Below are 42,174 nucleotides of genomic sequence, written 5' to 3' on the forward strand. Positions count from 1 at the left end.
AGGTGGCGATGTCGCTGTTGCTGCTGCCCGCCGCCAGGAGGGAGAGGATGCGGATCTGCGCGGCGGTGAGTGACGGATGGGCCTCGTGGGCGAGGTACACGCCGATCTGGAGCACAGCCCGTTCGCCGAAGCCACTGCCCTCTCCTCGTTGGGCGGGACCCGCCCAACGGCCCGCCCCTCCTGGCCAGCGGCCCCGCCCTCGGCGGCCCATGCCCTGGCCTCGCGAGGGGATTACGTTGGCCAGCGTGAACTTGCTGGGGTGGAGCTATCGGTATGTGGGACCTCCTGAGAGGGCCATTTCGTCGACCCCGGTCAGCCGGCGCTGGCGCTTTTTGACGATGGCCGGCTCGAAGGAGCCCTCCCGGTCCCGGGGCACGTCGATCCCGACCGGGCCGATGTCGGTCAGCACGGTCTTGGAGCGGGTGCCGTTGCGGGAGTTGCCGCTGTCCTTGCCCGCCGGGTCGTGCTTGTCACAGCCGAGGTGGTCGGTGGTCTCGCCCTCCAGGGCGGACTCCAGAACCGTCTTGGTCAGCTGTGGCGACAGCCCGTCCTCACCAGTCAGCTGCAGGCCCTTGCTCCGGGCCTGCTCGACGAGCTGGTCGATGAGCTTCCGCTCGACCGCCGCACTCTCCGGCAACGGTTCCGCCTGGTCATCGGCGGCCATGAACTCGCTCACGGTGTCAGTCACTTGATGTCTCTTCCATGATCATCAATTACGCTGGTGAGCGTACAGACCCACCCAACGCTCTGGGGCCTCCCGCAACGCCTACGCGGCCGACCTCTCCCGCCGCGGGGACGGGCAACTCCCCAGGTTCCCATAGCCGGACCTGCCCCGGGGGAGCGGTGGCCCAGGCGTGGACCGCCCGGGAGGCTGGTCCAGCGGCACAGGCGGGCCGGGTCAGACCACCTGATGTTGCGTCAGCCCATGACCCCGGGCACGACCAGGCCGGTTTCGTACGCGATCACCACCGCGTGGGTCCGGTTCTGCGCACCGAGCTTGGTCAGCACGTTCCCGACGTGCGTCTTCACCGTCTCCAGGCTCACCCTGCACGACTCCGCGATGTCCGGGTTGGACCGGCCGGTGGCCATCAGGCGCAGCACCTCCTCCTCCCGGCCCGTCAGCGCCGCCTGCGGCAGCGCCTCGGCGGATCCCCGTGGGCGGGCGGTGACCATCTGGCGCAGGGCCGCCGGGAAGAGGATCGCCTCGCCCGCCGCGGCCACCCGCACCGCCTCCGCGATCTTGGGGACGGGGAGCCGCTTGAGCACGAAGCCGCTGGCCCCGGCGCTGAGTGCGGCGGTGACGTAGTCGTCGTTCTCGAAGGTGGTGATCACCACGACTTTCGGCGGGTCGGCCGGCCCGGCGAGGAGCTGCCGGGTGGCCTCTATGCCGTTGCGGCGCGGCATCCGTACGTCCATCAGGACCACGTCCGGCCGCAACTGCCGCGTCCGCTCGACTGCTTCGATGCCGTCGACGGCCTCCCCGATGACGGCAATCCCGGGCTGCATGGCGAGCAGCGTGCGCAGACCGCTGCGGGTCACGTCGTCGTCGTCCGCGATCAGGAGGGTGGTGCAGCTGGAGGCACCGGCGGTGTCAGTTGTGACGGCTGCGCTCGCCTCGGGGCCGGTCGCGACCGCTGCGCTCGCTTGTGAGCCGATCATGCGGACAAGCGTACCGGCAGCCGGACCGCGAGCCGCCAGTGCTCCGGTCCGTCCGGACCGGCCCCGATTTCGCCGTGCAGGAGCCGCACGCGCTCCAAGAGGCCGGGCAGGCCGTGCCCGGACGTCGGGAAGGCACCCGGGCTCATTCCGCTCCCGGCTTCGGTCCGGTTGACCACGCCGAGCTCCAGCGAGTCCGGCGTGGCCGCCACCTTGACCCGGATCGGACCGCCCGCTCCGTGCCGCAGTGCGTTCGTCAGCCCCTCCTGCAGGATCCGGTACGCCGCCCGGGAGAGCGTCCCCTGCACCTGCGCATAGTCGCCCGACAGCTCAGGCTCCACCACCGCGCCCGCGTGCCGCAGCCGGTCGAGCAGCTCGGGCAGGTCGGCCAGGGTCCGGGCCGGCGCCGTCCCCGCCTTCTCTTCGCGCAGCATGCCCAGCACGTAGTCCAGGTCCTCAAGGGCGGCCCGGGTCGACTCCTCGATGCTGCGCAGGGCGGCCCGCGCCGCCACCGGGTCGGCACAGAGCACCTCGCCCGCCACCGCAGCCTGGATCGTGGCGGCCGTCAGGGTGTGCCCGATCGAGTCGTGCAACTCGTGGGCCAGCCGGTTGCGTTCGGCCAGTACCCGCTCCCGCTCGGCCGCCAGCGCGAGCCGCTCGGCCGACGACGGACCCAGCAGCCTGGGCGCCAGCCACCGCAGGGCGTACGTCACCGCCAGGCACAGAGCCGCCGCCAGCAGCAGGCAGCAGAGCGCCGCTCCCCAGCTCTGCCAGCCGCTCTCCGCCCGCAGCGACCAGCCGTTCACAGTACACGCAGCAGAAGCTCCAGTGGAAACGCTGCGACGCGAAGGGCCCCGCCACCTTCCAGTGCGCGACGCTCGAGGTGCCGCTGGACTACAGCGACCCCGGCGGCAAGACGATCGGCCTCGCGATATCCCGGCTGAAGGCGGGCAGCGCGAAGGCACGTCACGGTGTTCTGCTGCTCAACCCGGGCGGCCCCGGCGCACCGGGACTGCAGCTGCCTGCCGACCCGCTCATGAGGTTCCCCGCGGAAGTGAAGCGGCGGTACGACCTCGTCGGCTTCGACCTGAGGGGCGCCGGGCAGAGCTCTCCCGTCAGCTGCGGGCTGACCGCCGAGGAACAGGCTGACCAGCCGTACAAGGCGGAGACCTTCGCGAAGGACGTGGACCGGGTCCGTACCGTCGCCGGGAAGTGCCGGGCCAGGGCCGGTGACAAGCTGCCGCACCTCACCACCCGCAACAGCGCCCGTGACATGGACGTCATCCGCGCCGCGCTGGGCGAGAAGACAATCTCCTACCTGGGGATCTCCTACGGGACCTACCTCGGCGCTGTCTACATGCAGCTGTTCCCCCAGCGGGCCGACCGGATCGTGCTGGACAGCGCAACCGACCCAACCCGGATCTACAGGGGGATGTTCCGGGACATGGCGAAGGCGGCTGAGCAGGCTTTCACGCGCTGGACCGCATGGACCGCTCGTCGGCACACGACCTACGGACTGGGCGACACCCCGGCCAGGGTCCGCAAGACTTACTGGGACCTGATCGCGCGGGCGAACCGCAAGCCCATCCTTTTTGAGGGACAGACCCTCACCGGCGACGGCATCCGTTCCGACAACCGCACGTTCTTCCACGTCCAGAAGGCCGCCGAACGGATCGCCGGGCTGAAGAAGGCGGCCAAAGGCAAGGACCCGGCTCCGTCCGGCACGCCCGGTCAGGTGCAGGAGCCGACGACAACTACGCCTCCATCGCCTGGTCCTTCATGTGCGCTGACACCCGCACCTGGTCGCACGACCCTGAGGAGTACCGCCGCGAGGCGATCCGCGACAAGGTCCGGTATCCGCTGTACGGCGACTTCGCGGCCACCATCACACCCTGTGCCTTCTGGGAGCAGGGCAGCGAGCCGCAAACCAGGATCGACAACACGGTCGGTGCGCTGATCACGCAGAACGAGTGGGACTCCCAGACGCCGCTCTTCTCCGGCCGGGCCATGCACCGGGCCCTGCGCGGCTCCCGGATGCTCACCGTCGCCGGCGGCGAGGGACACGGTGTCCTCTACGCGCCGGACAGCAGTCCCTGCGCGGACAAGGCCGTCACGGTCTACCTGACCACGGGCAGGCTCCCCGCCAAGGACCTGACCTGCCAGGCTCCCGCCGGGCAGAAGTAGCAACCCCGCACGTTTCCCGTCCCAACACGCGCAGCAGGGGCGGGCCCGTGTCGGGCGTGTGGCAGGCGCAGCGGCGCAGGGCGAGAGCTTCTGGCGGGAGGGGATGATTCCGACTGTGCACTATTCCCTTCTTGCCTCTGTCCTGCCGGGGCCGAGGGACCAGATCACCTTCGGTCCGCGTCCGGGCGCCGTCCGGGGCCCTCCGGCCTCGTTTGGGGCAGGAGGCAGGTCTCGGCGGGGCAGTCGGGCGCAGCAGCCTCTTCCGGGTCGTCTTCCCCGTCGTGGTGTAGCCGATCACGGTCTGTCGCCTCCGCTTCGCAGTTGTCGGGTACGTGCCCGCTTCGGGCCGTCTCGCGATCACAGCTGGTCCCGGCTCGGCGAGCCCCAACAGTCCCTCTGGCGGCGGTGGTTCGGGCTGCGATCGGGGGATTCCGCCAGCTCGATCGGCTACACGACGAGAAGGGACGCCATCCTCTTCCGGTGGAGCCGGCAGTAAGTCACGCGATCTCCTCACGGCGGCTGGGGTCGCCGTGAGGGTCAACCCAGTCCTGGCAATGGGGGGTTTTCCCCATCGTGGGCGGGGCTATGGCTGGGTAGGGTCGCATTGACTGATCGTCGATTCAACTCGCTCCACACGGGGGAACTTCATGCGACACCCACAGACGCGCGTCCCTGCAGCACTGGCTTTGGCTGCTCTCACCGTCGGCGGGCTCTCCGCGTGCTCGGCCCTGGACCAGAAGAACTTCGAGGACGACGCCAAGGTGCCCCAGAAGGTCACCTCGATCCGTCTCGACAGCAGGAACGGCGGGGTGAAGGTGGACGCTTCGGCGGACATCTCTACGATCTCCGTGCACCGCAGGGTCAACTACCGCGGTGACAAGCCGAGTGGCACGTCCTTCCGCGTCCAGAATGGCATCCTGATGCTCTTCGGCTGCGGCAAGAACTGCGGCGTCGACTACGTCGTCAAGGTGCCCGCCGGTCTTCCGGTGACGGGAGGCACGTCCAACGGTGGCCTCACACTGACCGATGTCGGCACGGTCGACGTGCACACAAGCAACGGCGAGATCGCGGTGTACGGCGCGAAGGGCCCGGTGAAACTGCGCACGTCCAACGGTGCCGTCAGCGTCAAGGACGTCAAGGGCGGCGGCATCGACACGCAGACGTCGAACGGCGAGGTGACGATCCAGACGCCCACCCCGCAGAACATCAAGGCTCGCACGACCAGCGGCAGCCTGACGGTCACGGCGCCGCCCGCCCAGTACCAGATCTCGGCGGACCTCTCCAGCGGCGAGAAGAAGGTGGCATTCAAGAACGACCCGTCAGGCAAGTACCGCTTGGACCTGTCGACAACGAACGGTGACTTGACTGTGAAGTCGGCAGGCTAGGGCCAGTCCGATGGGTCGCGTGCCGGTCCCAGCCGTGGGTCGTTGCGATCGGTGTGGGGCGAGGAGGTCTGTCGGACGCGGAGTGGGTGCGCTTGGTGCCGCACCTGCCGAAGAACGCAGGGCGGGGGGCGGGCGTCGGAAGTGTCACCGCGTGTTGATCAACGGCATTCTGTTCCGTCATCGGACCGGTATCTCCTGGAGGGACTTGCCGCTGCGCTTCGGGAACTGGAAGACGGTGCATGATCGCCACCGGCGTTGGTCCGCGGGCAGTACGTGGAAAGGATCCTGCGGGCCGTGCAGGCCGACGCCGATGCGGAGGGCCGCATCGACTGGAGCATGGTGAGCGTGGACTCCACGTCCTGCCGTGCCCACCAGCACGCCGCCGAAGCCCGCAAGAGTCCACCCCGGGTACCGGGGAAGTGGATGTGGCTCGCCCAGCATCGGCCCGCTGAAGCCCTGGGGCGCTCCCGAGGCGGGCTGACCACGAAGATTCATCAGCGCGTCCGCGCGGCCGAGGTGTACGTCGGCTTGGCCCTCGTCGCCGAGGGCGGCATGGACCCGGCCGGTCTGGGAAGCTACCAGCGCCTTGACCGCGGGCAGCTCGGACTGTGGATCGCCGCGGCACTCTGCGCCACCACACCCCTGCTGCTTGGGTGTTGCATGGTCGCCTTCCCCAGGGGTGTGCCGGCCCGGTAGGCGAGGGTCTGACATCTTCGGAGGTCTGGCTCCACGCGTTGTGCCGGGTTCGGCCCGCCGTCCGTCGGTCCTGTGCGCCACGCCCGGAGGAACCGGCGCCGGAGTGGAATCACCGGCAACGGCGGGGGCACAGGCGGCAGCAACGACGGCTGGGAACCTCAACGAACTGCCCCGGTTCCGCCACGCGGACAGCCTCTGACCTGGGCGGTCAAAGTTCCCTACGTTGTTCTGCGGGACCGGGCGGGCCCTTCGTATGGTTGGCCCACGCCAGGGGCGTCGGGTGCACGACCAGCCGGTGCTCTACCTCTCGGGCCGGGCCATCCACCGCGCCTCCGAGGGCTACCGCGGCGAAGGCAAGACCGACGCCAAAGACGCCGCCATCATCGCCGACCGGGCACGCATCCGCCGCGACCTGCACCCCTTACGTACCGGTGGTGAGACCGTCACCGACCTCAAGATCCTCACCGGTCGGCGCAAGGACCTTTGGTCGCCGACCGCACCCGCACCGTCAACCGGCTCCGCGCCCAACTCACCGGTATCTTCCCCGGCCTGGAGCGCGAGCTCGACCTCACCGACACCGGCCCGCTCACCCTGCTGACCGGCTACCAGGCACCGGCGGCCCTGCGCGGGATCAGTGGCAGAGGACAGCCGGTGACGGCTCGCGTCAGCACACCCCACGAATCGGTGACATCTGAGCTCGGCGCGAACCAAGCGGGGGAGCCACCCATCAGAACGGATAGGAGCCGATCAACACCCGGGGTCTTGCGGTGGGGGATGCAGCCACCAGCTGACGGAGCTTGGCCCTGTGAAGGGGTTGCGCACTTCACCCGCGAGTGCGGCGCCGATAGTAGTGCGCGGTAACCACGCCCAGGAGCGGCCCCCAGGCGACCAAGGGTAGATAGCAGGCGGTCAGGAGCCAGTTGCCCCACGGCGTGATGTCCATCTGGCCGTGCAGGGTCGTCCAGACAAGCAATACTCCATAGACGCTGCAGGCGAGTGTGCCAAACGCCGCCGGGATAACCGCAGCACGTACCGGGACCGGGCGGCCTCCGAGATACGGCAGCCAGCGCGGCCACACTTCTCCCCACGGCCGCACCAACCCGAGCGTCAGCCAGGCCAGGCCTTCTTGGGCCAGCGACAGCAAAGGCAGCACCAGCAGGCCCCAGCCGGGCAGGAGCATCGCATCGTACTCGGACTGTCCGAGTCCGAGCGGAAGGCCCAGCACGACGGCGAGGCGCCACATGGCCGACGGCAGAGACGCCCAGACGACCGCGGCCGCCGCACGTGGCGCCCAGGCCGGGATGTCCTGGACCGTCCGATCCGATGCGCGGTCGGTGGAATGTGTCCTTTCGGTCGGCGTGATGCCGGAGAAGGGAACTGTGGTGGGCATGTGGCAAGCTCCTCGATGAGCAATGTCGTTCGATGCCCTTGATGCTTTCGCGGACCCCGCGCTGTCCGCGTCCGGCCACGGCACGACCACCATCCGCCATACGGCGCAACGGCATTGCCGCCGTATCGGCCCCGAGGCGTACGCGCCGCCGCAGCCAGGCAGTGCCACTCGGATCACCGAACGGACCAGAGAGCGACCCTGCGTTATGGAGTGCTGTCATCTTGAGGGCGCATGAAAGGGCCCTCAGGTGCCGGCAGCGCGTTGCTGGTTCTCATCGACACTTCCGCGCCGGTCCGCAAGTGCGCTCCCTCGACGGAAGCTTGTCAGTCGGCCGGAGCTGGGCAAAGCCCGCAGGCAGGCTGCGACGCCCACGGTGAGGGCGATGGCCGTGATGCTGCCGGTCGAGATGCCGACAGTGCTGATGGCCCCGGCGTAGCGAGTGCGGCGAACGCACCTGGCCTGCACAGACTGGCCCGCCATGTCTGATGCCGAAGTGGTCTTCCTTGGGTAGCCAGGTCAAACCGGTCGCGGCAAGACCGAAAGGGGCGTGACCGTCGCCGAGGATCTTCTCCTGCTCCGTCTTCGTGTACCGAGGGAGCCCATTGCGGTCGGTGCTGGAGAGGATTGGATGGGGGTTCCCGGAATGCGCCCTGCTCGGCACCCGCGCCTGAGCGGCAGCCCTCAGAGGAATGCGGTCCGTGACGGGCGCGCCTAGCCCAAAGCCCATCACCTGGGCGAGGACGCAACTGCCGCCAGAGCCATAGCGAGTGGTGCACGGTGAGTGCCGTCCGCCAGCCGTGCAGGATGGTCTCCATGAGTGCTCTCTTCGGTCTTCCCGAGCCCCGTCGGGTTCTGCTCGGCGAGTACCCGCTGTGGGACGAGGCTCTTGCCCATGTCAACCGGGATCTTGCGGTGACCTTGCCAGACCAAGGACTTCTGCAACTGCGGGGACTTCCCCCATGCATCGAGGGCGAGGCCGAGCACATCTACATAGCCCGGGCCAACGGCGAGTGGCACGGCAACTTCGTGGATCCGGACTCGGCGAGCAGCCCTGTCCTGGCCCTGGCGGCCATCACCGACGCCGCGCAGGAGACTGTCACCGAGTGTCTGTGGCAGGCATGGCCGCTGTGTGGCGAACACGACCTCGGCATGCATCCGCGTGAGGCGGACGGGCAGCTCTCCTGGTGGTGCGCAGGCGGCAACATCCAGCGCGAGGCGGCTCACATCCGTGCGGCTGTGGGCGGCCTCGACAGCTTCGTCCGCCCGTGCCGGCCCCACAGGCGTCGGCGTGCAGGCTGATTACCTGCTTCACCACAGCCGCAGTGGGCTGCGGCTGGGCCAAAGACCTCCCCGACCGGTGAGCGCTCGCCGAAGACGCCCGGCAAGGACGCGGAAACGGAGGAAATCACCGCCTGGGAGAAGGGAACGCAAGGCCCATCCCTCCCGCCGGATTGCGGTCGAACACGCCAACGCCGAGCACAAGCAGTGGCGACCACTCCAGTGCCGGATCGGACGCCGCGAGTACGACGACCAAACCACCTCGCGATCGCCGGACTCATCTCCGACCGCACCGCACAGCGGTGACCAGCCACCAGCCAACCCACCAGGCCAGCACAGCCCGACGCCTGTCGTGCACCACGTCGTCTGCGCGGATCCTCGTCACCGGCCTCCCGCTGTACAACCGGGCCCCGGTGGCGCTCTTCCCTCCGGGCGCAATGGGCGATCTTTGAGGCGCCTGGTTTTCCCGCCCGACGGAACCAGCGCGCCGAGCAGTGACGGGCAGATCGACGGCGCGGCAACACTCCACACATGTCTGTCGACGATCCGTGCGGGGCGATCGCTGCCGTCCTGTATCCGCAGCTGGTTCCCGCCCCCACCGCCACGGAGCCCCTGCCCGCCAGCGCCCTCCAACACGCGGGCGCCAACGACGAGATACCGTCCCTTGTATCCCGGCCGGGCCGTGGCAGGGCCTGGTTCCGCGCTGGGGGAGCGCGAGAAGGCCTCTCCCGCCACTCGGGAGAGACAGCCCACGGGGTGGGCCGCGCGTTGCCCGCCCGTGGTGGGGCCCTGGAGCCTGACACCGTGAGCCGCCGCCCGCGGGCCCTCGCCGCCCCGGGCGAGCGGCCGTCCTCGCGACGCAGCGAGGGTCTCCACGCCGTCCGCGACGCGGCACGCCCTTTGCGCCGCGTTCCCGTTCCCACCCCCCGGATTCAGGAGTGTCCGATGTCCCCGTACCCCCGTGTGGCGCATCCTGCCCGCCGCCTCAGCGCCTCGCCCTGTGCACGGCCCTGGCCGCCGTCGCGGCCGGTACCGCCGCCCCCCCGCCCCGGTCTCGGGCGCGCGGTGGCCGCACACCTGCCCGCGCAGGGCCGCTTCGTGCGCGCCGCTCCCGCTCCGGGGCCGCGCTCCGAACGGGCCGCACTCGCCGGACAGCAGGCGGCGCCCGGCGCCCTCGCGCAACCGGCGGCATCGGCCGGCTTCGCACGCGACCCGGGATGGGACTGGACGAGTCAGAACGATGTCTTCTTCTAGCCTCCGGTGGTGCTGAGTCCGGGAATGATGTGGAACCTCCCACCCCGGTTCAGGGCTTGCCGAGGAAGTCCAGGAGCATGCTGTTGAGTGCGGCGGCCCGGGCGAACGGGACGCTGTGGTGCGACAGACCGGGGAGTACTGCGGTCTCGACGTGTGGCAGGTGCAGCCGCGCCGCCGCCTCGACGCGCCGAATGTCGTGCGCCCTGCTGTCCCCGGCAAGCAGCACCAGCGTCGGGATCGTCGAGCTCCGCAGTTGCCGGGACCTCGGGCGATTGCCCACGACGGCCTTCGTGCGCGGGAATTCGGCGGCGAGCCCGTATAGGTCCAGCCATGTGGGGTCGACTTCCGCGCCGTGGGTTTCCCAGACGAGGAACGCGCGGGCCCGTTGGGCGGTGGGCCGGATGAGCATGGGAAGGGCGCGTAGCAGGTACCCAGCCTTGAATCCAGCGAAGCATCGGGTGGGATCGAGGAGGGCGAGCTTGCGGACCCGCTGCGGCATGCGCAGCGCATAGGTGAGGGCGATCCATCCGCCATAGGAGTGCCCGCACAGGTCGGCGCGGCCCAGGCCCAAGCCGTCGAGTACGCCGTCCAGCCAGTCGAGAAGGTCGTCGACGGACCGGACGGGGCGGCCCCCGCGCAGGCTGCGACCTGCCTCGCCGATCCGGTCGATGGCGTAGACGCGCCGGGTGCGGCTCAGGTCGGCCACGTTGGCAAACCACACTGCCGAGGTGGCGCCGCCACCGTGCAGCAGCACCAGCGGCTCCCCGCCCACAGGGCCGCACGCGGTGACCTGGGTTGTGCCGTACACCGACGTCAGGTCCATCCGGTCGACGGGCACGGGCCAGTGGTCCAGGACGGCGTCGTACGCCGCCAGAAAGCAAGACAGGTCTTCTGCCATGGGACGCCCTCAGAGAAATAGGTCGCTGAGCAAGTATCTCGTTGAACGAGATACTATGCATGCTGGATCGATCACGGAAGGGCGGAATGGCGTGGATGAAGGAGAGCCTGGACTGCGCGTTGTGCATCAGCTACGTGCCATCACCGTCGAACTCGACCTGCTCGGAGCCGAGTTCGCGCAACACAACAGCCTGCACCCGACCGACCTGCGTGCCCTGATCTGCCTGTTGGATGCCGCTCGGGCGCACACGCTCGCGACGCCCGGCTGGCTCGGGCGGCAGCTCGGCCTGAACTCTGCGGGCACCACGGCCCTTGTCGACCGGCTTGAGAGGCTCGGCCACGTGCGGCGCACACGAGACAGCCGCGACCGACGCCGTGTGCTGCTCGAGGTTGATGAACGGGCAGTCACCCTCGGACAGTCGTTCTTCGGACCTCTGATCACGGAGGTCGTCGCTGCGACGCGGACCTTCTCCGACACGGAGCTGGCAACAATCCAGCGCTTTCTGCTGAACGTGCACGAGGTCGTCGCCGCACAGCGAGACGCTTCGAGCTTGCTCACCCGAAGTCCCGTGCCGCAGAAGAAGCGAGGGCCTCAATGATCTGTTTGTGACGACAGACCTCGAGACCCTCTTGACCGCACTGTATGTGAAGATCGACGACGAGATCGGAGGGACCCCGATGGATGGGGCGACCGCCCCGCCTCGGCGACTCCGAGCTCGTCTGCCTGGCGGTGGCGCAGGCGCTGCTCGGCCACCGCTCCGAGGCACGCTGGCTGCGCTTCGCCCGCAAGCGGCTGTCCGTCATGTTCCCCTACCTGCCCCAGCAGTCGGGGAGCACTTCACGGAGCCCTGGCACCGCGGAGCCCTGGCGCCGCGTCCGAGGGCTGATCCCGGGGACCGGGTCGGGGTCACAGCAATCGGTCGACCAGTCCGTCGACGTAGTCCGGGGTGAGCTCCATGCCGAACAAGACGCGGATGTACATCGGGGCCAGGATGTGGTCCAGCACGCCGAACACGTCGGGTGCGTCTTCGCCACGTTCGCGGGCGCGATCGAGCATGGACTGCAGTTGCCGGGTGCGTTCGTCGCGGAGGTCGTCACGCGCCTGCAGGCCCTGCTGGCCGTTGCTCGACAGGGCGACGGCCAGGCGCACCAACAACAGGCCGTCGGGTCCGGTGATCTCGCGGGCCACTTGGGCCGCGTAAGTGCGCAGGTCGCCGGCCAGGCTCCCGGTGTCGGGCATCGGCGACCGCGCGTTGAGGCGGGTGAGCGCCACGTCGGTGAGCAGGGCTTCCAGGCTGCCCCACCGGCGGTAGATGCTGCTGTCGGCTACGCCCGCGCGGGCCGCGACCTCGCCGACGGTGAAGTTGCCGTAGCCGCGCTCACTGATCAGGTTGATGACGGCCTGGTGCACCTCCGCGCCGACGCGGGCGCTGCGCCCGCCGGGCCGCCGGGCTCGCTGTCGCTCGTTCATGCCCCCACCTTAACGCAGTCGTGACTTGCGTTTGCGAGGCAACCTCCTTACAGTCGCCTAACGCAGTCAGCGACTGCTTTAGAGCGCCCAGAGGCTGACCCCGTCAGCCGTGGAGAGGCGCAACCAACGATTGAGAGGAAACCCCTTGGCTGTATCGCCTGCGGCCGTAGGCAGTCGACCAAACCGGGCCGTGCTGCTCATGGTGACCTGCCTCGGCCAATTCATGGTCCTGCTCGACAACACGATCGTTGGAGCAGCGCTGCCCGATATGCAGCACCGGCTGCACACTCAGCTGACCGGTCTGCAATGGATCGTCGACGCGTACGTACTGCTGGTCGCCATGCTGCTGCTGTCCGGCGGTGTCTTCGCCGACCGGTTCGGCCGCAAGCGGGTGTACCTGACCGGCGTGGCGGTGTTCACCGCCGCGTCCGTGCTGTGCAGCCTCGCGCCCACGGTCGGCTGGCTGGTCGCCGGCCGGGTGCTGCAGGGCATCGGGGCCGCCGCGCTGAGCCCTGCCTCGCTGGCCCTGCTCGCCGCCGCCTATCCCGTGCCGCAAGAACGAATCAAGGCGATCGGGCTGTGGGCCGGACTCAGCGGAATCGGTCTGGCCGCAGGCCCCGTGGCCGGCGGCGTACTGACAGACGCCTTCGGCTGGCCCGCCATCTTCCTCGTCAATCTGCCCATCGGCGTGGTCCTTCTGCTGGTCGGTCTGCGCAGCCTTGAAGAGGCCAGCAATCCGAGCGCCCCCGCGATCGACATCCCGGGGACGGTGCTGTCCGTTCTGGGGGTGGGGGCGCTGGCCTACGGGCTGATCGAGGGTGGTGCCCGCGGCTGGACGTCGCCGGTGATCCTGGGCAGCTTCGCCGCCGCGGTGATCCTCCTCGCCGCCTTCGTCGCCGTCGAAGCGCGTCGTTCCGCTCCGATGCTGCCGCTGAGGCTGTTCCGGCAGCGGCTGTTCACCGTGTCCAACACCGCCATGGTCGTGGTGGGGTTCGCGCTCATGGGTTCGTCGTTCTTCTTCTCCCAGTTCTTCGTGAACGTCCAGGGCAGCTCGATCCTGCGCGCCGGCCTGCAGACCCTGCCGGTATCCCTCGGCATGGTGATCGTCAGCCCGTACGCGGGCCGGCTCGCCGCCCGGTACGGCTTCCGAATCGTGGTTACCACCGGCCTGGCCCTGGCCGGCCTGGGACTGCTGGCGCTCGGTATGGTGCACGCCGACACCGGCTACGGGAACGTGTGGTGGCGGCTGGGAGTCGTCGGCATCGGCTTCGCCCTGACCATGTCCCCACTGACGGGAGCGGCCATCCAAGCAGTCAGCCCGCAGGAAGGCGGCCTCGCGTCAGGCATCAGCAGCACCACCCGGCAGATCGGCGCGGTGCTCGGCGTGGCGGTACTCGGAGCCATCGTCCGCACCCGGCAATCCGGCGGCGCCTCCTTCGAGACCGGCCTCAACAGCGCCTTCGTCGCGGCTGGCGCCGTCACTTTGGCCACCGCCGTGTTCACCGGCCTGTGGCTGGCGAGGTCCAAGCCTGCGGAAGGCTCCGCGGCGCCGCAACGTTCCACCGATCCAGGTGGGGTCACCACCTTGAAAGAGGCATCCGCGAACAGCCGTTGACGGCGACACCGACCTTGGCCAGGAGGCGTTCCGCCGGATGATCCCCCGGCGGGACGCCTCCCGGCCGCCAGGATGACGCTCCGCGCCTCTCACAAATGACCATCTGTCAGAGTTCTGAGAACGGCCCCCCGGGTGATCACGTTCCCGCAGGTTGCCGTTCGCGAAAACCCCCTCAAAACCTGCGCGTTGTGCGAGGCACTTCTGAGAGTCTTCCCGCATGGATCTCACGCCCGATCAGGCCGCACTTGTGTGGTCGGGTAGCCAGATCACGTTGCCGTGACCCGGCCCATCCAAGTTTGCCTCCAGTGTCTAACTTGTCCCTCGGTTCGAGCGTCCTTGCAGTGGTGACTTCAAAGGCTCAACTGATCCACGTGGGCACCCTTTCGGGCCGGGCCACCAGGACCCGTATCCGGCGAGTTGTGCGAGAGACGGGTGAAGGTCCCGTCGCCCGGTTTCCTCCGGCCTTTCGGGCCGCCGGCCTTCGCTTCTTGGATCTCCCTTCTCCCGCTGGGGAGTTCAGCCTTCCTTGCGGTCGGCTTACCGAGCCGGGTGGCTTGGACCCCTTCGGGGTTTCCACGTTCCGCACCAGTAAGACGCGGCCGGGTGAGCGCCCCCTCTACCCCGGGACCAGCGGTGTCCTCCCCTCGGGCTCAGTTACCCGGAGGTCGCTTGGTGCGTTGCAGTACCGGGTTCTGTGACCGCCGCTTGCATGCCATCGAGCGGTGTTGAAGTCACGGGGCATCATCAAGGGTTCACTTGCGTTCGCCCGTCCGGCCTTCCCCTCACCTGTGGCTCCTCGATGGCCGAGGCGCCCTTGGGCTTGAACGCTCCGCTTCACACCCCGCCGTTACCAGCGACGCATGGGAGCGCGGGGACGGGCCCTGGAGACTGGCCCGAAGTTCAGCCGATCGATACCTCCTTCACGTGGCTGTCCTTACTTACGTGGTGCGACTTCGTGTCGCACACTGAGCGGCTCAGCTGGCGGGCGAGCGCTTCAGGTGGCGAGTCGGTCCGCGGAAAGCAGCCACCGCCAGCGCGGACGCTCCGTGATGAGGGTGGCGGCGGCCAGCAGGGTCACCGGGACCGCCGCCCAGGCGGGCCAGGCCAGCCACGAGGAGATCACGGCCGCGGCGAGCTGGAGCAGCACCAGCAAGATCGTGGCCCAGCCCGGCACCGCGATGATCACGTTGGCCTTGTCCCCCGAGGTGGAGAAGAGCGTCGGAAGGCCGATCAGGGCCACCACGGACAGGGCGGCAAGCAGCCATGAATGGCCCGCCAGGGCCCAGGGCGTGGCCACCCACGCGACGAGCTCCGTCGCGAAGCGCAGGGCGGACGCGGCGCGGTCGTCCGGTCGCCCCGAGGTTGATTCCCCACCAGAAGCATCGGTCACCTGCGGACACTCTCACGGCGCACGGCCGACCGCCAGGAGTTTGGGACACCTCCGTCGCACCATGGCTTCCCGTATGCCCGTACAGCCGGGACGCTGATGGGTGTGCCGGGCCACTCGGCGGTGGGCAGCGGCGCGTCCGGATCCCGGATCAGCCGCCGCCAGGACGCCGGCGCGTTCGCGGGGAACAACTCCCGCCGCCAGGCCAATGCACGCACCTCGAAGTCGAGGCCGATCCAGGCCTCCGGGTCCGTCACATCGAGCGCCTGGTCCAGAGCGGCTCCGGCCGCCCGACGGCCGCATATGTCTCGTCTTCGCTGGTCAGTATGGGTGAAGCCTAATTGCTGCCCGGCAGCTCGGGCACGGCGTTAAATCCCCGTTTCCGGACCCCGGCCCTCGCGTATCCGCCCCCTGGGAACAACTGACGGCTCTCGGGACAACCGGCAGGCGGCCCTATCGGCGGACCGCCGAGATCAGTCCGCCGGACTGTTCCTCGTGCTGCGGCGGGGTGGTGATCGGGCGGCCGTAGGCGGCGGCGCGCTCGCGCAGGGCATGGCTGGTGGCCTTCCAGCCATGCCCGGCCAGCCAGTCCACCGGGTCGTCGGGCATCTCCGAGAGCCACATGGACGCCGCCGATCCCGGCGCGGCATCCGCGCGGAAGCGCTCGATCACGCCGCGCGGGCTCAGCGTCAGCCCCATCCGGCTGCCCGGCGCCGACTGCGCGCTGATCCGGGCCAGCAGCAGCTCCACCGCTTCCTCGGGGAGGTAGATCAGCAGTCCTTCGGCGATCCATACGGTCGGCACGGTCGGGTCGTGTCCTGCGGCGGCCAGCGCGGCTGGCCAGTCCTCGCGCAGATCCACCGCGACGGTGATCCGCTCGCAGCGTGCGACGGCCCGCTCCTGGCGCAGTACCGAAGCCTTGAAGTCCAGTGGGGCGGCGGTGTCGACCTCGAACAGCCGGGTGCCCTCGGGCCAGTCCATCCGGAAAGCCCGGCTGTCCATACCCGCGCCGAGCAGCACGACCTGGCGGACCCCGGACGCACAGGCCTGCTGCAACAGGTCGTCGAGGAACTTCGTTCTGATGGTGATGGAGTACGACACGGCCAGTCGGCGCAGGTGCGCGGCCTCGTCGGGCAGCGGCGGCGAGGAGGGCCCCAGGCCGCCCGCGGTGGCGAAGGCCTGTGCCAGCGGGTCGCGGAACAGCGCGTTCTCCCGCTCGCTCTCCAGCGCCCGTACCCTGGCCACGCCCACCGCCGTGGCCCACACTCCCGACGGCTGCACCCGCTCCTGCTCATCAGTCACCACGCCAGCCTAGACGGTCGACTTCAAGGAGTCATGCCCGTCCTGGCGGGGGAGGCACCGAAGGCGCGGACCGGCTGCGCCGGTGCTGCTTTCGGTGCGCGTCCACGAGGACCCGCGCTGCCCGCGTGCGCGGCCTTCGAGGCCACGGCGAGCCCGGAACTCGCCCGCAGAGCCGCGGTCGGCACGCTGGAGATCGAATACGTCTTCGCCTCCTTCCTGGACCGCACGCTCGGCGGAGGCGATTCGGCCCGTGCAGTGAACGCCCTGCGTGTGGCCGTGGACGCGGGCCTCTTCCCCGCCTACCGCGCGGCTGTCTTCGCCTCCCAGCCCAGGACGCGGACCATCGACGGATTCCCTCCCGACTTCCTCCTGGCGGTCGCCGATCAGGTGCCGGGCCCGCGCGTCGCGACTTTCGACCACGCGATCCGCACCACGCAGATGCGGCATGGGCGGCAGCCGGCGCGCCGACGCCGCGCAGGGGCGGGGCAGCGCGGCCTCTCTGCGGCGGATCCTCGGCGTCGAGCGGGCCGGCTCCACCGAGCCTGGTGCGTGCCGCCGACCTGACAGCAAGGCCGCGACGGACGCCCATGTGCTTGATGCGCTGGCGCGTGGCATCCACCCGCCGCACTCGTTGGGGCGCGTGCGCCGCCTCCCGAAGGAGAAGCTGGCCGCGGACATGGTCGGCCTGTGCGAGCGCGGCCTGTCTACACTGACGGGCTTCACCGATGCGGGCCGCGCAACGAAGGAGCGCGTTGAGGCTCTGGCCGACGGGCTTGCCGCCGCGCCGTACGAGGCGCTGTCTTGCGCGGAACGTGATGGGCTGGGCGCGGAGCTCGAGCCCGTCACCGCGGTTCTGGTGGCGGCGACCCACCATCACTTGCTCAGGCAAGTCACTGGAGTTGCCTGGGCAAGTATGATGGGGCTCATGAACACCCAGTCACCCTGGCTCGACGACGACCAGCAGGCCCTGTGGCAGGAACTCCTGACCGTCGTCATCGCCCTACCGGCGGCCCTCGACCGGCAGTTGCAGCGAGACGCGGGCATCTCCAACTTCGAGTACGGAGTGCTGGCCCGGCTGTCCATGGCCGATGAGGCCACGATGCGGCTCAGCGACCTGGCGAGGCTCTGCGACAGCACCCAGCCCCGCCTGTCGAAGCTGATGGACCGCTTTGAAGCCCGGGACTGGGCCACCCGCCGTCCCGACCCCGGCGACGGCAGGTACACCCTCGCCACCCTGACCGACACCGGCCGTCGAAAGCTCGCCGACAGTGCACCCGAACACGTCGCGCAGGTGAAGCGGCTCGTGTTCGATCCCCTCAGCGCCGCCCAACGCCGCCACCTCGAGGCCGCACTGGCCCGTATTGCCGCCACCGTGCGCCAGGAACTCGAAGGAGGCTGAGCCCTGTCCTCGCACGAGCCTTTCCTCACCCCGTTACCGCTGGTCCACATGCTTCTCGCGCTGGCTGGGCAACGCTGCGAAGGCTGGGGACAAGGCGCCGTCCGACGCGGTGAGGACGGTCGGGCGAGCGCCGTCCTCCACTGTGATCACATGGCTCATCGTGGCGCGGGTGCCATGGCCCGTGAGGTGGGCGGCACGGCCCCGCGCGGCAGCTGTCCAGGCGACATCGACCGATCGTCGGCCATGTCGACTCCCCGTCGGCCAGCCAGGCGCAGACGATCGCCTGACCTCCGGTTCTCGCGGCTGAGAGGTCCAGTTCCTGGAGGCCCCGGTAGTTCTCGCGGCTCGTGAAGGGCCGGCCTGTTTGCTTGTGTCGCGGACCTGCCCATTCCCTGGATCTTCGAACACTGTCTCTCTGGTTGGCGTGTGCACGAAAATCACTCGGGTGAACACCATCAGAGAACACTTAACGCCCCGCCGACGAGCCCGCGGACGGGGAGCGAAGATCTCGCTCCTGCTCACCGCTCTTCTCGCCGGCTCCGTCCTCTTCCCGGCGACGGCGTCCGCCGCCGGGCAGGACCCAGAACAGATCTGTGGCCATACGGTCCAGGGCCGCATCCTGGAAAAGTACCGGGAGTACCGGGACACGCTCGGCTGCCCCCAGAGCGACGAGCAGACCGCTCCCGACGGGGTGGGCCGGTTCAGTGTCTTCGACGGCGGCTCGATCTACTGGAGTCCCTCCACCGACGCCCATGCCATCTGGGGCCTTGTCCGCGACAAGTGGGCCGCCATGGGCTGGGAGAAGGGCTCTCTCGGCTACCCCACCAGCGACGAACTGTCCGCGCCTGACGGCGCCGGGAAGCGTCAGGTGTTCCAGGGCGGCTCGCTCTACTGGCACCCCACGCGCTCCAACGGCGTCCACCCCGTTTGGGGCCTCATCGGCCAGCGCTGGGGACAGGCGGGCTGGGAAGGCGGGGTGTACGGCTACCCCATCACCGACGAACTCCAGCAGGAGGGCGTCACCCAGATGTTCGAGCACGGCCCCATCCGGTGGTCGCCGAACGAGACCGCGAACCCGCTGATCCCCCGCGCGAAAGCCAAGCTCCTCGATGGGAAACCCACCCCGGGCGACCTGGACGAGAGCGCAACGCTGCTGCCCAAGGGCGCCGACCGCGGCATCGTCGTCGTACGCGGCTATATCGGTGACGACGGCAATCCGGTGAACCACTCCATCGGCAACCACCGCCTGTGGAGCACCGAGCCCGAGGCCAGCTCCAAGGTGGCCTTTGCCTGGGACACCGCCACGGGCCAGGTCGGCATCTACGTCGAGCACTCGTGCGTCGGAGACCTGCCGTGCCGCAACGCCAAACCGCTGGTGCGCACCGAGCACGCCAAGGTCGTCCAGGACGATCGGACTCCGCAGAACGAGTACTGGGTGGAGCCCTACGGCGACGGCGGCATGCGGGTCGACGTGTCGGCGGTCAACTCGTTCGCCGATGTACCGGGATCGAGCATCGCCGACCTCGGCCGGATCAACGCGACGTTCTACGTGTACCCGCACGGATACGACGGCAACAACAGGAACTTCACCGGCTTCGACGTCAGGACGGTGAAGGACAAGTTCCCGTCCTGGGAAGTCCTGCGCTACCCGCGCCTCCTGGAAAAGCCCGACTCGCTGCAAGCCCTGTGGCAGGGCGCCGTGTGGCAGACCAGCGTAGGTGACCTGAAGGCTGCGCAGCACTCCTGCTACCGGACCGACCCCGACCACGCCCCCGCCAACATGACCTGCAACTGATCAACACGGGAGGGCCGGTCCGTCCGGTCCTCCTGCTGAGGCAAGTTGCTGGGCCAGGCCGTGCCACGGTTCGGAGGTGACCGTCGCCGTGTCGTACGGCAACAAGCCCGGCAATGCGTGGTTCACCATCCACTCCAACGGCGGGTACCGGATCGGCCAGGGTCTGCGCGTCGTCATCGACGAGAAGGGCAGGCACCACACCGTCAACGTCAAGGCGTACGACTACCACCACTGACCGGGACGGGTGCTCTGGGCGGCGGTGATCCTCTGGTCGTGCAACACGGCCAAGGACCAGCACTTCACTTCACCGGTGCTGACACGGCATTCAATCGTTCACCACCCCACGCTCGTCCAGGCGTTGGTGAGCGCGGATCACGCCTGGGGAACGCTGCGGGCCCCGCAGCGTTCCCCAGGCTCCGGCGCGTACCCGCTTCGCGCACCGCCTGCTCCGCACCATCGGCACAGCTCCCGACGTATGAACCGCACCGTGCGCTGCTCAAAACCTGACCGCCACCCAGGCCCACAGCGCTCCGACGAAGAGCTGGGGAACTGAGGGCGGAAATCCCCAGGCGACCGCACCTCGCTGCAGTACGGGCATCGTGCCGGACACCCACTGTCCGCATCCCCCTGATCGCGTCCGGCCCTCGGCCGTGGCCAGCGGGAGGGCGGACCTGTGTGCTGCCGAGGTCATCGGCCCCGATGCCCGGGCATGAGCAAGGCCAGCCTCCGCTCGAGGCCGCGACGTGCTCCTGACCTGCTGCGCCGGCTGCTCTTGGCGCAGAACCAGCTGCTGGCGCACCCGCCGTGCCCCCTGACCAGTCACGTGGGAGTGCTGCGCGCTGCCCCGGGCTGTGCGTCCTGGGCCGCTGCAGGTGTCTGGCGCGGCGGGGAGCGGGTTTGTGTCTTGCCGGTCCGGTACGCGGCCCAGTTGCCCTGCGCCGGACGGCGTCGGGTCAGGTCCCTTGGAAGCCGGGTTTCCCGAAGGGCTGTCGTGTCCAGGACCCAGGCTGGTGTCTGCGGCGGTAAATAGTCTGTGAATACAGTGGAGTTCGTGATCACGGGGACTCAAACCAGTGATAATCGCGTCGGCCTGTGAGTTCCTCGCCCCTTGCGGAGGTTCCGACTGATACGCGCCCGGGGCACTGATGTGCCAGTGCTCCTCCGCCGCCCGGGGGCCGGAAGCAGGAACTCCACCCACCATCCCCACCCCCTCACTCAGGAGAATCTCGATGATCGACGGTCTGAAGGTCCCCGAAGGCGTCGGGCAGACGGCGCTGGTCGTCGCCTGGATGCGACAGATGGAGAGCCAGAGACCCGACGCTCTGTTCCAAGACCCATTCGCCGACGGGCTGTTGAACGCGATCGCCGAGGACCAGTCCTTCACCGAGGTGTCTGAAATGGTCACCCGAGCGAGCAGCAGCACGCGCGAATACCCCGCGTACTTCGCGGTGCGCACCCGGTTCTTCGACGACGAGCTGCTCAGCGCGATGCGCGCCGGGGTCCGCCAAGTCGTCACTCTGGCTGCTGGAGTGGATGGACGGACCGTCCGGTTGGACTGCCCGCCGGGAACACAGTGGTACGAGCTCGACCTGCCGGACATGACGGCCTTCAAAGACGCGCTGATCGCCCACTCGGGACTGGCCACCACCTGCGAACGCCGCGGAGTTGCCGCGGACTTGACCGCCAACTGGCCCGACGCGCTGCGCGAAGCGGGCTTCGACGCCGACCAGCCGACCGCCTGGCTGGTGGAGGGCCTGCTGATGTACCTCTCCGACGAAGCGGGGGATGCCCTGCTCTCCGCGCTGTCCGCGCTGTCTGCGCCGGGCAGTCGGATCATGCTGGAGCAGCTGGAGGCGGCGATGCTGGGGGAGGAGGGCGAACCCTCCCGTGAACGGCTCGCGTCGCAGGGTGCCCGCTGGCTGTCTGCCCGGGACGACCTGCAGTCGTGGCTGGCAGGCCATGGTTGGCATGCTGAGGTCTACAGCGGAGCCGACCCCCGCATCGGGCACGGGCGCACTGTCTCCCGTCTGCCCGCCTGTTGGGTGGCGACCGGCACCCTGACAGAGCGTGCGGATGCCGACCCGGCTGGCTGAAGGCACCTCTGCGAAGGTCTCGATGCGCGCTCCGAGCGGCATGACCCACGTTGATGCGTTTCCACGAGGGGAGGTGGGGGGCGAGCGGCGCTGTCACGCTGGGTCCGCACTGTGCCCGCCCGGTCCACCACCGTGAGCTGAAGCAGGGATGAGCCGGGCGGCTCGGGGCTCCGCCCCACGAGGACGGCGTGGCGCTGCCGCTGAGGTCAGTCCGCCGGCTGCAGCTCGTCCAGCCGGATCTTGACGGCGGCCGCAGTTTCGAGCAGCCCGCGCTCACGCGCTGAGCAGCAGAGTGCTCAGGAAACGGGTCGCTGCGGGCAGCAGGGCGAAGCCGTCATGGGCGATGCCCGGGACGACCTCCAGGGTCGCCGTGGCCCCCCGATCCAGCAGGTGCTGATGCAGCATCGCGGCCTGGTCGACCCGGGTGGCGTGCGGCGGTCTCCGGCGCGACCGGGTGTCGCGCGCGCCCACGGTCACGTGCACCGGCACCGAACGCGGTGCGCCGAGCCGGGGCGTGACACCGAACTTCTCAGCCACGTCCGCGATTCCGGCGGGCCACGGCAGGGCTGGGTCGAGCCGGGTGATGGAGCCCGGGGCGCCGACCGACACACCGGCCAGCCGCTCCGCATGCAGGCAATAGAAGCGCAACGCGAACTGGCCTCCGCCGGAAAAGCCGTGCAGATAGAACCGCTCCGCACGGACCGCCCACCGGGCAGCAACTTCCTCGACCATCCGCAGCAGCACCAGGTCGAACCGGACGTCGCCCTGCCGCAGCGACATGTAGCACAGCACGTCGTCCGGCCCCGGAACGCCGACGGGGAACAGCGGGGCGAGGACCACGCATCCGTGCGTTTCGGCGAAGCCCGCGAGCGCATCCCGGAACCTCTCGGCGGTGCGCCGGACCCCGTGCACGACGACCAGCAACGGCCTCGGGCCGACCGGTGCGTGCTGCGGCACGTACAGGCAGTACGAGAACCGAGGGTCCGCCCGGCAGGCACGGAACGGAGTACGCCCGAGCTCCAGCTGATGGAGGTACCCCACGGCGACGCTCATCTGACCTCCGGAATCGACGACACCGGCATTCTTTCGCCAGGGCCGGGGGAACGCGCCCGTGCGTTCGGCAGCGCTCACCCGATGGAGTGAGGAAATGTGGCTGGTCGTCATCTGCTCTGCAGACTGTGTGCAGACTGGTGCGGAGAAACTGAACCAGTGGCTGGAGCGTCATGGGCGGGGAAGCCGAGAAGACAGCGCCGGGTGCGGCGCTGGTGGCAACGGTCGAGCAGGCCCTCGCCGGGCACCCGGGCGTGCTCGACGCGGCGGTGACGCCGGCCGGCGGAGGGGTCGGGGTCGTCGCGGTGCTCGGCGAGATGTACACCGCGCTCGAAGTCCGCGAGGACCTCCGCGCGGCGATGGCCGCAGCCGGGCACGAAGCCGAGCCCGCCGTACTCCCCGTCACCCGGATTCCGGAGCGGCCGCACGGGCCGGTCGAGGAAATCGCGGGCCCGTCGGGCGTATCCCGCTACGAACCGCCCAGCTCCGAGCTGGAGGCGGGCCTGGCGAGTCGGCTCGCCGGGCTCCTCGGCCTGCCGCGGGTCGGCGTCCTCGACGACTTCGTCGAGCTCGGCGGGGACTCGCTGACCGCGGTGACCTTCCTCAACGCGCTCCAGGAGGCGTACGCCGCACCGCTGAGCGTCGTCGAGCTGTTCTCCGCCGGCACCGTGCGCGGGATCGCACAGCTCCTGGCTGGACGGCTGGCGGCCTCGCCGCAGGTGGCGTGACGTGCACTCGCTCCGGCTCGCGGCGGCCCCCGCGTTCCTCGATGGCGTCCAGGCCGTCCCCGCCGAGTCCGTCGCCGCCGGCTTGGACGCGGCCAAGCGCGGACTCACCCGGCCGGACAAGGCGCTGGTGGCGATCCTCACCGGGCGCGGCCTGGCCGGCCTGTTGGTCTACCTGGGCGCCCTCGACCTCGGCCACGCCGTCCTGGTGAAGGAGCAGCCGGACCGTGCCATCCGGGACGCCCTGCTCGCCGCCTACCAGCCGGAGTTCGTGCTCGACGCCGGCGCCGAGCCGGTCCCGGCGGGCTACCGCCCGAGCGGCGAGCTGTGCGGGGCCCGGATGCTCAGCCGGGAGGCCGTGGCCGACACCGCCGTCCACCCCGAGCTGGCGTCGCTGATCACCACCTCGGGCTCGCTGGGCCGCCCCAAGGCCGTCCGGCTGTCGTACGCGAACCTGGCGGCCAACGCCGAGGCGATCGTGGCCTTACTGGGCATCAGACCCACCGACGTCGGGATCACCTCGCTCCCGTTCGACTACAGCTTCGGCCTGTCCGTCGTGAACACGCACCTGGCTGCCGGTGCGCCTCTGGTGCTCTCCCAACTCAGCCCGACCTCACGGCGTTTCTGGCAGGTCGTCGCCCGTACCGGCGTGACCAACCTTGGTGCGGTTCCCCTCACGTACCGCCTGCTGCACGGCACCGGCTGGCGGCCCGCCGGCTTCCCCGCGCTGCGCCTCGCCTACCAGGCCGGGGGCCCGCTGGAGCCGGCCCTGGTCGAGCACTTCGGCCGCCTGATGGCCGACCACGGCGGCGGTTTCTGCCCGATGTACGGCGCGACCGAGGCCACAGCGCGGATGTGCTGCCTCACCCCGGACCTGCTCTTCGACCACCTCGGCTCAGTCGGCCGATCAGTGCCGGGCGGGCGGATCTGGCTGCGCGAGGTCGGCGCAGACGGCGTCGGGGAGATCGTCTACCAGGGCCCGAACGTCATGATGGGGTACGCGTCTTCGCGCGCTGACCTGGCTGCGGGCCGTACCGTCACCGACGTGCTGCACACCGGCGACCTCGGCCGGCTGGACCGCGGGATGCTCTACGTACTGGGCCGCAAGGACCGGCAGCTCAAGCTGTACGGTATGCGGATCCTCCCGGAGGAGATCGAGCGGCGGCTGGCCGTGGTGGGCCCGGCCGCGGTGGTGCCGGCGGCGGCCGACACCGCCGTGGTCTTCGTCGAGGGCCGCAGCGAGTCGTTCCGCGACGCGTGGCTGGACGTGCTGCGCGAGCTGGAACTGCCCGCCGAGTGCCTGCCATTGCGCGCGGTGGCCGGTCTGCCGCGCACCGGCTCCGGCAAGGTCGACCTGAACCGCCTGCGGGTGCTGGCCGATGCGCTCTGACCTGGGTACTGAAGAGCCGGTCGTGGAGACCGGCTCGGGCCGGGTGCGCGGGTTGCCGGTCGGCGGGGTGTGCGCGTTCCTCGGCGTACCGTACGCCGCGACCACCGCAGGCGCGGCGCGGTTCCAGCCGCCTCGCCCGCACCGGGGCTGGGCCGGGGTGCGGGAGGCGACCTCGTACGGCCCGGCCTGTCCTCAGCGGCCGCTGACCGAGGCGTTCGGCGCGCGCCCGGCCGTGGTCTCGCTGCTGCCGCTGTTCGGCATTCCCACCGGCGTGGCCGAACAGGGCGAGGACTGCCTGGTGCTGAACATCTGGACGCCCGGCACCCGCCCGTCGGCCCGCCGCCCGGTGCTGGTCTGGCTCCACGGCGGCACCGACTTCGGCGCGGGCGACTGGCCACGGTTCGACGGCACCGCCCTCGCCCGTGCGGGCGACCTGGTGGTGGTGACGATCAATCACCGGCTCGGCGTCTTCGGCCACCTCGACCTGTCCTGGACGGGCCTGCCCGAGTACGCCACCTCCGGCCGGGCCGGGCTGCTGGACCTGCGGGCGGCGCTGGACTGGCTGCGGGACAACGTGGCAGCCTTCGGTGGCGACCCGGCGAACCTGACCCTGGCCGGCGGTTCGCGCGGTGCCTCCCGCGTTGCCGCCCTGCTGTCCGCCGGCGCACCCGAACCGCCGTTCCGGCGCGCCATCCTGACCAGTCCGCCGCCGCCCCGCCCGGCCGCCCCGCCCGGCCGCCGCGGTGACGCCGGAGGAGGCGGCCCGGAGCGTCCTGCGCCTGCTCGGCATCCCGGTCGGTCGGCCCGACCTCCTGGCCGCCCGGCCGGTCGGCCAACTCCTCGACGCCCAGGCAAGGTTGCGTGCCGAGCACCGGTACGCATTCCAGCCCGCAGTCGACGGCGGGCCGGTCGAGGAGCGGTGCTACGCCGAGCTGGCCTCCGGCGTGGCCCCGCACGTCCCGGTGCTGATCGGCAGCGCCCTGCACGAGACCACCCGCACCATCGACGCAGACCGCGCCTCCTGGGACGGCCTGAGCGACGCCGAACTCGCCCGCCGTTGCTCGCGGATCGCGCGCTGCGATGTCACCGGACTGATCGCCGAGTACCGGCGCGAGCGGCCGCGCGACCCGGCGCGCAGGATCGCAGTCGCGGTCACCACCGATGCGCTGTACCGCTTCCCGGCCCTCGCCCTGGCCTCCGCCCGCAGCGCCACCGCGACCGCCCCGACCTACGCGTACGTCTTCGCGGGCGGGACCGCCAGCCACGGCGAGGACGTCCTGTTCTTCTTCGACAACCTGCGCCACGCCGCCCTGGTCTCCCGCAACCCGGCCAACGCCGCGCTGGCGCAGGCCGCGAGCGCGGCCTGGATCACCTTCTGCCACGACGGAAATCCCGACGTCCCCGGCGTCGGCCCCTGGCCCGCCTACGGCGAGGCTCGCCGGGACACCCTGCTCTTCGGCACCCCGACCCGCACGGTCGCCGACCCGTTCGCAGCCCGCCGCGCGGCCTGGGCCGCCGCCCGTTGCTGACCCGGTCCTTACGACTGGTGAGCTCGCATGTTGAGGTGTCGCGTATGCGCGGCTGAAGCCCGCAGCTCAATGACGCTGAGTGAGCGGTCAGGGGGTGACCTGATCATCCCCGTCGACAAGCGCAAGGGCCGGCGCCCAGCGTCGCCTGCATCTACCGCGCACTCGGTCGCGCTCCCGGCCGTGGGACCGCCAGCCCTCCCCGCCAGGCCGAACGTCACTGGCGGCCGGAGCGGCGCGGTGCTGTCATGGGTAGGGAAGACGGCGTGGACGAGCCGGCAGGGGCGCGGAGGCCGACGCTCCGCGCGTGGTCCGCCCGGGCGGACCGATCGCGGCCGCCCCGTCGCACAGCGGAGGAGGCCGATGCCATGCTGTACCGCCGCAGGGTCGGTGACGTGATGACCGAGGATGTCGTCACCCTCCGCCCCAGCACACCGTTCCAGGAGGTCGCCGCCCTGCTGGACGCGAACGACATCGTCGCGGCCCCGGTCGTCGACGACCACGGCGCTCCCGTCGGTGTCGTGTCCGCGGCCGACGTGCTGCGGCACGAGACCGGCATGCCCGATCCGCAGAGTCAGGACGGGAACGACGAGCGTGCCTGGGGCAAGGCCCGGGCCCGGACCGCGGGCGCGCTCATGAGCAGCCCCGTCTTCACCGCCCGCGCCGACTGGACGATCCCCCGGGCCGCACGGGAACTCCGCAGGCGGCACGTTAAGCAGCTGCCGGTGGTCGGCGACGACGGGCTCCTCACCGGCATCGTCACCCGCAGTGACCTGCTCGACGCCTTCATCCGCTCCGACGTCGAGATCCGCGGCGAGGTCGAGCAGGACGTCCTGGGGCGCATCCTCGGCCTGGACGAGGGCACCGTCGCGGTCGAGGTCCGGGACGGGGTCGTCACCCTTCGGGGTCACGTCCCGGAACCGCGCCTCGTTCCGGTGGTGGTGGGCCTCTGCCAGGGCGTCGACGGTGTCGTCGCCGTGGACGCCCACCTCGCCGCCGCCCGGGCGGGCTAGGGCGTGTTTCGAAAGTAGCGTCGTCCGCCCGAAGGGCGGGGCCGCCGGGCAGACGGGACTTTCGAAACACGCCCTAGGTGTTCTGCCCCGGGAGTCCGGCCGCAGCAGCGGCAGGCCGACCACCAGGTGCAGTCGAGCGGATCCCGGCACGGGACCGTCCCCACCCACCCACGATCACTCTCCGTCTATCGCATCTGATGCGAGAATTGCGCATCAGATGCGCCCCGGAGGCGTCTTCGCAGCTCAATCGCCCGATGGAGTGACGCACCCGCAAAGGCGCCGCCGCGTCCACGGCGGCGGGCGATATTCCTCTCCGACCCGCGACGCGGCGGTGTCTGCTCCTTCAAGACGGAGACGTGACCGACGCGTTCGGCCTACCGGGCGCCGCGCCGCTGCCTACTTGATGTGGCGTAGCAGCGCGGTGACGGCCGGAGGCACCTGCCCGCGGGGATGCACCATCATCACCTTCCAGGTCGGTGCGTTCTGGGCGAACCGGCGTGCCGTCAGGTCGGGAAAGCGGGCGGCCAGGGATTCCGGCATGATGCACACGCCCAGGTCCTCGCGGACCAGGTCGGTGGCGCTGAGAATGTCGTTGACCTCGAAGGTGGCGATGCGGTCGACGAGGGCCGTACGAAAGGCACGGTCGACCGAGTGCCGGATCGCCCAGCCGACGGGGAATTCCACCAGTGGCAGGCCGGCCACCTCGGCGAGGGTGGCCGGTCGCTCGGGTTCCACGGCGCGGCTCGGCGCCGTGACCAGGACCATCTCCTCCTCCTTCAGCACGCGTGCGGCCAGTCCTCGCTGCTGGGGACGGGCCAGCGCCACGACGGCCACATCCGTGGTGCCGTCGCGCAGTGCCCGCAGGAGGCCGTCCGCCGACGCCTGGCGAAGCCTGACCGTCACCTGCGGATGCTGGTGACGGAAGGCGGCCAGCGCCTGGGCGAGGCCCGTGTAGAGACCCTGCATGACGCCGACCGTGATCTCTCCCCGGAGCTCTCCTTTGGTCAAGTCAACGGCGGCTCGGGCCTGTTCGGCGGCCTGTAGCGCGGCACGCGCGGCCGGGAGGAACGCCTGGCCCGCCGGGGTGAGGGACACCCGGTGGGTGGTCCGGTGGAACAGCGATGCGCCCAACTCGCGCTCAAGAGCGCGCACCGTGGTGGACACCGCGGACTGCACCACGTGCAGGCGTCGCGCCGCCGCGCTGAAGCCGCCCTCCTCGGCGACCGCGATGACGAACTCCATCTGCCGAAGATCCATCACGCACTCCCTACGGCCAACCCCAGGCTATCTCTGACAGAGATTACCGTCATCTCGAACCATCTCCTGGGCTTGGGAAGCGATCGCTGTGGAACGGGGTTGAATAGGTCGTAAGCAACCAAGGGCACATATGGCGAAACACGGGCATTCAGCCCGATATCGGACGCCCGCCCTTACCCCAAGGAGACATCGTGTCGAGCAACAACGGCCTCATTGACCCCGCAGACGCCGCGGTACTGCTGGTGGACCACCAGAGCGGTCTGCTGCAGATCGTCAACCACACCAACGTCCGCGAGCTGCGCAACAACGTGGCCGCGCTGGCGAAGGCCGCCTCTCTGGTCGGCGCCCCGGTGATCGCCACCGCGTCGGTCCCCGAGGGCCCGAACGGCCCGCTGATCCCGGAGGTGTTCGAGAACGCGCCCAAGGCGACGTACGTCCAGCGTCACGGCGAGATCAACGCGTGGGACGTGGAGGGCTTCCGCCGCGCCGTCGAGCAGACCGGCCGCCGTACGCTCCTCGTCGCCGGCATCATGACCAGCATCTGCGTCGTGGAGCCCGCGCTGTCGGCCCTCGCCGAGGGATACGACGTGTACGCCGTCATCGACGCCTCCGGCACCTACTCCGACGAGGCTCAGCGGGTCTCGATCGAGCGCCTGAGCCGGGCCGGCGTCAAGGTCGTCGACGTCCTTGGCGTGGCGGCCGAGCTGCAGAAGACCTGGGCCCGCGAAGACTGGGCGGACTGGGGCGGCATCTACGCGAGTGTCAGCCCGGGCTACGCCGCCGTCATGGAGTCGGTGGGCCGCGCCCAGGCGGAGGCCACCGGCGGCGAGGCCGCCGGGGCCGAGGTCACGTGGGCCCAGGACCGCGGCCAGCTGGCCTGAATCCCGTCGCTGCTGTCCCGGGCCGGTGCGCCCGGGGCAGCGACCGACCCCCACGGACGGCGTCGATCCCGGACGCCGGCCAGCAACCTTCACGAAATCGGAGCAGACACATGTCGTTGTCCGCACCCCGGCCCGCTCTCCGGGCACCCGCCGAGGGCGGCGGCAGGCAGCACTCGGCCCGCAGGCACGGTGCCGGGTTCTGGATGATCGCCTCGGCGTTCGTCACGGCCATGGCGTTCTCCACCGTCCCGACGCCGCTGTACCCCCTGTACCAGGCACGGGAGGGCTTCTCCACGTTCACGGTCACGATCGTCTTCGCCGTCTACGCCATCGGCGTACTGACCAGTCTGCTGCTGGCCGGGCACGTCTCGGACTGGGTCGGCCGAAGGAAGGTCATGATCACGGCGCTGGCCCTGGAACTGGTCGCCGCCGCGCTGTTCCTCACCGAACCGTCCCTGCCGGTCCTCCTCCTCGCCAGGCTGGTCACCGGCCTCGGCGTCGGCATGCTCACCGCGACCGCCACCGCGCACCTGCACGAACTGCACAGCGCGCACCGCCCCGGCGCCTCCTCGCAGCGCTTCGAGATCGTCTCCACCGCGGCCAACATCGGCGGCCTCGGCTTCGGCCCGCTCGTCGCCGGCTTCCTCGCCCAGTACCTCGACGCGCCGCTGCGCCTGCCCTACCTCGTCTTCGGCGCCCTGCTGCTGATCAGCATCGCCGCGGTCGCGCTCACCCCCGAGACAGTCGAGGAGCAGCACGTCAGGCCGACGTACCGCCCGCAGCGCGTCAGCGCCGACCACGGCGACCCGGCCGGATACGTGGCCGCCGCAGCCGCGGGCTTCGCGTCCTTCGCCGTCTTCGGTCTGTTCACCTCGCTGGCCCCCGGGTTCGTCGGCCACACCCTGCACCACCCGTCCCGCGCACTGGCCGGGCTGATCGTGTTCGCCGTGTTCGGTGCCGCCGCGGCGGCCCAGTCGCTCACCGGCCGGCTCGATGCCAAGGTACGCAGGAATATCGGCCTGCTCGCCCAGGCGGCAGGGGTGGCCGCACTCGCCATCGGCATGCGCACCGCCAGCCTCCCCGTGTTCCTGGTGGCCGGCATCGTGGCCGGCATGGGCGCCGGAGTGCTGTTCAAGTCCGCGGTCGGCACCGTCGTCGCCATGGCCACGCCGGCCAAACGCGGCGAAGCTCTCGCCGGGCTCTTCCTCATCTCCTACCTGGGCCTCGCCCTGCCCGCGATCGGCCTCGGCATCGCCACCCTCTACACCACCGTGACCGCCGCGATGACGTGGTTCACCGGTGTCCTGCTCGCCCTGCTCACCGCGGCGGGTGTACTCGCCCGCCGCCCTGGCGGCACCGGCTGAGCGCGCCGTCCGCCGCCGGGTCCAAGACTCGACCCGTCCCCAGAGTGGTCGGCGTCAGTGCTGGTCAGGGCGCTGTTTTGGTGGGGTGCACTGCTTGGATGTGCCTGCGGGGCACATCCTTGAGCGCCGGATCGGACCGTCCGGCCCACCTGGTTCCCAGGTCGCGGATTGGCGGCCCCGGTGGCGTATTCCGGAAGTGGGGGCAGCTCACGCGGTTGCGGGAGGCTGCGGATGCTGCGCCGAGCCGGTGCCGGGCGAGAACCAGGCCAGGCTGACGAGCAGCGCCACGGTGAAGAGAGCGGCGCCGCCCAACACTGCCAACAGTGGGGAACGGCGGTGGAGCGGCAGGCGCGAGCGGCGGGGCGTGGCTCGGTGCACGCTCGTCTTCCACTCGGTGCCCGCCGCCGGGACGAAGGCGCCCTGCGCGGGGGTGGTGGGCACGGACGCGCCCGGCATCGAGGTCGCAGGAGCAGCCGGACCCGAGCCGGTCATGGACGGCCCGCCCGGGGGCCTGCGGTCCTGGTGTTCCTGTGGCAGGGGCTCCGGCGCCCCGCGCCAGGCTCCGTGCCCGAACCAGTCGGCCGCCTCCTCGACGGTGGGCCGGTCCCTGGGTTCCTTGGCCAGGAGACCGAGCAGATAGCTCTCGAAGGCGGGCGGGAGGCCGGCGGTGATCTGCCGAGGCGGCACGGGGGAGGCGTCGAGGTGCTGATGAAGCACCGCGAGGGCGGTGTCGGCCTGGAACGGCGGTCGGCCGGTGAGGAGTTGGTACAGCACGCAGCCGAGGGAGTACATGTCGGAGGCCGGGCCGCCGGTGCGGCCCAGGGCCCGCTCGGGCGCGAGGTAGAGGCCGGTGCCGACGATCTGCCCGGCGGCGGTGAGAGCGGCACCGGGGTCGTCGAGGAAGCGGGCAATGCCGAAGTCGCCGATCTTCAGGGTGCCGTCCGCGTCCAGCAGGAGGTTGGCGGGCTTGACGTCCCGGTGGACTATGCCCTCCCGGTGCGCGGCGGCGAGCCCGGCCGCGGCCTGCGCGGCGATACGGCCCACCCGCTCGGCCGACAGCGGACCGGAGGCGGTGAGCACCCGGGCGAAGTTGTCCCCGTCGACCAGTTCCATCACCAGGAACAGACGGCCCTGGCGGCACGTGCACAGCAGGATCGACACGGCCGAGCTGCCCGTAGGCCCTCAGACCAGGCGGCAGGGACGCCCGTACACGCTGGTGCTGAACGTGGTCAAGGCCCTGCCGAAGTCGGCCCAGCCCGGAGCGAAGAAGGCATTGCAGGAGATCTGCAACGCTGAAGACCGCGATCACGCCGAGAAGGCCGTCAAGGACTTCAATCGCGCCTACGGCGCGAAGTGGCCCAAGGCGGTGAAGAAGGTCACCGACGAGACCGATGAACTCCTGGTGTTCTACGACTTCCCCGCCGAACACTGGGTCCGCCTCAGAACGACGAACCCGATCGAATCCACCTTCAGCACCGTCAAGTTGAGGACCCGGGTCACCTGCGGAGCTGGCAGCCCGTAGCGGCCCTGGCCATGGTGTTCAAGCTCACCGAGTCCGCCCAGGCCCGCTGGCGCGCGATCACCGCACCCCACCTCGTCGCCCTCGTCCGCAACGGCGCCACATTCCACAACGGCTACCTCGTCGAGCGTCCCGAGGCGAGCGCAGCATGACCAGGCACGGGAACCGTCCACTGCTCTTCCTGGACGTCGACGGGCCACTCCTGCCGTTCGGTGACGGCCCGCAGTGCGATCTCGCGGGCACCGCATCCAACTCGCACATCGCGCGGCTCAACCCGCAGATCGGGCCGCGGCTCGCGGCGCTGCCGTGCGACCTGGTCTGGGCCACCACCTGGGAAGAAGAGGCCAATATCGAGCTGGCACCGCGACTCGGCCTGCCGCAGCTGCCGGTCGTGAACTGGCCAGAGCCCTCAGCCGCCCACGAACGCGAAGACCAGTGGTTCGGGCTCCACTGGAAGACCCGAACCCTCGTCGCGTGGGCGGACGGACGCCCGTTCGCCTGGGTCGACGATGGTAGGCAAGAAGACGCATGAGGCCGTCGAAGAGTGGGGTCACATCACAGTGAGGGGGTCTCCGCGGAACTGGCCGCAATCCCGGAGTTTGCTGAGCATGGCGAGGCTACCTGTGGGTTGGCAGGCCTGGCGGGACGAAGGCGCCCGAGGGAATCGGGATGTGGCGCCGCCTCCCCGTGGTGTCCGGTTGACCTGCCGCGCGGCTCCGCCTGGCCCCGAGTGCGCCGGACGGGGCCGCGCCGGTGCAGGTGGAGGTGCGGGTGCCCGTGCCGCTGGGGCCCCGTGGCCGGGATGGCGTGCGGGCACCCGCTTGGCCGTTCTCGCGTCGCGGTCGGTGGCTGTCCGGCGTGGACTTGTAGCGGGGTTGCTGGGATGCGCCCCGGTGGGCACTGCGGGTAGTTGTTGCCCGGCGCGGGATTGGCCCACCGATGGGAATTCGTTCGGACGATGAGGAGCGGTGTGATGCCGAGAGGTTCGAGTGCGAAGCGGGAACGGCAGTACGAGCACATCAAGGACAGCGCCCAGAAGCAGGGGCACTCCACGTCGCGCTCGAAGGAGATCGCCGCGGCGACGGTGAACAAGGAACGGGCCCGGTCGGGGGAGTCGAAGACGGCGAGCAAGTCGTCGACGCAGGGCAAGTCCTCCTCCCAGCGCGGCGGCGAACGCTCCCACACCGGCTCCCAGGGGCGGACGAAGGAGCAGTTGTACGAGGAGGCGAAGAGGCGCAATATCGAGGGCCGCTCCTCGATGAACAAGCAGGAACTGCGCAAAGTCCTCGGCGGCGGCTGACCACTTGCGCGACGGGCAACATCACCCCGGCGGCTCCAGGGTCGCGACAGCCCGGTGAGAGCGGGCCCGACAGGTCAACGCCCTCCGGAGAGGCCAACCGGTCGCGCTGTGATCAGCATCCGTGTCATTGGTTACCCCGACGGGATGGGTGGTCGAGCCCCGTCCCGGGAGGGTTCGGCAGTGAGCCCGCCCTCCGCTCCTCGCCCGCCTTGGTCAGGGAGCGGGCTTTGCGCTCAGTGTGCCCATGACTGGCCAGGGGCGCACGACATCCCCGACGGCACAGCGTCAGTCGGCGTGCGAGTTCCCTTGTTGCCCGCGTGCGGGAACGCCGCAGAGTCGCAAGGCCGCGGTTGCCACTAGGGCGTGTTTCGAAAGTCCCGTCTGCCCGGCGGCGTCTGGCACGCACGCTCGCCGCGTTGTCGGGATCACCCCGATACAACCAGTATCGGGGCGACCCTCCGCCTTGCGATCGCACGCACCAGACGCCGCCGGGCCCGCCCTTCGGGCGGACGACGCTACTTTCGAAACACGCCCTAGGCCGACCGGGGTGGAACGGGACGCCGAACCGTTTGGGCTGGGGGATCGGCGGTATACCGCAGAACATGCGTCTGCTGGCAGCGATGTTTCCCAAATCGGCGGTGAGTTCCGTGGGCACTGGTCCGTCGCTGGGCTGTGCGTTTTCTTGTGATGGCCCCGTCGCCCTCCTGAAGGCGCTCGATGCGGTGGCACAAGTGGAGGCGGCGGACGGGCTGATCGGCTCGCTGCAGCGCTTCGTGCGTGGGCTGCCGCTGGGCCGGTATCGCGATGTGCTGCACGGCCGGCAGCTCGGCCATCCGCTTCACCCGGTCCTGGTGCAGGTTCCCATCGGGGCATGGCTGTCGGCGGCCGTACTGGATGTGATGCCGGGAAACGCACGCAACGCGCGGTTCCTGGTCGGGGTGGGGGTGGTCAGCGCCGTACCAGCCGCGTGGGCGGGATGGGTGGACTGGGCGGAACTGCGCCCGCAGCAGATGCGCACCGGTCTGCTGCACGCCGTGTCGATTGCCACAGCGATTGGTTTGTACGCCGGCTCCTGGGTTGCTCGCGGCGGCGAGAGGGAGGAGCTGGGCAGGGGTTTGGCCTTCGCGGGCCTGACCGCGGCAAGCGTGGGCGGAGCGATCGGCGGCCATGTGGCCTACCGGCAGGCGGCGGGCGCGAACAAGGCTGAAGCCGTCGCGCATCTGCTGGAACCCGGCTGGCACAGCCTGGGCAGCGCGGAAGCCTTTCCCGAGGGCCAGGCAGTGCGGCGGATGCTGGGCGAGGTGCCGGTGTGCGTGGTGCGGGCCCCGGGGCGGCGAGATCCATGTCCTGGCCGACTGGTGCAGCCACCTCTCGGGGCGGCTCTCCGAAGGCACCGTGGCCAACGGATGCGTGGAATGCCCCTTGCACGGAAGCACGTTCCGGTTGTCGGACGGCTGGAACGTGCATGGCCCTGCCACGGCGCCGCAGCCCGTCTTCGAAACGAGAATGCAGACAGACGGAACTCTCCAGGTCCGCCTACCCGGCGCCGGATGAGCTGGTCCTCGTCGTGAACCACCGTCCAGATGTCACGTATCTACGAGGACGGCGGTGGGGTCCGGACGCGAACGCGGACCAGATCAGCGCGCGGACCGTCTGCCACGCGCCCGCGCCGCCAGGCCCGGGGAAGCGGTCTGCGCTGGTCCGGTCCTGGCGAGTGAGCAGGCAAGCATGGAGACAGCACGTGTAGCACGGGTGAGGGGCCGTGATGGAGCAGTTTCGAGCCCTGGCATAGTCGGGTGTTAGAGGTGGTCCACCGCGGGTAGTCGCCCGGGCAGAGACCGGAGGTGACTCGGCATGCTGTTCCTCGGACTTCTTCTGCTCGCCGCGACCGCTGCCTTCACGGGATTGGCGATCTCCGACAACCTCGGCGGCGGGCCCCATTACACGGTGTCACTGCTCGGCAACGACATCGCCACCATGAGCACCCTGGCGATCTTCTGCGCCGGGCTAGCCCTGGCCCTGATCTTCTCGCTGGGCCTGTGGATGGCCACCGCTGGAGCGATGCGTCAGCGCAGCCGAAGGCTTCGGATGCGCGACGAACGCGACGCGATGGCCGCCCGGCTGTCCGAGCGTGAGATGGCCGCGGGGCCGCAGACGTCGGCGACCGCTGGCCAGGCGGATCCGGTGGCGCCCACGCCACCGGGGCCTGTGGGGGCGCCCGCACCGCACCGCCACCGCGCCAGGCGAATCCACCTCTTCGGCCACTGAGACGGGACGGCTTGGTCCGCCCGTCTATGAGCCCGAGCCATGTGCGCCGGGCCGAGCGCTTGGCCACCGTTACAGGGAGATCAGACCGGCTCTCGTCTCCTTGAAGCCATAGGCTTCGAAGGGGAACGGACGCAGATACTCGTCGAAGTAGACATGAAGCCACTCGTATTTCGCGGTACGGGCCTCTTCGGCGGCAGTGGTGACAGGCGCTGCGCCGCCGCCTGTCGTCCGGTGATCTTGGGCGGCCACCCGCTGTCCAGGACGAAGGTATGAGCCGAACGGTCCCAGGCAACGTTGACTTCTCGCCCAGTCCGCTGTGGTCGCGGACGTGAATGGGGTCAGATGACCGCGGTCGACGATCGAGCCGTTGCTGCCGCAGCCGGGGTCGCCGAAGTTGGTCGAAAGCAGGTCACGGGTGCCCGGCGGGCAGGCGCGGTGCGAGTCCTGTTCGCGCTCCACACCGGATCCAGTGGGAGTGGCTGCCAGCCGTCCAGCCGGGTCGACGAGAGCGAATGCCCCGTCGCCCGGTCGGTGAACGCGATCGGCGACTGGTGGTCCCTGCTGATCGTGCGGGACGCCTTCGACGGAAGCCGGCGCTTCGGGGAGTTCCAGCGCAGCCTCGGCGTGGCGAAGAACATCCTTGCCGCGCGTCTGCGCACCCTGGTCGCCGGCGGTGTCCTCGAATCCGTCCCCGCCTCGGACGGCAGCGCCTACCGGGAGTACGTACTGACTCCGAAGGGCAGGGCGCTCTTCCCCGTCATCGTGGCACTGCGGCAGTGGGGCGAACAGAACTTCTTCGCCCCCGACGAACCACACTCACAGTTGGTCGACCGCCGACACGGACATCGCCTCCGCGCACTGGAAGTGCTGTCTGCGGACGGGCGACGGCTGAACCCCGACGACACCACCGTCCACAAGATCGTCACCCAGTGATCTGAGCCGGAGTCCCGGTGACGACACGCCGCTCTGCCGATGCTTCCGTGGCCGGGTGGGATGAACGGCGCGAAGGTTGCGGCGCGTGTTGCGAAAAGCATCCGAGGCCACCGTGTCCGTGGGCCCCTTCACCGAGAGGTGCTGCGAGCGGGGAGGCGAGGCGCGACCTCCTGGCGGGATATCAACTCGTCCAGGGTACGGTCGAAGATGGGATTGGTGGCGGGTCCCGCTGGACGCAGCGGGTCCTCCGGCTCCCGGGCGGCCTCGGCACCGCTGCGTCCAGTTGGCGCTCGATCCAGGCAAACAGCGACGCAAGAGGGGAGTCCTCGGAAGGTCTGCCCGGTGGTCCAGTTGGCGGTGAGTAGCCGGGGCATGGCCTGGAGCGGGCAGGAACCCGGTAACTCCGCCCGGCCGGCGAACCAGGTCAGCCACTTGCCGAGGGCGGGCATTGACGGGTCCGCGGCCTACGGGCCCTCGACGGCGCGCAGCCTGATCAGCCGACCGAGCAACCGGAGGTACGCGATGCCCTCACAGTCGGGCACGAGGAGCTGCGGTGCGCGCAGAAACCGTCGGCGTTCCTCCTTCTCCTTTTCACGGTCGGAGTGCGCCGTGGCGTAATTCCTCAGATAGGTCAGGAATTGTGCCGTCGCCCCCGCCGGGTGCGCAACACAGCTGCGCGCGCTGGCTCCGGTCCCAGGCCAGGTAGCAATTGGCGACGAAGCCGGAAGGCATCGCTCAACGCCTTCCAGATCGTGTTCGAGGGCCGACTCTCCACGCCGGCCGGTCACTGAGCCGCGAGCCCCCGCACAGGCTGTCCGCAGTGTGAGGCGCTGCGTCAGAGCGCCGATGCGCCGTCCTGGGGCGCCGTCCGCTCGACGTGGCTGGTTGTGCCCTTCGCGCGGGGGTGGGCGGTGCGGAAGGGTGTGGGAATCTCGCAGAGCATGCAAGACGGTGGTGTAGTCCGGGGAACGCCTGTGAGTGCCGGCACATCCGCTGCCATGGTCATCGTCGGCCCTCGATGTGGGCCGGCGCTGCTTCTCTGATCGGAGGGCACCATGAACCATCGCTCCAGAGTCTCCGGGTTTCTCCTGGCCGGCGTACTGTCCGGCACCGGTCTGCTGGTGACGGGCCAGCCCGCCCAGGCGGCCGTCCCGAACTACTTCGCCTTCACCAACTACGGCAGTGGGAAGTGCGCCGGACTGTCCCCGGCCAACTACTACGACAACGGGGCCCGGGTCGTCCAGCAGACCTGCAGCGGGCAGCCCGAGCAGCAGTGGGCGCCGGTGGGCCTGGGCAGCGGCAACTACCAGTGGGTGAACGCGCGCAGCGGCAAGTGCATGGACGTCAAGGACGGAAAGAACGCCGACCGCACCCCGATCCAGCAGTGGGACTGCACGAACACCGCAGGAATGTCGTGGCACGTGTACGGATCGATCCCGACCCCGCTCCCGGTCGGCGTGGTCTCCAAGATCGGCGGCCGCTGTCTGGACGTCGCTGCCGGATCCGGCGAGGACGGCGCAGCCATCCAGACCTATCACTGCACGAGCGGCAACACCGCGCAGGCGTGGGTGATTCACCAATAGCCGATGCTGCTCCAGTCTTGGCGAGCGGCAGCATCCTTGTCGTACCGCGAAGATCCTGCCGGGGGCTGACTGGGGAGAGGCGCGACAGCTCGCGGCCGGGGGAGGGGTCTCCCAACGGTCCGGCCGTCACCGAGGGGGAGCGAGGTCCCTGGTGGTTGTGCTGGGCCGGGCCAACCGTGTGTGCGGTTCTGGTTGCCTGCTCGATCGTGGGAGATGCCATGGGCTGTCCCCCACGCGAGTGGGACACGAGAGCGGGCACCGTCGAACCGGCCATTCCCGAGCTGCGGTAGGGCAGTTACTTCCGGCACTGGCTTCTCGAACGGATGGCGGGCCGAGCAGGCCCTGCTCTCGGTGGTGGCCGCCGCCTACCTGCTCGGCGTCTTCACGCGCCGGGTCGAGAAGCTGGCTGAGTCCCTCGGCGTCACCCCGTTGGTCAAGTCGCAGGTCTCGGCGATGGCCCGGCATCTGGACGAGCAGGTCACCGCGTTCCGCAACAGGCCCCTGGACCACGGGCCTTACGCATTCGTCTGGATCGACGCACTCACCCAGAAAGTCCGCGAGGGCGGCCGGATCATCAACGTCCACGCGCTGATCGCGGTCAGCGTGAATGCCGACGGCCATCGCGAGATCCTCGGCATCGACGTCGCCTCCAGCGAGGACGGTGCCGGCTGGCTGGCCCCGCGGAGCGAGGCCAGTCGTAGCAGGAGAGGGGTAGGCGGTCGGCGGTGGTACCGCAGGAGTTGAGGGCCGAGTGGGCTCCTGGGGTGACGCGTTGCGGCGGGCGGCTGCGTACCGTGCGGGACCAGGACGTGGTCCGCGTCCGCAGCCCAAGGGGGCCTCCATGGGATCGATCAGCCAGCACCTCGCACTGACCGGCGTGGTTGTCGCCCTCGGCATGGGCCTGGTCTTCGCATCGTCGGCCGACGCGTCGCCCCGCCCAGTCGAAGTCACCGCAGATGTGACGGTGCAGGCCCGCAAGGATGTCTGCTTCACCGGCGCCTGCGGCAGCGCGACGGTGAACTCCGTCTGCCGGAACACCGCCAACGTCCGGATGTCCGTGAACGACACGACCTGCAGGGCCGGCAAGAAGCCCAAGATGCGCATCCAGGCGCTGCAGTTCAGCTGCTCCCAGCAGAAGACCTACGTCTGGAAGGGCCCGTGGCACAAGTACACCAAGGGCTGCGGTGGCTAGCAGCTGTGGACCGGCGGCTTCCGGGGCGAGGAGCCGCTGTACGCGATGAGGGTGGAGATCTGCAACGGGAGCCGCTGCGAACCTCGGGCTGGATGAACAACCCGGAGTGAGCGGCACAGAACCGCCTCCGGCTGACGCGCGGCTCCCCGCCCCCGCAGCCGACTTTCACCAACTACGCGGACGCTCTCTCCGGGAACGCGCGGGTGACCGCGGCCATGCGGTTGGAGACCTGCAACCGCCGGTAGGTGTTCTCCAGGTGCTTGCGCACGGTCCCTTCGGATACTCCCAGCCGGCGGGCGATCTGGACGTTGGTGTGTCCGGCGGCGAGCAGGTGCAGCAGTTGCCACTGCCGGGGCGTGAGCTGGGGAGCGGGGTGCCGACGCCGTTCGGCCTCCAGGTATGCCTCGTACAGGTGCGGCCGCAGCAGCGTGAGCAATGCGCGGTCCCGCTCGGAGAAGTCCCGGCCGGGCCCGCGGAACAGGAAGATCCGCAGGGTCCGGCCGGGGCCGCTGGTCCCCGGTGTCCCGGCGGGCATGCAGAGCGTGAGCTCGTGCTCGATTCCCAAAGGCCGGTAGTAGTCGGTGTACATGCCGGTGCTGTGCCATTGCCTGGCTGAGTAGAAGTCCGTGATCGTCAGGACGCTGCGCAGGTCGGCGCTACGGTCGGGGTAACTGCAGGGCTCACAGTCCCAGTAGTGTTCCCAGTGCGTCGAGTCGGCGGCGTCATCAGGCGTCTCGTCGCCGCCGGGGCCGACCTGTGCCAGCCACCACGCCTCCCGGTGACTGTCGAATCCCGCGACCGTCAGTTCGTCACAACGGATCTGACCCGTCAGGTCACTGAGCAAGGACGGCGGCAGCCCCTGCGCCGGCACGTCGGTGCGAGTCTCGGTGACGATCCCCGCCAGGGTGCGCAGATCCAGGTCGCTGACCGATATCGGACTCCCCATCAGGTCCCCTTCATCCGCAGGCCGACCTCAGACTACCCGGCATCTGTGGTGCGCGGGCATACGCAGACCCGCGTATAGCGGCCGGTCGCGGGCCCACCCATGCTGAACGCGACCGACCGTGACGCGGTACATCAGGGCCTGTACCCGCTCACCTCCGAACCGGGCCCAAGAGGGAAGGCAACCATGCGAGTCCGCAGCAAGATCTTCGCAGGCGTGCTGGCGGCGGCCTCGGCCACCGTCCTGAACGTGGCAGGAGCAGGAGCCGCCAGCGCAGTCCAGCTCGCACCCGCGCGCGCCACACCCGTCGCAGCGAACGCACCCACGGCGTCCGTCCCGGCGCGCACCGCCATCGCGGCAGCCACACCGCTGGTGTTCGACGTCAACGGCACGTTTACCGATGGGGGATCCGCGCGGCCGGTGATTTCGGACGTCAACGACATCCTGACGGTGGACATGTCCTCCCAGCACCGTCCGACCGCCACCGGTGTCGTGATCAACAGCGACACCATCCTGGTCACCTTCCCCGACGACGCCACCTACAGCGCCAAGCTGCAGGCACCGAACATCATCAGGTGGTCCAACGGTTCATCCTGGCAGAAGCTCAACCTGGCGCAGGTGCCGAACGTGCAGGACGACACCCGGGAAGAGGCCACGTCTGTCCTGAACTCCGCGGGCTTCGCCGTCGGCGGGGTGACCAAATTCGTCGACTTTGATTGCCGTTACGACAACACGGTCGCCAGCCAGAGCCCGGCCGCAGGCACGTTGGCCGACCTGGGAACCGCGGTGAAGCTCAGGATCGGGGTGCTGCCGCTGAACGGGCAGTGCAGGTGACACGCCCGTCATGAGCAGGCTGTCCGCACGGACAGCCGGTTCCACCTCTGCCTGGTGCGGTGGTGCGGTGGTGCGGTGGTGCGTTCAGGTCAGACTGCGGGCTTCGTATGCCGCCGCGGACCAGGCGATCCCGTTCTGTGCCGGTGTGAGCGTCACGGTGAGCAGGCTCCGTCCGCGGGTGAGGCCGGGAGGTAGTTGACAAGGGTCGTCGAGCCAGCGGCGGTCGGTGTGGGCGAGGGGCTGGTACCAGTTGCCCACTCGGTGCCCGTCGACGGTGATCTCCGCTTGCTGGGGGGCTTGTTGTTGGTCGGAGGTGCGTCGCAGCTCGACACCGTTGTTGAGGGGGTCGATGGCCAGGGCGAAGGTCACGGGGGTGCGGTCGCCCGGGTCAGGGCGCGGAGCCGGGTGGGCGTGTGGGCATCGCCTACGAAGGCGGAGTCGAGCATGGTGGGGGAGCCCGCAGCACTGGGTGTGTAGCGATGAGCCCGCTCACTGGGGGGGGGGGCGTCGCGGCGGGGCGGCCAACCCCCCGACCACACGTTGGGGGGGTCCTTCCCCCACTCGCGGTCGAGGGTGTCGATCGCACGCGATGCC

At 70.0% G+C, this 42,174-nt stretch carries 37 protein-coding genes and 8 pseudogenes; 31 read left to right on the forward strand and 14 right to left on the reverse strand.

The features are described 5' to 3' along the window. Positions 1–286 precede the first annotated feature (286 nt). The 3 genes and pseudogenes from ACZ499_RS35450 to ACZ499_RS35460 form a co-directional block, all read right to left on the reverse strand. Positions 287–664: pseudogene (locus tag ACZ499_RS35450) on the reverse strand (transposase); the annotation flags it as partial. 254 nt (positions 665–918) lie between these two features. Then, positions 919–1,659, reverse strand: a complete 741-nt coding sequence (locus tag ACZ499_RS35455; RefSeq protein ID WP_468680729.1) for a response regulator transcription factor — start codon at positions 1,657–1,659, stop codon at positions 919–921. After that, entirely contained in the window at positions 1,656–2,462 is an 807-nt protein-coding gene (locus tag ACZ499_RS35460; RefSeq protein ID WP_468680731.1) for a sensor histidine kinase, read from the reverse strand. The genes ACZ499_RS35455 and ACZ499_RS35460 overlap by 4 nt, the downstream gene beginning before the upstream one ends. A gap of 77 nt (positions 2,463–2,539) precedes the next feature. Here ACZ499_RS35460 and ACZ499_RS35465 point away from each other — a divergent pair, with 77 nt between their 5' ends. The 5 genes and pseudogenes from ACZ499_RS35465 to ACZ499_RS35485 all read left to right on the forward strand — a co-directional run. Next, entirely contained in the window at positions 2,540–3,613 is a 1,074-nt protein-coding gene (locus ACZ499_RS35465) for an alpha/beta fold hydrolase (protein ID WP_468680733.1), read from the forward strand. Continuing rightward, positions 3,541–3,840, forward strand: a complete 300-nt coding sequence (locus ACZ499_RS35470) for an alpha/beta hydrolase (RefSeq protein WP_468680836.1) — start codon at positions 3,541–3,543, stop codon at positions 3,838–3,840. Before ACZ499_RS35465 ends, ACZ499_RS35470 begins: the two co-directional genes overlap by 73 nt. Before the next feature lie 686 nt (positions 3,841–4,526). Next, positions 4,527–5,225 (forward strand): DUF4097 family beta strand repeat-containing protein, encoded by a 699-nt coding sequence (locus ACZ499_RS35475; protein WP_468680735.1) that lies wholly within the window; start codon positions 4,527–4,529, stop codon positions 5,223–5,225. A 53-nt stretch (positions 5,226–5,278) separates the two neighbouring features. Beyond that, positions 5,279–5,792 (forward strand): annotated as a pseudogene (locus tag ACZ499_RS35480) (IS5 family transposase); the annotation flags it as partial. Positions 5,793–6,204: 412 nt separating this feature from the next. Then, positions 6,205–6,548: pseudogene (locus ACZ499_RS35485) on the forward strand (IS110 family transposase); the annotation flags it as partial. A gap of 196 nt (positions 6,549–6,744) precedes the next feature. Here the strand turns inward: ACZ499_RS35485 and ACZ499_RS35490 are convergent. Beyond that, a complete protein-coding gene (locus tag ACZ499_RS35490) occupies positions 6,745–7,311 on the reverse strand; it encodes a hypothetical protein (protein ID WP_468680737.1) in 567 nt (188 codons plus the stop codon). Positions 7,312–8,124: 813 nt separating this feature from the next. Between ACZ499_RS35490 and ACZ499_RS35495 the strand changes: the two genes are divergently transcribed. Then, positions 8,125–8,610: a hypothetical protein gene (locus tag ACZ499_RS35495; protein WP_468680739.1), complete on the forward strand. Its 486-nt coding sequence runs from the start codon at positions 8,125–8,127 to the stop codon at positions 8,608–8,610. A 1,282-nt stretch (positions 8,611–9,892) separates the two neighbouring features. Here the strand turns inward: ACZ499_RS35495 and ACZ499_RS35500 are convergent. Further along, the gene (locus ACZ499_RS35500; protein WP_468680741.1) at positions 9,893–10,741 is read right to left on the reverse strand and encodes an alpha/beta fold hydrolase; all 849 of its coding nucleotides are present in this window, start codon (positions 10,739–10,741) and stop codon (positions 9,893–9,895) included. Positions 10,742–10,832: 91 nt separating this feature from the next. Between ACZ499_RS35500 and ACZ499_RS35505 the strand changes: the two genes are divergently transcribed. Both ACZ499_RS35505 and ACZ499_RS35510 read left to right on the forward strand, forming a co-directional pair. Then, positions 10,833–11,339 carry a MarR family transcriptional regulator gene (locus ACZ499_RS35505; protein WP_468680743.1) on the forward strand — a complete coding sequence of 169 codons (507 nt, stop codon included), beginning with the start codon at positions 10,833–10,835 and terminating at the stop codon, positions 11,337–11,339. 7 nt (positions 11,340–11,346) lie between these two features. Continuing rightward, a pseudogene (locus ACZ499_RS35510) lies at positions 11,347–11,584 on the forward strand (IS982 family transposase); the annotation flags it as partial. A 63-nt stretch (positions 11,585–11,647) separates the two neighbouring features. Here the strand turns inward: ACZ499_RS35510 and ACZ499_RS35515 are convergent. After that, complete coding sequence (locus ACZ499_RS35515) at positions 11,648–12,211, reverse strand: TetR/AcrR family transcriptional regulator (RefSeq protein WP_468680745.1); 564 nt, start codon at positions 12,209–12,211, stop codon at positions 11,648–11,650. Between the two features lie 199 nt (positions 12,212–12,410). Here ACZ499_RS35515 and ACZ499_RS35520 point away from each other — a divergent pair, with 199 nt between their 5' ends. After that, entirely contained in the window at positions 12,411–13,826 is a 1,416-nt protein-coding gene (locus tag ACZ499_RS35520; protein ID WP_468680837.1) for an MFS transporter, read from the forward strand. A 994-nt stretch (positions 13,827–14,820) separates the two neighbouring features. Here ACZ499_RS35520 and ACZ499_RS35525 read toward each other — a convergent pair. Together ACZ499_RS35525 and ACZ499_RS35530 are read right to left on the reverse strand one after the other, a co-directional pair. Beyond that, positions 14,821–15,216 (reverse strand): hypothetical protein, encoded by a 396-nt coding sequence (locus ACZ499_RS35525; protein ID WP_468680747.1) that lies wholly within the window; start codon positions 15,214–15,216, stop codon positions 14,821–14,823. A 450-nt stretch (positions 15,217–15,666) separates the two neighbouring features. Then, a complete protein-coding gene (locus ACZ499_RS35530) occupies positions 15,667–16,515 on the reverse strand; it encodes a class I SAM-dependent methyltransferase (RefSeq protein WP_468680749.1) in 849 nt (282 codons plus the stop codon). A gap of 33 nt (positions 16,516–16,548) precedes the next feature. Between ACZ499_RS35530 and ACZ499_RS35535 the strand changes: the two genes are divergently transcribed. The 5 genes from ACZ499_RS35535 (at position 16,549) to ACZ499_RS35555 (ending at position 21,802) form a co-directional block, all read left to right on the forward strand. Continuing rightward, positions 16,549–17,079: a DsbA family protein gene (locus ACZ499_RS35535; protein WP_468680751.1), complete on the forward strand. Its 531-nt coding sequence runs from the start codon at positions 16,549–16,551 to the stop codon at positions 17,077–17,079. Between the two features lie 25 nt (positions 17,080–17,104). Beyond that, complete coding sequence (locus ACZ499_RS35540) at positions 17,105–17,914, forward strand: MarR family winged helix-turn-helix transcriptional regulator (protein ID WP_468680753.1); 810 nt, start codon at positions 17,105–17,107, stop codon at positions 17,912–17,914. Positions 17,915–18,359: 445 nt separating this feature from the next. Then, positions 18,360–19,709: an LGFP repeat-containing protein gene (locus ACZ499_RS35545; RefSeq protein WP_468680755.1), complete on the forward strand. Its 1,350-nt coding sequence runs from the start codon at positions 18,360–18,362 to the stop codon at positions 19,707–19,709. 76 nt (positions 19,710–19,785) lie between these two features. Then, positions 19,786–19,944: a hypothetical protein gene (locus ACZ499_RS35550; RefSeq protein ID WP_468680757.1), complete on the forward strand. Its 159-nt coding sequence runs from the start codon at positions 19,786–19,788 to the stop codon at positions 19,942–19,944. Positions 19,945–20,938: 994 nt separating this feature from the next. Further along, entirely contained in the window at positions 20,939–21,802 is an 864-nt protein-coding gene (locus ACZ499_RS35555) for an SAM-dependent methyltransferase (protein WP_468680759.1), read from the forward strand. 273 nt (positions 21,803–22,075) lie between these two features. Here ACZ499_RS35555 and ACZ499_RS35560 read toward each other — a convergent pair whose 3' ends face one another. Further along, positions 22,076–22,855, reverse strand: coding sequence for an alpha/beta hydrolase family protein (locus tag ACZ499_RS35560; RefSeq protein ID WP_468680761.1), 780 nt, complete (start codon positions 22,853–22,855; stop codon positions 22,076–22,078). 170 nt (positions 22,856–23,025) lie between these two features. Between ACZ499_RS35560 and ACZ499_RS35565 the strand changes: the two genes are divergently transcribed. From ACZ499_RS35565 to ACZ499_RS35585, 5 genes and pseudogenes are all read left to right on the forward strand, one after another. Continuing rightward, positions 23,026–23,580 (forward strand): acyl carrier protein, encoded by a 555-nt coding sequence (locus ACZ499_RS35565; protein WP_468680763.1) that lies wholly within the window; start codon positions 23,026–23,028, stop codon positions 23,578–23,580. Between the two features lies 1 nt (position 23,581). Beyond that, positions 23,582–24,967: an AMP-binding protein gene (locus tag ACZ499_RS35570; protein ID WP_468680765.1), complete on the forward strand. Its 1,386-nt coding sequence runs from the start codon at positions 23,582–23,584 to the stop codon at positions 24,965–24,967. Continuing rightward, positions 24,957–25,619 (forward strand): annotated as a pseudogene (locus ACZ499_RS35575) (carboxylesterase family protein); the annotation flags it as partial. The gene ACZ499_RS35570 and the pseudogene ACZ499_RS35575, both read left to right, overlap by 11 nt. Positions 25,620–25,710: 91 nt before the next feature. After that, the gene (locus ACZ499_RS35580) at positions 25,711–26,496 is read left to right on the forward strand and encodes a carboxylesterase family protein (protein WP_468680767.1); all 786 of its coding nucleotides are present in this window, start codon (positions 25,711–25,713) and stop codon (positions 26,494–26,496) included. A 365-nt stretch (positions 26,497–26,861) separates the two neighbouring features. Continuing rightward, a complete protein-coding gene (locus tag ACZ499_RS35585) occupies positions 26,862–27,506 on the forward strand; it encodes a CBS domain-containing protein (RefSeq protein WP_468680769.1) in 645 nt (214 codons plus the stop codon). Between the two features lie 396 nt (positions 27,507–27,902). On the opposite strand, the gene ACZ499_RS35590 is transcribed toward ACZ499_RS35585, so the two are convergent. Continuing rightward, positions 27,903–28,763, reverse strand: a complete 861-nt coding sequence (locus ACZ499_RS35590) for a LysR family transcriptional regulator (protein WP_468680771.1) — start codon at positions 28,761–28,763, stop codon at positions 27,903–27,905. Positions 28,764–28,954: 191 nt separating this feature from the next. On the opposite strand from ACZ499_RS35590, the gene ACZ499_RS35595 reads away from it, so the two are divergent. Continuing rightward, entirely contained in the window at positions 28,955–29,644 is a 690-nt protein-coding gene (locus ACZ499_RS35595; RefSeq protein WP_468680772.1) for an isochorismatase family protein, read from the forward strand. A 110-nt stretch (positions 29,645–29,754) separates the two neighbouring features. Beyond that, positions 29,755–31,008, forward strand: a complete 1,254-nt coding sequence (locus ACZ499_RS35600) for an MFS transporter (protein WP_468680774.1) — start codon at positions 29,755–29,757, stop codon at positions 31,006–31,008. 207 nt (positions 31,009–31,215) lie between these two features. Here ACZ499_RS35600 and ACZ499_RS35605 read toward each other — a convergent pair whose 3' ends face one another. Beyond that, positions 31,216–32,169: a serine/threonine-protein kinase gene (locus ACZ499_RS35605; RefSeq protein WP_468680775.1), complete on the reverse strand. Its 954-nt coding sequence runs from the start codon at positions 32,167–32,169 to the stop codon at positions 31,216–31,218. A 13-nt stretch (positions 32,170–32,182) separates the two neighbouring features. Between ACZ499_RS35605 and ACZ499_RS35610 the strand changes: the two are divergent. The 5 genes and pseudogenes from ACZ499_RS35610 to ACZ499_RS35630 form a co-directional block, all read left to right on the forward strand. Continuing rightward, positions 32,183–32,679: pseudogene (locus ACZ499_RS35610) on the forward strand (transposase); the annotation flags it as partial. Then, positions 32,676–33,038 (forward strand): annotated as a pseudogene (locus ACZ499_RS35615) (HAD domain-containing protein); the annotation flags it as partial. The pseudogenes ACZ499_RS35610 and ACZ499_RS35615, both read left to right, overlap by 4 nt. A 462-nt stretch (positions 33,039–33,500) precedes the next feature. Then, positions 33,501–33,827: a plasmid stabilization protein gene (locus ACZ499_RS35620; protein WP_468680777.1), complete on the forward strand. Its 327-nt coding sequence runs from the start codon at positions 33,501–33,503 to the stop codon at positions 33,825–33,827. 602 nt (positions 33,828–34,429) lie between these two features. Continuing rightward, positions 34,430–35,398 carry a DUF2231 domain-containing protein gene (locus tag ACZ499_RS35625; protein WP_468680779.1) on the forward strand — a complete coding sequence of 323 codons (969 nt, stop codon included), beginning with the start codon at positions 34,430–34,432 and terminating at the stop codon, positions 35,396–35,398. A gap of 283 nt (positions 35,399–35,681) precedes the next feature. Beyond that, positions 35,682–36,095 (forward strand): hypothetical protein, encoded by a 414-nt coding sequence (locus ACZ499_RS35630; protein ID WP_468680781.1) that lies wholly within the window; start codon positions 35,682–35,684, stop codon positions 36,093–36,095. A gap of 69 nt (positions 36,096–36,164) precedes the next feature. Here ACZ499_RS35630 and ACZ499_RS35635 read toward each other — a convergent pair whose 3' ends face one another. Further along, entirely contained in the window at positions 36,165–36,554 is a 390-nt protein-coding gene (locus ACZ499_RS35635; RefSeq protein ID WP_468680783.1) for a hypothetical protein, read from the reverse strand. Between ACZ499_RS35635 and ACZ499_RS35640 the strand changes: the two genes are divergently transcribed. The 4 genes and pseudogenes from ACZ499_RS35640 to ACZ499_RS35655 all read left to right on the forward strand — a co-directional run bounded on the left by ACZ499_RS35640 (position 36,540) and on the right by ACZ499_RS35655 (position 39,803). Further along, the gene (locus ACZ499_RS35640; protein WP_468680839.1) at positions 36,540–37,028 is read left to right on the forward strand and encodes a winged helix-turn-helix transcriptional regulator; all 489 of its coding nucleotides are present in this window, start codon (positions 36,540–36,542) and stop codon (positions 37,026–37,028) included. The two genes, ACZ499_RS35635 and ACZ499_RS35640, sit on opposite strands and share 15 nt — an antisense overlap. 1,055 nt (positions 37,029–38,083) lie before the next feature. Beyond that, the gene (locus ACZ499_RS35645; RefSeq protein WP_468680785.1) at positions 38,084–38,611 is read left to right on the forward strand and encodes an RICIN domain-containing protein; all 528 of its coding nucleotides are present in this window, start codon (positions 38,084–38,086) and stop codon (positions 38,609–38,611) included. 233 nt (positions 38,612–38,844) lie between these two features. After that, positions 38,845–39,289, forward strand: a pseudogene (locus tag ACZ499_RS35650) (transposase); the annotation flags it as partial. Between the two features lie 163 nt (positions 39,290–39,452). Next, the gene (locus ACZ499_RS35655) at positions 39,453–39,803 is read left to right on the forward strand and encodes a hypothetical protein (protein WP_468680786.1); all 351 of its coding nucleotides are present in this window, start codon (positions 39,453–39,455) and stop codon (positions 39,801–39,803) included. A gap of 172 nt (positions 39,804–39,975) precedes the next feature. Here ACZ499_RS35655 and ACZ499_RS35660 read toward each other — a convergent pair whose 3' ends face one another. Beyond that, positions 39,976–40,749: a helix-turn-helix domain-containing protein gene (locus ACZ499_RS35660; RefSeq protein WP_468680787.1), complete on the reverse strand. Its 774-nt coding sequence runs from the start codon at positions 40,747–40,749 to the stop codon at positions 39,976–39,978. A 183-nt stretch (positions 40,750–40,932) separates the two neighbouring features. Here ACZ499_RS35660 and ACZ499_RS35665 point away from each other — a divergent pair, with 183 nt between their 5' ends. Continuing rightward, positions 40,933–41,580, forward strand: coding sequence for a PASTA domain-containing protein (locus ACZ499_RS35665; RefSeq protein WP_468680789.1), 648 nt, complete (start codon positions 40,933–40,935; stop codon positions 41,578–41,580). 84 nt (positions 41,581–41,664) lie between these two features. Here ACZ499_RS35665 and ACZ499_RS35670 read toward each other — a convergent pair whose 3' ends face one another. Next, positions 41,665–41,949 carry a hypothetical protein gene (locus ACZ499_RS35670; RefSeq protein WP_468680791.1) on the reverse strand — a complete coding sequence of 95 codons (285 nt, stop codon included), beginning with the start codon at positions 41,947–41,949 and terminating at the stop codon, positions 41,665–41,667. Between the last annotated feature and the right edge of the window lie 225 nt (positions 41,950–42,174).

The sequence above is a fragment of the Streptomyces sp. NPDC031265 genome, assembly GCF_055570295.1.

Bases quoted from the DNA above. Each gene is read 5' to 3' on its own strand.
- ACZ499_RS35645 (WP_468680785.1), top strand. From the start codon at position 38,084: ATGAACCATCGCTCCAGAGTCTCCGGGTTTCTCCTGGCCGGCGTACTG.
- ACZ499_RS35565 (WP_468680763.1), top strand. From the start codon at position 23,026: ATGGGCGGGGAAGCCGAGAAGACAGCGCCGGGTGCGGCGCTGGTGGCA.
- ACZ499_RS35495 (WP_468680739.1), top strand. From the start codon at position 8,125: ATGAGTGCTCTCTTCGGTCTTCCCGAGCCCCGTCGGGTTCTGCTCGGC.
- ACZ499_RS35555 (WP_468680759.1), top strand. From the start codon at position 20,939: ATGATCGACGGTCTGAAGGTCCCCGAAGGCGTCGGGCAGACGGCGCTG.
- ACZ499_RS35585 (WP_468680769.1), top strand. From the start codon at position 26,862: ATGCTGTACCGCCGCAGGGTCGGTGACGTGATGACCGAGGATGTCGTC.
- ACZ499_RS35490 (WP_468680737.1), bottom strand. From the start codon at position 7,311: ATGCCCACCACAGTTCCCTTCTCCGGCATCACGCCGACCGAAAGGACA.
- ACZ499_RS35625 (WP_468680779.1), top strand. From the start codon at position 34,430: ATGCGTCTGCTGGCAGCGATGTTTCCCAAATCGGCGGTGAGTTCCGTG.
- ACZ499_RS35600 (WP_468680774.1), top strand. From the start codon at position 29,755: ATGTCGTTGTCCGCACCCCGGCCCGCTCTCCGGGCACCCGCCGAGGGC.
- ACZ499_RS35660 (WP_468680787.1), bottom strand. From the start codon at position 40,749: ATGGGGAGTCCGATATCGGTCAGCGACCTGGATCTGCGCACCCTGGCG.
- ACZ499_RS35620 (WP_468680777.1), top strand. From the start codon at position 33,501: ATGCCGAGAGGTTCGAGTGCGAAGCGGGAACGGCAGTACGAGCACATC.
- ACZ499_RS35500 (WP_468680741.1), bottom strand. From the start codon at position 10,741: ATGGCAGAAGACCTGTCTTGCTTTCTGGCGGCGTACGACGCCGTCCTG.
- ACZ499_RS35655 (WP_468680786.1), top strand. From the start codon at position 39,453: ATGGGATCGATCAGCCAGCACCTCGCACTGACCGGCGTGGTTGTCGCC.
- ACZ499_RS35455 (WP_468680729.1), bottom strand. From the start codon at position 1,659: ATGATCGGCTCACAAGCGAGCGCAGCGGTCGCGACCGGCCCCGAGGCG.
- ACZ499_RS35515 (WP_468680745.1), bottom strand. From the start codon at position 12,211: ATGAACGAGCGACAGCGAGCCCGGCGGCCCGGCGGGCGCAGCGCCCGC.
- ACZ499_RS35590 (WP_468680771.1), bottom strand. From the start codon at position 28,763: ATGGATCTTCGGCAGATGGAGTTCGTCATCGCGGTCGCCGAGGAGGGC.
- ACZ499_RS35535 (WP_468680751.1), top strand. From the start codon at position 16,549: ATGCCCGTCCTGGCGGGGGAGGCACCGAAGGCGCGGACCGGCTGCGCC.
- ACZ499_RS35665 (WP_468680789.1), top strand. From the start codon at position 40,933: ATGCGAGTCCGCAGCAAGATCTTCGCAGGCGTGCTGGCGGCGGCCTCG.
- ACZ499_RS35560 (WP_468680761.1), bottom strand. From the start codon at position 22,855: ATGAGCGTCGCCGTGGGGTACCTCCATCAGCTGGAGCTCGGGCGTACT.
- ACZ499_RS35520 (WP_468680837.1), top strand. From the start codon at position 12,411: ATGGTGACCTGCCTCGGCCAATTCATGGTCCTGCTCGACAACACGATC.
- ACZ499_RS35630 (WP_468680781.1), top strand. From the start codon at position 35,682: ATGCTGTTCCTCGGACTTCTTCTGCTCGCCGCGACCGCTGCCTTCACG.